This window comes from Variovorax sp. PEI5, from assembly GCF_056679935.1.
In genome coordinates, this window is the sequence record NZ_CM155257.1 from 2940635 (window position 1) to 2995736 (window position 55102).

Sequence of the window (55102 nt, forward strand, 5' to 3'; positions counted from 1 at the left end):
GCAGGTCTCCTGGATCGGGTGGATCGGGAATTCGAAGGCGATGCCGCCGGCGTCCCGGATGCCTTCGCGCACGCGCTCGGCCAGCACCAGGTGGTGGCGATTGCATGGCGCGATGTCCGAGCCGGTCTGGGCGATGCCGATGATCGGGCGGCCCGACTGCAGCTCGTCGAAGCTCAGGCCGAAGTTCATGGTGCGCTCGATGTAGAGCGCGGTCATGTCGGCGTTGTCGGGGTTGTCGAACCACGACTGCGAGCGCAGCCGCTGCGGGGTGGCGCGCGGCGGCTGGGGCTGGCTGCGCGGATCGGGCTTCTCGCCCTCGGGGCCGACGTCGGCGTGGGTGTCGATGGTCATTGCTTCATTCCCTTGAGTGTCGTGGCGGCGTCGGGCCGGGCGGCGCAGTCGTCGATGTACTGCCGGATGATGTCGGCGAAATGCGCGTGCGGCGCCAGGCCCAGGCGGCGCGCCCGCTCGGCCGTGGCGCCACCGGGCCAGTTGGCGACGATGCCGGCGATGCGCTCGTCGCGCTCGAAGCGCACGCGAGCGCGCACCTCGGGGCCGGCGACCTCCTCCAGCGCGTCGAGCATGTCGCTCACCCGCACGTTGAGCGCCGGCAGGTTCAGGGCCAGGCGGCCGCCGAAGGCCTCGCGCGTGGCCTCGTAGACGGCGATCAGCCCGTCGACCGTGTGCGCCGGCGAGGACATCGGATGCGAGACGTCCGGTCCCACCGGGCAGATCGATTCGACCCCCGCCAGGGGCTCGCGGATGATGCCGCTGAAGAACGACGAGGCGGCGCCGTTGGGCCGGCCCGGCCGCACCGTGACGGTCATCAGGCGCGCGGCGCGGCCGTCGATGTAGCCCTTGCGGGTGTAGTCGGCCACCAGGTGCTCGCAGATCAGCTTCTGCGTGCCATAGGAGGTCTGCGGCGCCGGCAGCGTGTCGTCGCCCACCAGCGCGGGCAGCGGCATCGAGGCATCGGGGCCGAACACCGCCACCGAGCTGGAGAACACCAGCCGGGCCACCGGTCCGCCGGCCTCGACATGGGCGCGCAGGGCGTCGAGCAGGGCGCGCGTGCTGTCGAGGTTGGAGCGCAGGCCGAGCTCGAAGTCGGCCTCGCATTCGCCCGAGACGGCCGAGGCCAGGTGGAACACGCCATCGAACGATTCGGTGCGCAGGGCGTCGGTCTGCGTCAGCAGCGGGCCGGTGCGGGCCTCGACGCGCGCATCGGCCAGCAGGTCGGCCGGTGGCGGTGCGATGTCGGTCAGCACGAGATGTTCGATCGTCGCGCCGGCCAGCCGGCCGCGCGCGAGCAGGGTGCGCGCGAGCCGGGCGCCGACGAAGCCGCCGCCGCCGGTGATGAGCAGTTTCATGGGGTCTCCTTGAGTGTCCTGGATGTCTGGGGTTTCTTGGATGGGCCGGGCGTCCCGGAGGTCGTGGCCGCGCGGCGCCGGCGCGCGGTGATCACGCCGGCCTCGACCAGCCGGCCCTCGCCGCGCAGGATGTGCTGCGTCGCGTGGTGGCGCGCCGCCGCCGGGTCGCGCGCGGCGATGGCCTCGACCATGGCATGGTGCTCCTGCTGCACGGCCTGCATGAAGTCGGCGCGCCGGGCCTCGTTGCCGCGCGTGATGCGCATACCTTCGCGCAGGTACTGCTCCAGGAAGCCCAGCAGCAGCCGGAACTGCGGGTTGCCGGTGGCCTCGCCGATCAGGCGGTGGAAGCCCAGGTCCTCCGCCACGCCGTCGCGTCCCTCGGCCACGGCGATGTCGATGGCCCTGAGCGAGCGGCGCATGGCGGCGATCTGCGCCCGTGTGGCGCGCTCGGCCGCCAGCGCGGCGATCTCGCCCTCCAGCACGCGACGCACCTCCACCACGTGCACCACGGCCTGCACCGACTCCAGCACCGCCGGGTCGAAGGCCAGCGGCTGATGGGCCGGCGGCGCGGCGACGAACACGCCCGAGCCCTGGCGCGAACTGACCAGGCCCTTGGACTTGAGCTGGTGCACCGCCTCGCGCACCACCGTGCGCGAGACGCCATGCGCGGCGGCGATCCGCTGCTCGGTCGGCAGGCGGTCGCCGGGGCCCAGCTCGCCCGACTCGATCTGCGCGATCAGGCGCAGCGCGAGGCGATCGGACAGCCGGTCGGACTCGAGGCGAAGCGGTGGGGGAGAGGCTGGCGCGGTGCCGGCGATGGTGGCGGGATTCAACACGGTTATCTGCTCATCATACAAATTATGGACGATCGCGAAAGGGGGTTTTCTCTTAACGGTTTGTCCTTATGGCGAGGTCCGGAGGGCGTGCCGATACTGCGCCGGTCCGCAAACCTTCCACAGGATTTCCATTCCATGGCGAGTGTCACGATCCAGGGCGTCAAGAAGAACTTCGGCGAGGTGCCCATCCTCCACGGCGTCGACATCGAGATCCAGGACGGTTCCTTCACCGTGCTGGTGGGGCCGTCGGGCTGCGGCAAGTCGACCCTGCTGCGCATGATCGCCGGACTCGAGCAGATCAATGGCGGCGAGATCCGCATCGGCGACAAGCGCGTCAACGACCTGCCGCCCAAGGAACGCGACATCGCGATGGTGTTCCAGAACTACGCGCTCTATCCGCACATGACGGTGCGCGACAACATGGCGTTCTCGCTCACCCTGGCCAAGGCGGACAAGTCGGTGGTCGAGGCCAAGGTGAAGCGCGCGGCGGAGATCCTGGCGCTGGTGCCGATGCTCGAGCGCTATCCGCGCCAGCTCTCCGGCGGCCAGCGCCAGCGCGTGGCGATGGGGCGCGCCATCGTGCGCGATCCGCAGGTGTTCCTGTTCGACGAACCGCTGTCCAACCTCGACGCCAAGCTGCGCGTGGCGATGCGCAGCGAGATCAAGGAGCTGCACCAGCGCCTGCGCACCACCTCCATCTATGTCACGCACGACCAGATCGAGGCCATGACGATGGGCGACAAGATCGTCGTCATGCGCGACGGCCGCATCGAACAGACCGGCAGCCCACTGGAACTCTACGACCGGCCGGCCAACCAGTTCGTGGCCGGCTTCATCGGCTCGCCGTCGATGAACTTCCTGCCCGGCCGGCTGCACCGCTCGGGTGGCGCGGCGCATGTCGAGCTGGGCGACGGCACGCGGCTGGACGCGCCCCTGCAGGCCGGCGGCATCGATGGCCAGCCGGTGGTCTACGGCACGCGTCCGGAGCACCTCGAACTCTCCGATGGCGATGGCATCCCGTCCCGCGTGGTCGTGATGGAGCCCACCGGCATGGATACCTTCGTCTCGTGCCGTCACGCCGGCACCGAGCTGTCGGCGGTGTTCCGCGAGCGCCACGACTTCGAGCCCGGCAGCGTCATCCACCTGCGGCCCGACCTGCAGCGCGCGCACCTGTTCGACGCCGACACCGGCCGACGCCTGGCGGCCTGAACACCCCGGGCACCCGCCGGCCGGCGCGCGCCGCGACCCGACTTCCCCCTCACCACACACCAAGACACCAGGAGACATCGATGACCGAGTTCAATCGCCGCAGGTTTCTGGAAGGCACCGCCGGCCTCACGGCGGCCGCTTCGCTGGGCGCGGGCAGCGCGCTGTTCCCGCTGGCCGCGCAGGCCCAGACGATGAGCTTCAAGCCCGAGCCCGGCGCGAAGCTGCGCGTGCTGCGCTGGAGCCGCTTCGTGCAGGGCGACATTGATGCCTACATGGCCAATGTCAAGAAGTTCACCGACACCACCGGCGTCGAGGTGCGGGTCGACAACGAGGGCTGGGAGGACGTGCGGCCCAAGGCGGCCGTGGCGGCCAACACCGGCGCCGGTCCGGACATCATCCTGTCGACCAACGACGACGCCAACCTCTATCCGGACAAACTGCTCGACGTCACCGACCTGGCCGAGTACCTGGGCAAGAAGTACGGGGGCTGGTATCCGGCCGGCGAGGCCTTCATGCGCCCGGACGGCAAGAAATGGATCGGCCTGCCATTGGGCGCCTCGGGCTCGCTCATCGTCTATCGCGAGAGCATGGTGAAGGCCGCCGGCTTCGACACCTTCCCCAAGAACACCGCCGATTTCCTCAAGCTCTACCAGGCCCTGAAGGCCAAGGGCACGCCCGGCGGCATGGCGCTGGGCAACGCCACCGGCGACAGTACCTGGTGCAACTGGCTGGTGTGGTCGCATGGCGGCAAGCTGGTGGACAAGACCAACAAGGTCGTGATCGACAGCCCGGAGACCCTGAAGGCCCTGGAGTACGCCAAGGAGCTCTACGCCAACTTCATCCCCGGCACGCTGTCGTGGCTGGACCCGAACAACAACAAGGCCTTCCTCGACGGCCAGATCAGCGTCACCAACAACGGCATCTCGATCTACTTCACCTCGAAGAACTCGGCCGACCCGAAGATCCGCGAGCTGTCCGCCGACATCAACCACGCGGTGTTCCCGGTCGGCCCGGTGGGCGTGCCCACCGAGTCGCACCTGTTCTTCAACCAGATGGTCATGAAGTACACCAAGTACCCGCAGGCGGCCAAGGAGTTCCTGCGCTTCATGATGGAGAAGGAGCAGTTCGACCCCTGGCTGCAGGGCGGCGGCGGCTATGTCGCCCAGCCGCTGCGCTTCTACGAGAACAGCGCCATCTGGACCTCCGACCCGAAGAACATGCCGTACCGGGACTCGGTGAAGAACCTGCGCCCGGGCGGCTACGACGGCAAGCTGGGCTATGCCTCGGCCGGCGCGGCGGCCGACTTCATCATCCCCAACATGGTGGCCGAGGCCGCCAGCGGCGCGCGCTCCCCCAAGGAGGCCGCCGAACGCGCGCAAAAACGTGCAGAACGCTACTACAAGCTCTGACCCGCCCGCGGTCGTCGCTCCACGCCAAGGAAAAGGTCACATGACATTGATCGCGAGGATGCAGAACAGCCGCAACGCGCTGGGCTTCATGTTCATGCTGCCGGCGGCGGTGCTGCTGCTGCTGTTCCTGACCTATCCGCTCGGGCTGGGCACCTGGCTGGGCTTCACCGATGCCAAGGTGGGCCGGCCGGGGCAGTGGGTCGGGCTGGAGAACTACGAGTACCTCTGGGGCGACTCGGTGGTGCGGCTGGCGCTGTTCAACACCCTGTTCTACACGGCGGTGGCCAGCGTCCTCAAGTTCTTCCTCGGGTTGTGGCTGGCGATCCTGCTGAACCGCAACATCCGCTTCAAGACCTTCTTCCGCGCCGTCATCCTGCTGCCCTACATCGTGCCGACGGCGCTGTCGGCGATCGCGTTCTGGTGGATCTACGACTCGCAGTTCTCCATCATCAGCTGGGCGCTGGTGAAGATGGGGCTCATCGACACCTACATCGACTTCCTGGGCAGCCCGTGGAACGCGCGCATCGCGGTCATCATCGCCAACGTGTGGCGCGGCGTGCCGTTCGTGGCCATCACGCTGCTGGCCGGGCTGCAGACCATCTCGCCGTCCTACTACGAGGCCTCGGCCATCGACGGCGCGACGCCGTGGCAGCAGTTCCGTCACGTCACGATGCCGCTGCTGACGCCGATCATCGCGGTGGTGATGACGTTCTCGGTGCTGTTCACCTTCACCGACTTCCAGCTGATCTATGTCATCACGCGCGGCGGGCCGCTCAACGCGACGCACCTCATGGCCACGCTGTCGTTCCAGCGCGCCATCTCCGGCGGCGCGCTCGGCGAGGGCGCGGCCATCGCCATCGCGATGGTGCCCTTCCTGCTGGCCTGCGTGATGTTCAGCTTCTTCGGCCTGCAGCGCCGGGCCTGGCAACAGGGAGGAACCGACAAATGAGCAAGACCGCCGACGCCCGCGCCGACACCGTCGGCATGAGCTTCCTGGACTCGGTGCCGCGCAAGATGGTGACGGTCTACCTGCCGCTGGTGGTGTTCCTGATCGTGCTGCTGTTCCCGTTCTACTGGATGGCGATCACCTCGGTGAAGCCCGATGCCGAGCTGCTCTCGCGCGACGGCAATCCGTTCTGGGTCATCACGCCGACCCTGTCGCACTTCCACAAGCTGCTGTTCCAGACCGCGTATCCGCAGTGGCTGTGGAACACGGTGCTGGTGTCGGTGGTCTCGACCTTCGTCTCGCTGGCGGCATCGGTGTTCGCGGCCTATGCCATCGAGCGGCTGCGCTTCACCGGCTCCAAGCACGTCGGGCTGTCGATCTTCCTGGCCTACATGGTGCCGCCGTCGATCCTGTTCATCCCGCTGGCCAACGTGGTGTTCAACCTCGGCCTGTTCGACACCCGCTGGGCGCTGATCCTGACCTATCCGACCTTCCTGATCCCGTTCTGCACCTGGCTGCTGATGGGCTACTTCCGCTCCATCCCGGCCGAGCTGGAGGAATGCGCGCTCATCGACGGCGCCAACCGCTGGCAGATCCTAGTGAAGATCGTGCTGCCCCTGGCGGTGCCGGGCCTGATCTCGGCCGGCATCTTCGCCTTCACGCTGTCGTGGAACGAGTTCATCTACGCGCTGACCTTCATCTCGTCCTCGGAGGTCAAGACGCTGCCGGTGGGCGTGGTCACGGAACTGGTGCAGGGCGATGTCTACCAGTGGGGCCCGCTGATGGCCGGCGCGCTGCTGGGTTCGCTGCCGGTGGCCTTCATCTACTCGTTCTTCGTCGAGTACTACGTCTCGGGCATGACTGGGTCGGTCAAGGAGTAGCGGCGCGGGGGGGCGGCGCCAAAACCTCGTCCCGGCAAGCGTTTTCGGACCGGCGGATGATGGGCCCATGACCACGTCGTCCACCCCGCTCTCCATCCTCGACCTCTCCCCCGTCTGCGAAGGGAGCACTCCCGCGCAGTCGTTCCGCAATTCGCTGTCGCTCGCCCAGCATGGCGAGCGGCTCGGCTACCGGCGCTACTGGCTCGCCGAGCACCATGGCATGCCCGGCATCGCCAGTGCCGCCACGTCGGTGCTGCTGGCCCACATCGGCGCCGGCACCTCGACCATCCGCATCGGCGCCGGCGGCGTCATGCTGCCCAACCACTCGCCGCTGGTGATCGCCGAGCAGTTCGGCACGCTGGAGTCGCTGTATCCGGGGCGCATCGACCTCGGCCTGGGCCGCGCGCCGGGTTCCGACCAGCGCACGGCGCAGGCGCTGCGGCGCGACCTGCAGTCCGATGCCGACCAGTTCCCGCAGGACGTGATCGAGCTGATGGACTTCATGAGCGACACGCCGCGCCAGTCGGTGCTGGCGGTGCCGGGCCGGGGCCTGAAGGTGCCGGTCTGGATCCTGGGCTCCAGCACCTTCGGCGCCCAGCTGGCGGCGCACCTGGGCCTGCCCTATGCCTTCGCGTCGCACTTCGCGCCGCAGCAGATGATGCAGGCCGTGCGCATCTACCGCGACACCTTCAAGCCCTCGGCCCAGCTGGCGCGCCCGCACGTGATGCTCGGCTTCAACGTGTTCGCGGCCGACACCGATGCCGAGGCCCGCTTCCAGGCCAGCTCGTGGCAGCAGGCCTTCGTCAACCTGCGCAGCGGCCGGCCGGGCCGCCTGCCGCCGCCGGTGCAGGGCTATCGCGACAACGTCGGCCCGGCCGAACGGGCGCTGCTGGATTCGGTGCTGTCGTGCTCGGCCGTGGGTTCGCCCGAGACGGTGCGCGAGCAGGTCGCCGCCTTCATCGAGCGCACCGGCGCGGACGAGCTGATGGTGACCTCGCAGGTGTTCGACCACGCGGCGCGACTGCGCTCCTACGAGATCCTGGCGAGCGTGCACCAGGAACTGACGCCCGCCTGAGGGCGCGGTCCCCCGGACTCCGGGCTCCGCTTGCCGGAGGGCGGCGGGATCCGCTCACGGCGCGATGTCGGTGGCGGCCGCGATCCCCGCGTCGAAGCGCATCAGCTCGACCCGGTGGCGCGCCAGGCTCTCGCCGAAGGCGGCCGACGACAGATAGGCGAACTCCACCAGGCGCTGAGCGGCGATGGCGTCGCCCGGCACCAGCGCCGTCGCCGGGTGGCACATCATCAGCGTGCCGTCGGGGCTGCCGTCGAGCCAGCGGTCCATGTGGCGGCCATAGTCGTCGGTGGTGGGCGCATCGAAGCCATAGACACCGGCGAAGCCCGTGTTGTGCGGGATGCCGAGCCGGGCCAGCCGCCGGCGCAGCCACCAGCCGCCCAGCACGGCCAGCACGCCGGCCTTGCCCGCGCCCCAGCGCCGATGCGCCGGCACCGTGGCGCGCACGGCCGGCATCGCGGGCGTGTCCGCGGCGGCGGCGGACGAGCCGTCCGCCCCCGCGTCCGCGCCATAGCGCTCCACCATGACCTCGAGCAGGGCCTCGCGCACGCCGGGCAACTGATGGACGTGCTGGTGGCCGTCGATGAAGTCCGGCGTCCGGCCCATCGCCTGCTCGAAGGCGTCGAGCTGCCGCACGACGTGGGGTCGCGCGCCCTCGCGCGCCAGGCGCCGCGCGTAGGTGTCGCGCAGGATCGCGCCCAGCGTCGCGGCCTGGTGCGTGCCGTGGCCCTCGGTCAGGTTCAGGTGCAGGCCGGTCGCCAGGCCCGGCGGCGCATCGGCGCGCAGGGCGCGCGCGGCCTCGGCCCAGCGCGGCGAGGTGGTCATGCAGCTGGTCGCGCCCAGGCGGCCCTGGTGGGCCAGGCGCAGCACCGCGTCGTCGACCGCCGGATGCAGCGCGAAGTCGTCGGCGCACAGCGCGATGTGCCGGCGGATGCGCTCGGGCTCAGCCGGCATGGGCCGGTCCCGGGTCGTGGCCGGCGGCGCCTGCCGGCCGCTCGGGCGCCACCGGCCGCGCCGCGGGGGTGGGCGCGGGTGCCGGCGCGGGTGCATGGTGCGTGTCGGTGAGCGGACTGTGGTCGAGGTCCTCGGCCAGCAGATACAGCGGCCGGCGCTTGATCTCGACATAGATGCGACCGTTGTACTCGCCCAGGATGCCGATCGACAGCAGCTGCACGCCCGAGAACAGCATCAGGCCCGCCGCCAGCGTCGGCCAGCCCTGCAGCGGGTTGCCATACAGCCAGGCGCCCAGTGCGATGTAGAGGCCGTAGCAGATCGCCAGGAACGAGATGATCAACCCGGCCGCGCTCCATACCCGCAGGGGCAGCGAACTGAAGGACGTGAGGCCCTCGAGCGCCAGCGTGGCCAGGCTGCGCAGGCTGAAGCTCGACTCGCCGCCGCGCCGCGCGTCGGGCGTGAAGGGCAGGGCCACCGAGCGGAAGCCGACCCAGGCGTAGAGCCCCTTCATGAAGCGGTTGCGCTCGGGCAGGCGACGCAGCGCGTCGACCACCTTGCGGTCCATCCAGCGGAAATCGCCGGCGTGCTTGGGGATGTTGAGCGAGCTGCCCAGGCCCAGCAGGCCGTAGAACAGGCCGCTGCCCGCGCGCTTGCCCCACGACTCGGCATCGCGCTCGGCGATCACGCCATAGACCATGTCGTAGCCATCGCGCCAGAGCCGGGCCATCTCCGGCACCAGCGCCAGCGGATGCTGGAAGTCGGAGTCGATCAGCAGCACCGCGTTGCCGCGCGCATGGGCGATGCCGGCGGTCAGCGCCGCCTCCTTGCCGAAGTTGCGCGACAGCTCCAGGTAGCGCACGCCCAGCGACTCGGCATGCGCGTGGGCGATCTCGCGCGTGGCGTCCCGGCTGCCGTCGTTGACGACGATGATCTCGACATCGGGCGTGAGCGCGGTGAGGGCGGCATGCAGCGCCAGCAGGAACTCGGCCAGGTGGCCGGCCTCGTTGTAGGCCGGCACCACGCAGCTCAGGCGCAGCGACTCGCGGCCGGTGGCGACGCCGGCCTTGCCCGAGGGCAGCGCGGCGAAGCCGGCGGGCGTGGCGAAGGCGCCCGCGAGCCGCGCGGCATAGGAGGCATGGGAGATCGGATCGGGCGAGTCTTCCAGCGAAGGTGGATAGAAGGACATGTTCGTTCGTTTCGATGGACCGGCGGGGCGCGCCATGCGGCGCCGCGTCGCCCATGCAATGTACGTGGCGCGACGCGGGCGCGCCGCCCGCGGGGCGGCGCGGCGGGGATAATCCGCACGCTCCGGGACGGGTGGAGGTCCGCGGCCCGCGCCGGTTCCCCCGCGCGCGGCGTCGCCCGGCGTCGGTGGCGGGTCTCCGATTGTCCGCGCTGACGACCCGCCGCCGCCCGCCGCCCCGTCCTTTTTCTCCCATGCCAGCCGCGCCCGCGCGGCCGAACACCATGCGCCCTGACCGGACTCCCCGCCCGCACGCCCTGTCGCCGGCCACCGCCTTCGGGCTCTTCGCGCTGCTGCACGTCCTGCTCTGGACCATCCTGCCGAGCCTGCTGGCCGCCAACCTCCCGCTCGACACCATCGAGGCGCTGAGCTGGGGCCGCGAGTGGCAGGCCGGCTACTACAAGCATCCGCCGGCCTCGGGCTGGCTGGCCGAACTGTTCCGCTGGGGCTCGCTCGACTGGCCGCTGTTCCTGCTGTCGCAGCTGGCCATCGCCGCCGCCTTCTGGGCCGCCTGGGAACTGGCGCGCGACCTGCTGCCGCCCTGGACGGCGCTGGTGGCGGTGATGGCGCTCGAGGGCGTCAACTACTACAACCTCACCGGCCTGGAATTCAACGCCAACGTGGTGCAGTACCCGTGCTGGGCGATCGCCTCGCTGGCCTTCTGGCGCGCCGCCCGCCGCGTGCCCGGCGGCGGCGATGCCGCCGGCCTGGGCTGGTGGGTGCTGCTGGGCGTGGCCTGCGGCTTGGGCGCGCTGGGCAAGTACTCGTTCCTGACATTGCCGGTGTCGATGGCCGTGGTGCTGATCGCGGTGCCGTCGCTGCGCGGCCACTGGCGCGGCGCCGGACCCTGGCTGACCCTGGCCATCTCGCTGGCGATGTTCGCGCCGCACCTGGCCTGGGCGCATGCCAACGACTACCCGACGCTGCGCTATGCCGTCGGGCGCGCCCAGGCGGTGGGCGGCGGCTCCGGCGGTGTGGTGGGCGACCGCCTGCGCGACCTGGCCGCCTTCCTGGGCGCGCAGGCCGGCTCGGTGGCGCCCCTGGCGCTGCTGCTGTGGATCGCCCATGGCTGGCGCCGGCGCGCCGACGCGACGTCGCCCGCGCAGGCGCACGCCGCCGCCGCTGCCGATATCGACGGCGCGCGGGCGCCGGGCACGGTCGCGCCGCGCGGGCGCGATGGCTGGCTGCTGCTGGCGATGGGCGGCGGCCCGCTGCTGATCTACCTGGTCGCCGGCGCGGCCGGGGTCCACCTGCACGACATGTGGGGCTCGCCCTTGTTCCTGGTGATCGGGCCGGCGCTGGCGGCGGCGCTCGGCCTGCGCCTGCGCCATCCCCGGCGCTTCGCCTGGGCCTTCGCGATCTGGATGCTGGTGCTGGTGCTGCTCTACGGGCTGATCGCCATCGGCGGGCCGCTCTCGCGCGGCCGGCTCTCCCGCATCCACTATCCCGGCCGGGAGCTGGCCGTGGACGTGGCGCAGGGCTGGCACCGGGCGGTGGGGCGGGAGGCGCCGCTGCGCATCGTGGCCGGCCATGCCTGGCCGGCGGGCAATGTCGCGCAGTACGCGCCGCCCCAGGCCGGCGGACGTCCCTCGGTCTACATCGATGCCGATCCCGGCCGGGCCGCCTGGCTCGACGACGCGGCGGTGCGCGCGCAGGGCGCCGTGTTCGTGTGGGAGGCGGCCTCGGGCCAGGTGCTGGAGACGCCGGATGCCGCCGCGCCGGCCGACTGGCGGGCGCGCTTTCCGGGATTGCAGGTGCAGCCGCCGCTGCGCCTGGCGATGCGGCGCTTCGGCCGGCCGTTCGAGGTCACGGTGGGCTGGGCGATCCTGCCGCCGGCGGGCGTGGCACCGACCGCCGCGAGCCCGTCGCGCGGCAGCGCGGCACCGCCCGCGCGGGACTGAGCATCGGGTCGATCCCGCGCACGGCGCGGCGCGGCACGTCGCTCACTCGATCCGGCCGATGCGCTGGACCACGCGCGCCATGGCCTGCGCATCGGTCTGGACGAAGCGGGCGAACTCCGCCGCATCCTGGAACTGCACCACGCTGCCGGCGGCGCTCAAGGCCTGCGTCGTCCGGGGGTCCTGGGCGGCCGATCGCGCCGCCTCGCCGAGCCTCGCCAGCACCGCCGGCGGCGTCGCGGCCGGCGCGAACAGGCCCGCCCACTGTGAATAGCCGATGGGCACCCCGCGCTCGCGCAGGCTGGGAACCTCCGGCAGCACCGCCAGCCGGCCTTCGCCCCAATGCGCCAGGGCGCGCAGGCGACCGGCCTTGACCTGCTGCAGCACGCTCGACGGTCCGGTGGCGACGGCATCGATCGGCCCGGCCAGCAGGGCGACCACCGCGGGTCCCGCGCCGGTATAGGGCACGTGCAGCAGATAGCTGCCGGTGGCGGCCTTCCATTGCTCCATGGGCACGTGCATGGTTCCGTAGTTGCCGGACGAGCCGAAGGTGAGCCGGCCCGGCGCCGATTTCGCGTGCGCGGCGAATTCCTCGTAGGTCTTCCAGGGGCTGTCGCCGCGCACCACCAGCATCGTCGGATCGGCGGTGAAGCGGGCGATCGGCACCAGCTGGTCCAGCTCGAACATCGGCGTTCGGCGCAGCACCCGATCGGCCTCGGGCAGCACCACCACGGAGGACAGCGCCATCAGCAGGGTGTAGCCGTCGGGCCGGGCCCGCGCCACCTGCGCCATGCCGATGCCGCCGCCCGCACCGCCCCGGTTCTCGATCACCATCGGCTGCTGGAGATGGCGCCCCATGGCCTCGGCCACGGGACGTCCCACGACATCGGCCACACCGCCGGGCGGGAACGGCACGACGACGGTGATCGGCCGGTCGGGATAGCTCGCCTGGGCGCGCGCGCCCAGGCCCAGCGGGGCCAGGACCGGCAGCGCGAGGGCGCGCAGGACGGCGCGGCGGCTGGCGTCGTTCATGGGGCGGTCTCGTGCCTGCGGGCCGGCCGCGTCAGCCGGCGATGCGGTTCTCGAGGACACCGATGCCGCCGATCTCGATCCTCATCCGATCGCCCGGCGCCAGGAAGCGCGGCGGGCTGAAGCCGATGCCCACGCCCGCGGGCGTGCCGGTGGCGATGACGTCGCCGGGCTGCAGCGTCATGCCGGCCGACAGCGTGGCGATGATGGTCGGGATGTCGAAGATCAGATCGCGGGTGTTGGCGTCCTGGCGGAGTTCGTCGTTGATCCAGCACTTCACCGGCAGATCGGTCGCGTCGAGCTCGTCGGCCGTCACGATCCACGGGCCCATCGGGCAGAAGGTGTCCATCGACTTGCCGATGAACCACTGCCGGTGCTTCTGCTGCAGGTCGCGCGCCGTCACGTCGTTGACGATGGTGTAGCCCCAGACGTGGTTCCAGGCGTCCTCCGGCCGGATGCCGCGTCCCGGCTTGCCGATCACCACCGCCAGTTCGGCCTCGTAGTCGAGCTGGCGCGTGAGTTCGGTGAACGGGAGCACCTCGTCGCCGGGGCCGACGACGGTCGAGGGCGCCTTGGTGAAGACCACCGGCGCGGCCGGCGCGGTCTCGCCCTTGGCGGCCGAGGTGTCGAAGCCGGAGCGGGCGAACTCCGCCGCGTGCTCGTGGTAGTTCTTGCCGACGCAGAACACGTTGCGGCGCGGCACCAGCGGCGCGCGCAGGCGCAGGCCGTCGAGCGGCCGCCAGGCGGTGGGCGCGGCATGGCCGGTCGGCTGCGGGCAGCGGCCGATCAGATCGGCCATGTCGCCGTCGAAATCGGCGCCGAGCCATTCGGGCACGGCGGCCCAGCCGTTGCCGTCGGGCGAGACGAGGACGGGAACGGTCTTGCCGTCCAGTTCGAGGGTTGCGAAACGCATCTGACACTCCTTGGGGTTTGGATCGAAAAAAAAACAGGACGGCCGGACCATGCCGGCGGGGTCGTCCGCAGGTGGCCTCAATCGACCTTGGCGCCGATGTCCCTGACCAGCTTCGCCCACTTCACCCGATCGGCGTCCATGAGTCGCGCGAAGTCCGCCGAGCCCTGCACGCTGGGTTCGACGCCGGCGTTCACGAGGGCGTCGCGGGTCTCGCTCGCCTGCATCACCCGGATGGATTCGTCCTGCAGGCGCTTGACGATCGCGCTCGGCGTGCCGGCCGGGGCGAGCAGGCCGAGCCAGACGCTGGCGTCGTAGCCGGCCAGGCCGGACTCGTCGAGCGTGGGGACCTGCGGCAGTTGCGGCGAGCGGCCGACGCTGGTGACGGCCAGCGGTCGGGTGCGACCGGCCTGGGACTGCTGGATGGCCACCGGCGTGCCCATGAAGCCGAACTGCACCGTGCCCGCGGCCAGGTCGGTGGCGGCCTGGCCGCTGCCGCGATAGGGCACGTGGTTGACCCGCACGCCCGCCATGGTGGCGAACAGCGCGGCCATCATGTGCTGCGAGCTGCCGTTGCCGGACGACGCGTAGTCCAGCTTGCCGGGCTGCGCCTTGGCCAGCGCCACCAGTTCGGCCACGTTCGTGGCCGGGACCTGGGCATTGACCACCAGCACGTAGGGCGCCTCGGCGATCTTGGCGATCGGCGCGAAGCCCTTGATCGGGTCGTAGGGGATGTTCTTGTAGAGGGCGTCGGAGATGACGTGGGTGGTGGAGACCATCAGCAGCCGGTAGCCGTCGGGCGCCGCCTTGGCGACCATGTCGGCGCCCAGCGTGGAGCCGGCGCCGGGGCGGTTCTCGATCACGACCGCCTGGCCCAGGTTGCGGCCCAGGCCCTGCGCGAGGACGCGTGCCACCACGTCGGTGAAGCCGCCCGCCGCGAACGGCACGACCAGCGTGATCGTGCGGGAGGGATAGCTCTCGGCGTGCGCCTGCGCGGCGGCCAGGCCCGGCAGCAGGCCGGCCAGCGCGCACAGGGAAGCCAATGCCGCGCGACGCGGCACGCTGCGGGTCGTGCTCATGTCAGCCTCCCGTGTAGACCGGCGCCGGCTGGGTGAAGAAGGCATGCAGCAGGTGGTAGACCATGAGGTAGTTCTTCTGCTGGAAGCTGGCGTGCGAGATGCCGCGCATGGTCACGAACTGCTTGTCCATGTTCGGCAGCCGGCTGTAGAAGCCGATCAGGTCCTCGAACGACGCGATGCCGTCGTATTCGCCGCGCATCACCAGCACCGGCAGGTCGAGCTTCTGCGGATCCACCAGCGGCAGGCGGCTGGTCATGTCGACATAGGTGCCGGTGGGCATGGAATCGTCGAGCGTGAGGATGGCGTCGGCGAAGGCCTCGACCGTCTCCTCGGCGGCGGTGCCCGGGTGGTCGCGGGTGAAGATGCTGTGCACGAACGCGCGGTCGATGGGCCGGCGCAGCATCTTCCTGAATTCGGGCAGGCGCTTGGCGCGCTCGACGAGCGTCGGGCTGCCCTCGCCGGTCCAGACGAACGCGTCGAGCGCCAGCCGGGCGATGCGCTCCGGATGGTTCTGCGCGAACACCGCCGCCTTCAGGGCGCCCGAGGAGATGCCGTAGACCAGCAGGCGGGTGCCGGGCGCCGCCTGCGCCAGGATGTGGGCGGAGCCGGCGGCCAGGTCCTCGGCGCCGTTGTCGATGTCGCAGTTGATCGGACGGTGCTTGCTGGAGCGGCCATAGCCCTCGTTGTCCATGGTCCAGGTGTCGAAGCCGCGTTCTGAGAACCACTCCATGACCGACGAATCGGGTCGGCCGGGCACGTGCAGGTCGAAGGTCGGCTGCGAGGCCATGGACGAGCCGTGGACGAACAGCACCGTGCCCGCGTGCGCGGTGCCGGGCTTGCGCTTCTTCTCCCACAGGAACAGGCGGACGTCGCCCTTGTCGACCCAATGTTCCTGGCCGCCGGTCCATGTGACCGCCGGGTGATCGGTTGCCTGCTGATGCATCTTCGTCTCCTTGTGAAATGGGTCAGATCGTGAAACCGCTCCGGCGGCGCAGGGCGAGCGATGCCTCGTCGGCCAGCAGTTCGGCCAGCGACGCGGCGAGCTCCGGTTCCCGCGCCCGGGCGCAGACGGCCGCGGTGTAGACGGTGAGCAGCGCATGCTCCGCCGGCAGCTCGCCGACCAGCCGGATGCCCGGCGTGTAGAGGATCTCGGTGACCTGCGTGCAGCCGACCAGGCCCTCGCCATCGGCCGCCGCCAGTTCCCGCATGGCCGTCGCGCCGTTCGGGAACTCCCTGATGCGGTCGGCCAGCAGCTCCGTCAGGCCGAGCATCCGCAGCATGCCGGCGATGTGGATGCCGGCCGACGACTGCGTCAGGTGCGGCACGTAGAGGCCGCGCGCGGCCGACAGCAGCTGCCGGAGCGCCTCGGACGTGCCCACGTCGACCGGCGCCGCGCCTTCGGGCAGGGCGATGCCGGTGGCCACCGCGCCGAGGTCGCGCGCGCTGCCCGCGACCAGGTGGCCCTGCCGCGTGAGCTGCTCGATCAGGGTCGCCGACAGCACCAGCAGGTCGCAGGCCTCGCCCGCCAGCAGCTTGTCGCGCATCGTGCCGACCGCGCCGAAGGTCGGCTCCAGCGTGCAGCCATGGGTCGTCTCGAAGGTCGATTGCAGGCCGGTCACCACGGCCTGCGCGGCACCGCCGCTGAAGAGTCGCAATTTCATGGGGTTCTCGTCACGGGTTGGAAGGGAATGGGGGTCAGGCGTCCATCGCCTGCACGATGCGTTCGGGCCGCAGCGGCAGCGCGCGCACGCGCACGCCGAGCGCGTCGTGCACCGCGTTGGCGATGGCGGCGGCGGTGGGGCCGAGGGAGGCTTCCCCCGCCCCCAGCGACGCCATGCCGCCCGGCACCAGCTCGACGTCGATGCGCGGCGCGTCGGTGAAGCGCAGGATGGGATAGGCCTCCCAGTCGGTGTCCAGCATGCGCGTGCGGTCGAAGTGGGCTTCCTCGAACAGCGTCCAGCTCGTGGCCTGCAGCGCGCCGCCCTCGATCTGCTGGCGCACGCCATCGGGATTGACGGCCAGGCCGACGTCGACGGCGATGTGCAGGCGCAGCACGCGCACCCGCTCCTCGACCCGCGCCTCGGCGACGACGGCGCACCAGGCGCCCGTGCCCTTGTAGCGCGCGAAGCCGAGGCCGCGGCCGATGCCGTCGCCCGCCGGTCGCGCGCGCGGCGTCCAGCCGGACATCGCGGCCACGGCCCGCAGGACCGCCCGGCCCCGCGGGTCGTCGAGCTGCGCGAGGCGGTAGGCCAGCGGATCCTCGTCCGCCGCCAGCGCGAGCTCGTCCATGAACGATTCGATGGCGAACACGTTCGCGAAGGCGCCGAGCGAGCGCAACGCCGAGGTCCGCATCGGCACGTCGCTCACGCGCCGGCACACCACCTCGTGCGATGCGAAGGCATAGAGCGGCTCGGCGTTGCGATCGCCGCCACCGCCGGCCGCGCGCGGCGCGTCGACGGCGGCGACGCGCTCGAAGGGCTCGGCCAGATACCAGCTGCCCAGCAGCGTCGGCGTGGCGCCGCGGCCGGGACGCAGGCCATGGCCGGGGCTCCACGCGCTGTGGCGCCAGGCGAGCACCCGGCCGGCGGCGTCGACGTCGGCTTCGAGGTCGATGGCCATCGCCGGGCCGACGGGCGACCAGCACAGCTCGTCGGCGCGCGACCACTGCACGCGCACCGCGCGGCCGGGGCAGGCGCGGGCGAGCCAGGCGGCGTCGTAGGCGACGTCGTCGGCGCCGTTGTGGCCATAGCAGCCGGCGCCCTGGACATGGCGCACGCGGATGCGCTCGGCCGGCAGCCCGAATGCCAGGCCCAGGTCCCGGCGCAGGTTGTAGATGGCCTGGCTGTGCGTCCAGACCTCCAGGGCCTCGCCCTCGGAGCGGGCCAGCGCGCAGGACGGACCGATGGCGGCGTGGCGGATGAAGGGCTTGTCGTAGGAGGCGCGCAGCGTGCGGACCGCGCCGGGCGCCGGCTCGCCCTGGCGGAGTTCCAGCGCCGTCGACGGCAGCGAGCGCAGCCAAGGCCGCAATGCGTCCGCGTCGGGCAGGCTCTCGCGTTCGATCCACGCGCAGGATGCGGCGAGCTTCGCGGCGGCGCGTTCGGCGAGCGTCTCGGTCTCGGCGACGACGCCGAGCTGGGAGCCGTCGCGCAGCACCGCGAGCACGCCATCCAGGGCGCGCGCGGCGTCCTCGTCGCAGGCCTCGAGCACCGCGTCCGGCGATGGCGGCCGCACCACGCGCCCGTGCGCCATGCGTGGCAGCACCAGGTCGTGGATGAAGACGAACTCGCCGAACACCTTGTCGGCGATGTCGGCGCGCGGCTGCGCGCGGCCGACCACGGTGTAGGCCGCGGCCGGACGCGTCGCCACGCCCGGCACCGCGTCGACGTCGAGCAGGCCGGTCCCGGCCCCGGACCCGGCCTCGTCCTCGGCCAGGTCCCAGTAGCTCGACAGGCGCCGGTCGCCCAGGCGGATCTCGCCATCCACCACCTCCAGGGCCGCGACGTCCTGCGCGTCGACCGCATGCAGCGCGGCGGCGCGCGCCAGATGGAGGGCCCGGGCCTGCGCGCAGACATGGCGCAGCGCCGCGCCCGAATGCTGCACCGACAGGCTGCCCGAAGTCACGGCCTCGTCGGGACTCGCGCCCGTGACGGCGCCGGTCATCCGCACCCGCTCCACGCGGATGCCCAGCTCCTCGGCCACGATCTGCGACAGGGCGCCGAGGATCCCCTGGCCCAGTTCGACCTTGCCCGACGAGACCCACGCGTGGCCGTCGCGCGTGAGGCGCAGCCAGGTCGACAGGCGCGGATTGGCCTGCAGGCTCGCCGGCAGCACGGCCAGGCTCACGTCCGTGCTCATGGCCGCGACCGCGCCGCCACGCGCACGATGGCCCGCATCACGCGGGGGTGCGTGCCGCAGCGGCACAGGTTGCGCGCCATGCCTGCGCGGATCGCCGCCTCGTCCGGGTCGGCGTCGCGCCGCAGCAGCGCCGCGGCGGAGATCAACATGCCCGAGGTGCAGTAGCCGCACTGCGCCGCCTGCTCCTCGATGAACGCGAGCTGCAGCGCATGCGGCGCGGCGCGCGTGCCCAGGCCCTCGGCGGTCCGCACGTCCTTGCCGTCGGCGGACCACAGCGGCGTGTCGCAACTCGGCACGGCATGCCCGTCGAGCAGCACCATGCAGGCGCCGCACTGGCCCACGCCGCAGCCGAAATGGCTGGCCCGCAGGTCCAGCTCGTTGCGCAGCACGTCGAGCAGCGAGCGGTCGGCATCGACATCCAGCGTGCGGCGCACGCCGTTCACCGTGATCGAGACGGCCATCGGCTCACTCCACCGTGATGCGCGCGGACTCGACGATCCGCTGCCATTTCGCGATGTCCTGCTCGAGGAACTGCGTGAAGGCCGCCGGCGTCATCGTCAGGCCGTCGAGTCCGCTCCTGGCCCACTGCGCCTTCACGGTCGGGTCGTTGACGACCTTGGCGATCCGCTGGTTGAGCAGGTCGACGATCGGCTGGGGCGTGCCCCTGGGCGCGAGGATGCCGAGCCAGATGGTGGCGGTGTAGTCGGGCAGTCCCGACTCGGCCATGGTGGGCACGTCGGGCATCACGGCCGAGCGCGTCTTGCCGGTGGTCGCGAGCGGCCGCACCTTCTGGGTGGCGATCAGGTCGGTCATGGTGCTGACGGCATCGAACATCAGGTCGACCTGGCCACCCAGCACGTCGGTGCGGGCGCCGCCGCTGCTCTTGTAGGGAATGTGCGCGATGTCCACCCCGGCCATGCCCTTGAACAGCTCGCCGGCCATGTGATAGGGCGTGCCGGTGCCCGACGACGCGTAGTTGAGCTTGCCCGGATTGGCCTTGGCGTAGCGCACCAGATCGGGCAAGGTCCGGGGCGCGAGCGTGGTGCGCTCCACCAGCACCAGCGGCGCCTCGTTGACGGGGGCCACCGCCACGAAGTCGCGCATCAGCGCATAGGGCTTGTTGCGCACCAGCGATTCGTTCACCGTCTGCGTGTTCGACATCATCAGCAGCGTGTAGCCGTCGGGCGCCGACTTGGCCACGTACTGCGTGCCGATCACCGCGCCCGCGCCCGGGCGGTTCTCCACGATGAAGGTCTTGCCGGTGTCGTGGCCCAGCTTCTCGGCCAGCACGCGCGCATACACGTCGGCCGAGCCGCCGGCGCCGAAGGGCACGACGATGGTCACGACGCGGGACGGGTAGTCCTGCGCTTGCGCCCCTGCCGTCGGCAGCGCTCCCAGCAGCGTGGCGGCCAGGAAGCCGCCGATCCATTGCATCCGCATGTTCTTGTCTCCTTGGTCCTGCGTCTCGCGGACCATTTGGTTTGCGGCTTGTGTTGCGCCGCTGGAAGCGTGAGCCGTGGCGTCAGAATCGACACGTCCGCTGACGAAGCAATGTAGAACCAAAATGGACCATCATCAATACCAATGCGGCAAATTAAATAACCAATTGGTACTATCAAGTCGAAGGAGAGGAAACCGATGAACGACCGGGAGGCCGTGGAGCCCAAGGCGCAGGGCGCGAAGGCCCTGTCGCACTACCTGCGCGAAGGCATCGGCAGCGGCGCGCTGGGCGTGGGCGTGAAGCTGCCAGCGGAGCGTGAACTGAGCGAACGTTTCGGCGCCTCGCGCGGCGCGGTGCGGCGCGTGCTGGCGGGCTTCCGCGAGCGTGGACTCATCACGCAGACGGTGGGCAGCGGCACCTTCGTGGCCCAGGCGCCGACGCCCGTGCCGACGGGCGAGGCGACCGCATCGACATCGCCCGATGGCAATGTCAGTCCGGCCGAATTGATGGTGGCGCGCCGCCTCATCGAGCCGCTGATGCCGGGACTGATCGTGCGCAACGCCACGGCGGCCGACTTCGCGACGATGCAGCACTGCATCGAACAGTCGGAGGCGGCCGAGACCATCGAAGCCTTCGAGCACTGGGACGGGGCGCTGCACACCGCGCTCGCGGTGGCCACGCACAACGGCTTCTTCGTGCGCATCCTGGAGCTCACCCAGCGGGTGCGCGACCAGGGCGAGTGGGGCCGGCTCAAGGCCCGTTCACTGACCGGATCGCGGCGCGCGCAGTACGAACGGCAGCACCGGGCCCTGGTCGATGCCCTGCGCGACCGGGATGCGGAAGCGGCCCAGCGGGTGCTGATCGAGCACCTGGACCAGATCCAGCGGAACCTCTTCGGCGACTGAGGCGCGCGGGGCGGCAGGTGCTCGTCGCCCCGGCGCCGGGCCGACGACCAGAAAAAAGGGCCATCCGCGATGGCGGATGGCCCTGTGTGCGAAATCCGGAAACGACCGGTATCAGGACTCAGAACGGGATGTCGTCGTCCATGTCGTCGAAGCCCGAGGAGGACTTCGCCGGTGCCGGGGCCGGACGCGCCGCCGGTGCGCGAGGCGCCGCGGCCGGCGCGCGGGCATAACCACCGCCACCGCCGCCGCCGCCACCTTGGCCGTAGCCACCACCACCACCACCACCGTACTCGTCCTCGCCACCGCCCGACGGGCCGCCCTGGCCCTGGCGGCTGCCCAGCATCTGCATCTGGTCGACGCGGATGTCGGTGGCGTACTTCTCGACGCCATCCTTGTCCTGGTACTTGCGGGTGCGGATCTGGCCTTCGACGTAGATCTGCGAGCCCTTGCGCAGGTACTGCGCGGCGATCTCGGCCAGGCGGCCGTTGAAGACCAGGCGGTGCCATTCGGTGGCCTCGCGCATCTCGCCGCTCTGCTTGTCCTTCCACTTGTCGGTGGTGGCCAGGGTGGCGTTGCAGACCTGATCACCGCTCGGGAAGGTCCGGGTTTCGGGATCGCGGCCGAGGTTGCCGACGAGGATGACTTTGTTGACCGATGCCATGGATGCACTGCTCCTGATGAAGGAAGGAAAGGAGAAGGAAAAAGGGGAAGGACGAAGATTGTGCCGCAGCGGCCGAAGTCAATCTCTGCGTCCTCGAAATCGTCGGCATGCAGGAGCAAAGGCGGCATCGGGGCCGCCGGAATGGCCGAGGACGGGCGCGGCCGGAACCGGGCACTTATCATGCTTGGTTGGCCTCCTGTTCCCTCCGCTCCTCCTCCCCCGCCCGTGAACGCTCCTGAAGACAACGCCTATCTGGGCGCCGTGCTCGCGCAGCAGCGCATCAGCATCCGCGGCGCGCGGACCCACAACCTCAAGAACGTCGATCTCGACATCCCGCGCAACAAGCTGGTGGTGATCACCGGCCTGTCGGGTTCGGGCAAGTCGAGCCTGGCCTTCGACACGCTCTATGCCGAGGGCCAGCGCCGCTATGTCGAGAGCCTGTCGGCCTATGCGCGGCAGTTCCTGCAGCTGATGGACAAGCCCGACGTCGATGTCATCGAGGGCCTGTCGCCGGCCATCAGCATCGAGCAGAAGGCCACCAGCCACAACCCGCGCTCCACCGTGGGCACCGTCACCGAGATCCACGACTACCTGCGCCTGCTGTTCGCCCGCGCCGGCACGCCGTTCTGCCCGGAGCATCACCTGCCGCTGCAGGCGCAGACGGTCTCGCAGATGGTGGACGCGGTGATCGCGCTGCCGGACGAGCCGCGCCTGATGATCCTGGCGCCGGTCGCGCGCGAGAAGAAGGGCGAGTTCGTCGAGCTGTTCGCCGAGATGCAGGCCGCCGGCTACGTGCGCTTCCGGGTCGATGGCCAGACCTACGAATACAACGACCTGCCCAAGCTGAAGAAGACCGAGAAGCACGACATCGATGTCGTCATCGACCGCTTGCGCGCGCGCCCCGACATGCAGCAGCGCCTGGCCGAGAGCTTCGAGGCCGCCCTGCGGCTGGCCGACGGCCGCGCGCTGGCCGTCGAGATGGACGCGCCGGCCGATGGCGGCACGGCCACGCCGACCAGCCTGCCGGCCGCGCCGCGCGAGCACCTGTTCAATGCCAAGTTCGCCTGCCCGGTGTGCCACTACTCGCTGGCCGAGCTCGAGCCACGCCTGTTCTCCTTCAACTCGCCCGTGGGCGCCTGCCCGAGCTGCGACGGCCTGGGCCATCGCGAGTTCTTCGATCCGGCGCGCGTGGTGGCCTTTCCCTCGCTCTCGCTGGCCAGCGGCGCGGTCAAGGGCTGGGATCGCCGCAACGGCTACTACTTCAGCATGCTCGAGAGCCTGGCGGCCCACTACGACTTCGACATCGAGGCGCCCTTCGAGTCGCTGCGCGCCGAGGTCCGGCACGTGCTGCTCCAGGGTTCCGGCGAGGAGCTGATCAAGTTCGACTACACGATGGAGTCGGGTGCCTCGGCCGGCAAGAAGCTGGTCAAGAAGCATCCCTTCGAGGGCATCATCCCCAACCTGGAGCGACGCTACCGGGAGACCGATTCGACCACCGTGCGCGACGACCTGGCGCGCTACCGCAACCTGCAGCCCTGCCCCGAATGCGGTGGCTCGCGGCTGCGGCGCGAGGCGCGCCACGTGTTCCTGGTCGACGAGACGCCGCGCGCGGCCGGGGCCGAGGCCGAGGTCGGCATGGCGCCCGCGCGGAAGGCGATCTACGAGATCAGCCACCTGACGCTGCGCGACTGCCTGGCGTACTTCCAGGGCCTGCACCTGCGCGGCGCCAAGGCCGAGATCGCCGACAAGATCGTGCGCGAGATCGGCCTGCGGCTGAAGTTCCTGAACGACGTCGGCCTGAACTACCTGAGCCTGGATCGCAGCGCCGAGACGCTCTCGGGCGGCGAGGCGCAGCGCATCCGGCTGGCCTCGCAGATCGGCTCGGGCCTGACGGGCGTGATGTACGTGCTCGACGAGCCCAGCATCGGCCTGCACCAGCGCGACAACGACCGCCTCATCGGCACGCTCAAGCATCTGCGCGACATCGGCAACAGCGTGATCGTGGTCGAGCACGACGAGGACATGATCGCCGCCGCCGACCACGTGATCGACATGGGCCCGGGCGCCGGCGTGCATGGTGGTCGCGTGATGGCCGAGGGCACCTATGCCCAGGTGCTGGCCAACCCGCAGTCGCTCACCGGGCAGTACCTCTCGGGCGCGCGCAGGATCGAGGTGCCGCGCCATCGCACCGCCTGGCTGCCGGCGGTCGCCAAGCCGGCCTTCAACGAGGGCAGGAAGGCCTCGCGCTTCCCGCAGAGTCCGGCGGCCGAGCGCCGCGCCGCGCGCGAGGCGCAGCACCGCGCCACGCAGACCGCGCTGCAGGAGATCCGCGTCGTCGGCGCCAGCGGCAACAACCTGAAGGACGTGAGCGTGGCGTTTCCGGTCGGCCTGCTGACCTGCGTGACCGGCGTGTCGGGCTCGGGCAAGTCGACCCTGGTGAACGACACGCTCTATGCCGCCGTGGCGCGTACGCTCTACCGCGCGCACGAGGAGCCCGCCGCGCACGAGTCGATCGAGGGCATCGAGTATTTCGACAAGGTCATCAATGTCGACCAGAGCCCGATCGGCCGCACGCCGCGCAGCAACCCGGCGACCTACACCGGCCTGTTCACGCCGATCCGCGAGCTGATGGCCGAGACCAACACCGCGCGCGAGCGCGGCTACGGCCCCGGCCGCTTCAGCTTCAACGTCGCCGGCGGGCGCTGCGAGGCCTGCCAGGGCGACGGCATGGTCAAGGTGGAGATGCACTTCCTGCCCGATGTCTACGTGCCGTGCGAGGTCTGCCATGGCCAGCGCTACAACCGCGAGACGCTGGAGGTGCAGTACAAGGGCCGCAACATCGCGCAGATCCTGGACATGACGGTGGAGGCCGCGCACGAGTTCCTGAAGGCCGTGCCGACCATCGAGCGCAAGCTGCACACCCTGCTCGACGTCGGCCTGTCCTATGTCAAGCTCGGTCAGGCCGCGACCACGCTGTCGGGCGGCGAGGCGCAGCGCGTGAAGCTGGCGCTGGAGCTCTCCAAGCGCGACACCGGCCGCACGCTCTACATCCTCGACGAGCCGACCACCGGCCTGCACTTCGCCGACATCGAACTGCTGCTGAAGGTGCTCCACCAGCTGCGCGACGCCGGCAACACCATCGTGGTGATCGAGCACAACCTCGATGTCATCAAGACCGCCGACTGGCTGATCGACATCGGCCCCGAGGGCGGCGCGGGTGGCGGCACGGTGGTGGGAGAGGGGACGCCGGAGGACATCGCGGCGAACGAGGCGAGCCACACGGGACGGTACCTCAAGCGCCTGCTGGCGGCGCCGCAGTGAGGGTGTCGGCCGCGGCTACTCGGGTGCCTGGAGGACCGAGGGTGCGGGAACGTTCGTCAACGTCGTCGCGGGATCGATCTTCTGGAGGAAGCGCGTCATCGAGACGACCGTCACGATGTCGATCTTGCCGGCATAACGGCGCTTGCTCGGATGGTCGTCGAAGGCCACGTTCGCACGAAACATGCGGCCGCCCAGTCGCGTCATTGGACCCAGATCGAGCGTGGTCGGCTCGTAGCCCATGAGCTTGAGCCACTGCTGGGACTTCTCCCGGTCGTCGATGTCGATCTTGTCGGCATAGGCCTTGGTCAACAGTTCGAGCGCCCACTGGTTGGAGTTCTCATACCGTGTGGCGAAAGGGTACGCCAGCATGTTGTAGTGCGGCGTGAACAGCGCCAGGTATTGCGCCGGGTCCGAGAGCCTGACCAGGAGCTGGTGCTGGGCTTCGACCGAAGGGATGATGATCAGCGACTCGTAGCTGAACAGGTCGTCGAGGAAGAAGTTGGCGAGCCCTTGGCGCCAGATCGCCGCATCGGCGGTGCCGCAGGTGTTGAGCAGATGCACGACGCGCCACTGGCCGGAGGCGGAATCCTTGAGGACGAAGCCGAGATGGGAATGGCGCAGGCCGTATGTCGAGAGATCCTGTCCCACCCGGGCGACGAGTGCCACCTCGGGTCGGGCCTGGTCCAAGGCCGTGGAGAGTGCCTGCGCGGCACCGAATGCCAGTCGCACCGACGAGGGGCGCGGCGGCGTGTCGACACAGGCCTGGCCCGCCCTGGCGCCCGACGACAGGCCGAATGCCAGGGCGATGGCGCAGGCTGCCAGTTCCAGGATGCTCGCCCGCTTCATCGGGACAGCCTGGATTGGTACAGCAATTCCTTGCCGATCTCGTTCGGCACGAAAGCCAGAATCCTTCCGGACGCGACGAGCGTGTGGCCGGTCGACTCCGTCACCACCTTGATGACGTTGCCCGTCGAGAGGCCGATGTCCTTGACGATCGGAGACGAGACCTGGATGACCGCCTTGCTGCCATCGACGGTGTTCTGCAGGACCACGGAAGCGGTTTCGCCGACCACCTGTCCGATCCCGGCGACGATGAACAGGGTGCCGGCGGTGAAGAAGGCGCTGGCCTCGAGTGGATGGCCGTTGACCGACGCCAGTGGCGAGAGTGCCATGCTGACGGCTCCCAGGCCGGCGGTCTGGCTGCCCTCCGCCGCGTGGGCCAGGGAAGTGAATGTCAGTGGTTGTGCCAGTGCGAGGACGACGACGCAGAGGTGCTTGAGCTTCATTGGAAGGGTCCGGAATCCGTCAGCGCGAAGCCGAGCGGGAATAGGTGCAAAAGATGAAATCCCACAGCGGGGAGGTGACGCCGAAATTGGTCTCGCGGCCCCGCTGGTGATGCAGTTCATGATTTCGCGTCAGCACGCGAAGGATGGGCAGCTGCTGATAGGTGGTGCGATGGATCGCGTAATGCACGACCAGGTAGCAGAAGTAGCCCAGCATGAATCCCGCATGGAACGACAGCAGTCCGAGATGCCACGCGGGAATCAGGAGCAGGGCATAGGCCGCGCAGATCGGAACGCCGGAGATGCCGATGTAGGCCGTGGGATCGAGGTGATGCGCCCAGTGATCCCTCCGGAACCGCCTGTGGAACAGGAAGCGATGGACCGCGTATTCCACGAACGACCATGTCAGTGCGCCGATGGCGATCCGTGTCGACGAGATCCGGGCTGGCCAGACAGCGAGTCCGAACAGGAGCGGGACGAGTGCGAAGTCGATCGTGTATTGGAAAGGCGTCAGTTGCCAATTTTTTGAGGCGGCCATGTTTTTCGGGTGCAGGCGCGCGTCCGGAACCGGACGCGGAACGAAGCGAAGCCGCAAACGGAATTCGTTCGCCTTGGCGGCTTGAGGACGGAGGAAGGAACGCGCGGGGCGGGCCCACGCACCCAGGAATCGGGCTAGGGCGCAGACGGCCGGGATTGCCGGCGGGCCTGGAGAAGCGGATGCGGATGTGCTCTTGACGCCGAGCGTGCGTGTGACAGTGACATTGGATTCCCTTTGGATGTGCAACCCTCTATGGGGTCGTTCGCACGGGCCGATTATGGCCGAAGGCGCTGGGTCGGCAATCCCGGTGCCATGCCCGATGTCGGAGCGACCGGGCCGTGGCGTCTTCCTCTCAACGCACCACCAGCCCCTTCAAGGCCGGGTCCGCCGGCGGCACCGCCAGCTTCATCTCCCTGAGCGTCTTCACCAGCAACTGCGCGATCATGAGGTTGCGATGCGTCTTGCTGTCGGCCGGGATCACGTACCAGGGCGCGGCCTCGGTCGAGGTGGCGTCGAGCGCCCTGGCATAGGCGTCCTGGTAGGCATCCCAGTGCGCGCGGGCATCGAGGTCGCCCAGGCTGAACTTCCAGTGCTTGGCCGGGTCGTCGATGCGCGCCTGCAGGCGCTTCCTCTGCTCTTCCTTGCCGATGTGCAGCATGCACTTCAGCACCACCGTGCCGGTCTCCACGAGCAGGCGCTCGAAGTCGTTGATCTGGTCGTAGCGGCGCTTCAGGTCGGACTTGGCGAGCGAGCCGTCGACCACCGGGACCAGCACGTCCTCGTAGTGGCTGCGGTTCCAGACGCCGATCTCGCCGGCGCGCGGCACCACCGCATGGCAGCGCCACAGGAAGTCGTGCGCCCGCTCGTCGATCGATGGCGCCTTGAAGGCGGCGACCCGCACGCCCAGCGGCGAGGTGCGCGAGAACACCCAGCGCACGGTGCCGTCCTTGCCGCTGGTGTCGGTGCCCTGCAACACCAGCAGCAGCTTGCGTCGGCCTTCGGCGTGCAGCAGGTTCTGCAATCCGTCGAGTTCCTCGGCGAGCGCGTCGAGGCGCTCGCGCCGGTCGCGCTCGTCGCCCTTCATGAAGGGCGTGTCGTCGGGGTCGATGTCGCCCAGGCGCACCTTGCCGCCGATGCGGTATTTGCCGAAGCTCTTCATGCGAGGGCGTCCTTTCGAGACCGATGGGAAGGAGGGGAAGGGGCGAGCGGAGCGCGACGCGTCCTCAACGCATGCCGATGCGGGCCTCGGCGCCGAACAGCGCCTTGGCCTCGCGCGGCTGCGAGCGCCAGTACTGCGGCGGCACGGAGACCTCGGCGCCCAGCTCCATGGCGGCGCGCCACGGCCAGTGCGGCTCGAACAGCATGGCCCGGCCGATGGCGACGGCATCGGCCCGGCCCTCGGCGACGATGGCCTCGGCCTGCGCCGGTTCGGTGACCAGGCCGACCGCGAAGGTCGGCAGCCCGGCGGCCGCCTTGATCGCCTCGGCCAGCGGCACCTGGTAGCCCGGGCCGAGCGTGATCTTCTGCTGCGGGGAGACCCCGCCGGAGGACACGTCGATGAACGCGCAGCCGTGCGCGGCCAGTTCCCGGGCGAAGACGCAGCTCTGCGCCACGTCCCAGCCGCCGTCGACCCAGTCGGTGGCCGAGATGCGCACGCCCACCGGCAGGCGCGCGGGCACGGTGGCGCGCACCGCATCGAGGACTTCCAGCGGAAAGCGCATGCGGTTCTCCAGCGAGCCGCCATAGCCGTCGTCGCGCCGGTTGGCGATGGGCGAGAGGAACTGGTGCAGCAGGTAGCCATGCGCCGCATGCAGCTCGAGGGCGTCGATGCCCAGCGCGTCGGCGCGCTGGGCGGCCCGTACGAAGGCCTGCTTGACGCGCGCCAGGCCGGCGGCGTCGAGCGCGACCGGCGCCGGATCGCCCTCCGCGTGCGGCAGCGCCGATGGCGCCGAGGTCGTCCAGCCGCCTTCGTCGGCGCGCAACGCCTGGCCGCCGCCCCAGGGCACGTGGCTCGATGCCTTGCGCCCGGCGTGGCCGAGCTGCATGGCGATCGGCATGCGGGAGTGGCGACGCACGGCCGCCAGCACGCGCGCCAGCGCGGCCTGGTTGTCGTCCGTGTAGAGGCCGAGGTCGGCCGGCGTGATGCGGCCTTCGGCCTCGACCGCGGTGGCCTCGATGACGAGCAGCCCGGCGCCCGACATGGCCAGCTGGCCCAGGTGCATCAGGTGCCAGTCGCCGGCATTGCCGTCCTCGACGGCGTACTGGCACATCGGCGAGACGACGATGCGGTTGGCCAGCGTCAGCGGGCCGAGGGCGAGGGGATCGAAGAGATGAGTCATGAACGTACGCGGACCATGCCTTCCTGTGCCATCGATGCGACCAGTCTGCCGTCGCGGGTGAACATGCTGCCCCGGCTGAGGCCGCGGCCCCCACCGGCGCTCGGAGAGTCCATGGTGTAGAGCAGCCAGTCGTCGAGGCGGAAATCGCGATGGAACCACATCGCGTGGTCCAGGCTTGCCAGACGCAGGCGCGGTTGCGCGTAGCTCAGGCCGTGCGGCAGCAGCGCCGCGCCCAGCAGGCCATGGTCCGATGCGTAGGCGAGCAGGGCGCGATGCACGACCGGATCGTCGGGCAGCGGGGCGATGGCGCGCAGCCAGACCGAGCGCGTGGGCGCGCGCGGCACGGGCGCGAGCAGGTCGTCGTCCTCGACGCTGCGGAATTCCAGGCCGTGCGGTCGCAGGGCCTTCACGCGCATGCGTTCGGGGATGCGGTCGACGAGGTCGAAGCGGCGTTCGAGATCGCTGCGCAGCGACTCCGGCGGCGGTGGCCCGGGCATGGCCGACTGGTGCTCGACACCGTCCTCGACGGTCTGGAACGACGCCGACATCTCGAAGATCACGCGCTCCTGCTGGCGCGCGACGACATGCCGCGTCGTGAAGCTGCGCCCGTCGCGCACGCGGTCGACCGCGTACTCGATGGGCGCGTGCTCGCCGGGAAGCAGGAAATAGGCGTGCATGGAATGCACCGGCCGTTCGGCCTCGACCGTCTGGCTGGCCGCCATCAGGGCCTGGCCGAGCACCTGCCCGCCGAAGACCGCCGGGGTGCCGATGTTCTGGCTCTGCCCCTGGAAGCGGTCGTCGCCCAGCGGCTGCAGGCGCATGAGCGCGACCAGGCGGTCGACGAGGGCGGCGGGCGTGGGCGCCGCCGCCGGCATGGAAGGCGCGGGTGCGCTGGAATGGGAGGAGTCGTTCATCGGAGGTCTGGAGAATCTGCGGTCACCATAGCAAAGACGCGCCGGCGCCGTTGTCCCGGTCGTGCCCGGCCGTGCCCCGCCCTGCATCGTGGGACGCCTCGGAATTCCATGGCCGACCCTGGTCCGTTGATTCCCGCATGCGCGCGCCAACGGGCCGGGGCGCGGACAATCGGGCCCATGGAAAAGCAGCGCATCGTGGTGGGCCTGAGCGGCGGAGTCGATTCCGCGGTCACGGCGCACCTGCTCAAGCAACAGGGCCACGAGGTGGTCGGCATCTTCATGAAGAACTGGGAGGACGACGACGACGACGAATACTGCTCGTCGAACGTCGACTTCATCGATGCGGCGGCGGTCGCCGACGTGCTGGGCATCGAGATCGAGCACGTCAACTTCGCGGCCGACTACAAGGATCGCGTGTTCGCCGAATTCCTGCGCGAGTACCAGGCCGGCCGCACGCCCAATCCGGACGTGCTGTGCAATGCCGAGATCAAGTTCAAGGCCTTCCTCGACCACGCGATGCGCCTGGGCGCGGAAAAGATCGCCACCGGCCACTATGCCCGGGTGCGCCACGACGCGGCGAGCGGCCGCCACCAGCTGCTCAAGGGACTCGACCCCGCCAAGGACCAGAGCTACTTCCTCCACCGGTTGAACCAGGCGCAGCTCTCGAAGACCCTGTTCCCGGTCGGCGAGCTGAAGAAGACCGAGGTGCGCCGCATCGCCGACGAGATCGGCCTGCCCAATGCCAGGAAGAAGGATTCGACCGGCATCTGCTTCATCGGCGAGCGGCCGTTCCGCGACTTCCTCAACCGCTACATCTCCAAGGCGCCGGGCCCGATCAAGGACGAGCGCGGACGCACGCTGGGCGAACACCAGGGACTGAGCTTCTACACGCTGGGCCAGCGCCAGGGCCTGGGCATCGGTGGCGTGAAGGCGCGCGGCGCCGAACTGAAGGCCATCGAGGCCCAGGGCCTGCGCGGCGTGGGAGCGCACGCGCCGTGGTTCGTGGCGCGCAAGGACATCGAGCGCAACACGCTGTGGGTGGTGCAGGGCCATGACCATCCCTGGCTGCTCTCGCATGCGCTGACGGCCGACGACATGAGCTGGGTCGCCGGCGTGCCGCCGGCGGCGGGTGACCATGCCGCCAAGGCGCGCTATCGCCAGCTCGACGCGACCTGCCGGCTGCGCGACGACCCGGACGGATTCCGGCTCGACTTCGACGAGGCGCAGTGGGCCGTCACGCCGGGCCAGTCGGCGGTGGTCTACCAGGGCGAGGTGTGCCTGGGCGGCGGCGTCATCACGCGCGCGGTGCCGCTGGCCGAACGCTGAAGCGCCGCGCTGGGGTTCAGGCGTCGCCGGCGTCCGGCGGCAGGGCGACCGAGGCGTCGGTATGGATCAGCTCCAGCGGGTAGCGCTGGCCCGCGAGATAGTCCTCGATGCAGCGCAGCAGCAGGGGACTGCGATGCCGATCGACGCTGGCCCGCAGTTCGTCGATGTCCATCCACAGGGTCCGCACGATGCCGTCGTCGAGCGTGCGGTCGGCCTCGAAGGCGCCGAGCGTGCCGGCGAACGCGAAGCGCAGGTAGGTGATGTCCTGTTCGCCATCGGTGCCCGGGCGCGCGGCCGGGCGCTGGAAGCGAGCCATGTAGACCCCGACCAGCGCATCCGGCGTGAAGTGGTGGGCGGTCTCCTCCAGCGTCTCGCGGGCGCAGCCCTCGGCCGGCGACTCGCCCGGATCGAGATGGCCGGCGGGCGTGTTGAGCTTCAGGCCGGCCGAGGTGTGTTCCTCGACCAGCAGGAAGCGGCCTTCGCGTTCGATCACCGCCGCTACGGTGACATTGGGTTTCCAGCGGGGACGCGATGCGGTCATGGGACGGAGTTCTCGTGGGAGCACCCGGCGCCAGAGCCGGGACAGCAGCGACTGTAGCGCCGCCACTTGCTCGAGCCATCCGCCATGCGGAGGTCAGGTCGTGGGCGCGGGCGCGGGCGTGGGCGTGGGCTTGGCGCTGATGTCGATGCGCGTGGCCGCGCTGGCGTCCACGCCGACGTCCGCGCCCGCCTCGAGGCTGGAGACCGCGAAGTCCTCGGAGTCGACCGCCTCCAGGCGATAACCCAGGCCGTAGATCGCGGACAGCAGGAAACCGCGCGACGGTCGCAGATCGAGCTTGTTGCGCAACCGCGAGACGTGGGTGTCGAGCGAGCGCGAGGAGGTCTGGTCGCTGATGCCCCAGATGGCTTCGCGCAGGTGCTCGCGCGACAGCAGCCGGCCGATGTTCTGGAACAGGAACAGCGCCAGTTCGTATTCCCGGTGCTTGAGTTCGGCCTGCACGCCGTTCACCTTGAGCATGCGTCGCTGCGGCAGGAAGTGATAGGGGCCGATCGTCAGTTCGGTGTCGTGCCGTGCCGGATAGGCGCGCCGCAGCAGGGCATGGACGCGGGCCTCGAGTTCCGCGGTGCGCAGCGGCTTCAGCATGAAATCGTCGGCGCCGACCGTGAGCCCCTCGACCATGTCGGCCTCCTCGTGCCGGTGGGTCACGAAGAGGATCGGAATCCGGTTGTTGAAATCGTCGCGGATGCGTTTGACCACCGCCGGGCCCGGCATGTCGGGCAGGGTCCAGTCGAGGATAAGCAGATCGAAGCTTTGCTGGCGCAGGTCGCGCAGCAGCGGTTTGGCCAGCCCGTAGCCATGGCACTCGTGCCCCATCCGCTCCATCGTCGAGCACATCAGATCGCGTTGGCTGGACTCGTCGTCGAGCGCTGCAATTCGCATTTTCATATCCCCTTGGTGCTGGGTCGGCATGCCGCGACGTCGGCGTTTATGCAAACCATAGTACTAATTTCAAATGTTAACCCGATCATTTCCGATGCTGCAAACGCAAGGGCGATCAGTCACTTGGATACCGGTGAAAAGCGCACGAACCTTGAACTTGGTGTCGTCCCGCGGCGCATTGAAACTCAGTTCGTCACTGGGGAAAGTGTTGGACTGACACTTGTTTTCATTTGTAGGACGTGCATTTGACGAGCGCTAACCCGCATGTCGGCTGGCGGGGGGTTCGAGTAAGCTCATTTCGAAGAACAAGGACACGGGCGCTGTCCGAGGAGATTGCTGATGAGGATAGGCATACCTGCCGAAACGGCAGTGGATGAGACCCGGGTGGCCGTCACTCCCGAAACGGCGAAAAAACTGGTGGCGCAGGGCCATGTCCTGAACATCCAGAGCGGCGCCGGCGTCGCCGCGAGCGTCACCGATGCCGCCTACGAAGCCGCGGGCGCGGTCCTCACCGATGCGGCTGGCGCCCTGGGTTGCGAGGTGGTGCTCAAGGTCAGGCCTCCATCGGAATCAGAGCAGGCCCTGCTCACGCCCGGCGCGGTCCTGGTGGGCATGCTCGAGCCTTTCGACGCCGCCGGCCTGCAGCGTCTGGCCACGGCCGGCGTCACCGCCTTCGCGCTGGAGGCGGCGCCGCGCACCACGCGCGCGCAGAGCATGGATGTGCTGTCCTCGCAGGCCAACATCGCCGGCTACAAGGCGGTGATGATCGCCGCCGACCGGTACCAGCGCTTCTTCCCGATGCTCATGACCGCCGCCGGCACCGTCAAGGCCGCCCGGGTGGTGATCCTGGGGGTGGGCGTGGCGGGGCTGCAGGCCATCGCCACGGCCAAGCGCCTGGGCGCGGTGATCGAGGCGTCCGACGTGCGCCCGAGCGTCAAGGAGCAGGTCGAGTCGCTGGGGGCGAAGTTCATCGACGTGCCCTACGAGACCGACGAGGAGCGCGAGGCCGCCGTCGGCGTGGGCGGCTATGCCCGGCCGATGCCCGCGAGCTGGCTGGCGCGCCAGCAGGTGGAGGTGGCCAAGCGCGTGGCCGCCGCCGACATCGTCATCAGCACGGCCCTCATCCCCGGGCGCGCGGCACCCACGCTGGTCACCGAGGCCATGGTCCAGGCGATGAAGCCCGGCTCGGTCATCGTCGACATCGCCGCGGGCAAGGGCGCGGACACGAGCGGGGGCCTGACCGGCGGCAACTGCACGCTGTCGGAGGCCGGGCGCACGGTCGTCAGGCACGGCGTGACGATCGTCGGCGAGACCAACCTGCCCGCGCGCGTGGCGGCCGATGCGTCGGCGCTCTACGCGCGCAACGTGCTCGATTTCCTCAAGCTGATCCTTCCCGGGGACGGCGGATTGAAGATCGACCTGGAGGACGACATCGTGGCGGCCTGCCGCGTGACGCAGGGCGGCCGGGTCACCCGCGGGTAGACGCGGGCGTCGGCGGCGGACGCGGACCGCGCGCGCCTGCAGGGCGCCCATCCACAGAAGAACGCACAACGCACAACGCATCACCGAGGAGCGCGAGAGCCATGGATCCCGTATCGCATACCGTCATCAACCTGATCATCTTCGTGCTGGCCATCTACGTGGGCTACCACGTGGTGTGGACCGTCACGCCGGCGCTGCACACGCCGCTCATGGCGGTCACCAACGCCATCTCGGCGATCGTCATCGTGGGGGCCATGCTGGCCGCGGCGCTGACGGTCACCCCGCTGGGCAAGACCATGGGCGTGCTGGCCGTGGCGCTGGCGGCGGTCAACGTCTTCGGCGGCTTCCTGGTCACGCGCCGGATGCTGGAGATGTTCCGGAAGAAGGAGCGCAAGGCGCCCGCCGCGGCCGCGGCCGCCGGCGCGAAGGGAGAGGCCCAATGAGCATGAACGTCGTCACGCTGCTCTACCTGGTGGCCAGCGTCTGCTTCATCCAGGCCCTGAAGGGCCTGTCCCACCCGACCACCTCCATCCGCGGCAACCTCTTCGGCATGAGCGGCATGGCCATCGCGGTGGTCACCACCCTGGCGCTGGTCCATGGCCAGGCCGCGATGCTGGGCGTGGGCTTCGGCAGCGGCATCGCCTGGGTGCTCGCCGCGCTGGTCGTCGGCGGTGGCGCGGGCGCCTTCATGGCCCACAAGGTCGAGATGACCAAGATGCCCGAGCTGGTGGCCTTCATGCACAGCATGATCGGCCTGGCGGCGGTGTTCATCGGGGTGGCGGCGGTGGCCGAGCCCTGGGCCTTCGGCATCACGCCGCCGCCCGTGGCGGCGGTGGCGGCCACGGCGACCACCACCGGCGCGATGCTGGTCGACGGCGTGCTGCGCTATGCCATCCCCCATGGCAACCGGCTCGAGCTCTTCCTGGGCGCGGCCATCGGCGCGATCACCTTCAGCGGCTCGGTCATCGCCTTCGGCAAGCTCTCGGGCAAGTACCGCTTCCGTCTGTTCCAGGGCGCTCCGGTGGCCTTCAAGGGGCAGCATCCGCTCAATCTGGTGCTGGGCCTGCTGACCGTGGCGCTGGGCCTGGTCTTCGTCGCCACCGAGAGCTGGGGTGCCTTCTTCGCCATGCTGGCGCTGGCCTTCGTCATGGGCGTGCTCATCATCATCCCGATCGGCGGGGCGGACATGCCGGTGGTGGTGTCGATGCTCAACAGCTACTCGGGCTGGGCCGCCGCGGGCATCGGCTTCTCGCTGAACAACGCCATGCTGATCGTCGCCGGTTCGCTGGTGGGCAGCTCCGGGGCGATCCTCTCCTACATCATGTGCAAGGCGATGAACCGCAGCTTCTTCAACGTGATCCTGGGCGGCTTCGGGGGCGAGGCGGTCACCGCCGGCGCCGCGGGCGCGGCGGTGCAGCGCCCGGTCAAGAGCGGCAGCGCCGACGACGCGGCCTTCGTGCTGTCCAACGCCGAGACGGTGGTGATCGTGCCGGGCTACGGCCTGGCGGTGGCGCGCGCGCAGCACGCGGTCAAGGAGCTCGCGGCCAAGCTCACGGAAAAGGGCATCACGGTGAAGTACGCGATCCACCCGGTGGCCGGCCGCATGCCCGGACACATGAACGTGCTGCTGGCCGAGGCCGAGGTGCCCTACGACCAGGTCTTCGAGATGGAGGACATCAACGGCGAGTTCGGCCAGGCCGACGTGGCGATCATCCTGGGCGCCAACGACGTGGTGAACCCCGCGGCCCACACCAAGGGCAGTCCGATCTACGGCATGCCCATCCTGGAGGCCTACAAGGCCAAGACCGTCATTGTTAACAAACGCTCCATGGCCGCCGGATATGCCGGCCTGGACAATGAACTCTTCTACATGGACAAGACCCTGATGGTCTTCGGCGACGCCAAGAAGGTCGTCGAGGACATGGGCAAGGCCATCGAATAGTCGAACAGAACAGCTCCAAGGATCCCTGCTCCATGAACGATCGCCCCTGGCTCACCAGCTACCCCCCAGGCGTGCCCGCCGACATCGACGTCACGCTCTATGCGTCGCTGCCGGCCCTGATGGCTGAAAGCTTCGCCACCCATGCCGACCGCACGGCCTACAGCTTCATGGGCCGCGACGCCAGCTATGCCGAGGTCGATCGCCTGAGCCGCGCCTTCGCCGCCTACCTGCAGGGACTCGGCCTGGCCAAGGGCGACCGCGTTGCCGTCATGATGCCCAACTGCACCCAGTACCCGATCGCCGTCGCGGGCATCCTGCGTGCCGGTCTGGTGCTGGTCAACGTGAATCCGCTCTACACGCCGCGTGAACTCGCCCACCAGCTCAAGGACAGCGGGGCGACGGTGATCGTGATCATGGAGAACTTCGCCGCCACGCTCGCCCAGTGCCTGGCCACGACGCCCGTCAAGCACATCGTGCGATGCGCCATGGGCGATCGCCTGGGTCTGCTCAAGGGAGCGCTCGTCAACTTCGTGGTGCGCAGGGTGAAGAAGCTGGTGCCGGCCTACGAGCTGCCCGGCGCGGTGACCTTCAACGCGGCGCTCGGGCAGGGCGCGCGCGCGACGCTCCGCCCGGTCGCCATCGGACCCGACGACATCGCGGTCCTGCAATACACCGGCGGCACCACGGGCGTCTCGAAGGGAGCGGTGCTGCTGCATCGCAACGTGATCGCCAACGTGCTGCAGTCCGAGGCCTGGAACGCGCCGGTGATGGAGAAGGTGCCCGCCGGCGAACAATCCACGAGCGTCTGCGCGCTGCCGCTCTATCACATCTTCGCCTTCACGGTGAACATGATGCTGGGGCTGCGAACGGGTGGCAAGGTGATCCTGATTCCCAATCCGCGCGATCTCTCGGCCACGCTCAAGGAGCTGTCGAAGCACACCTTCCACAGTTTCCCGGCCGTCAACACGCTCTTCAACGGACTGGCCAACCATCCGGATTTCGGCACCGTGGACTGGAGCAACCTCAAGGTCTCGCTCGGTGGCGGCATGGCCGTGCAGGGCGCGGTCGCCAAGCTCTGGCTGGAGAAGACCGGCTGCCCGATCTGCGAAGGCTACGGACTGTCGGAGACGTCGCCCTCGGTCAGCTGCAACCCGACCACCAGCACGGCCTACACCGGCACCATCGGCGTGCCCTTGCCCGGCACCTGGATGACCCTGCTGGACGACGAGGGCCGGCCCTCGGCGCCGGGGGAGGCCGGCGAGATCGCGATCAAGGGGCCGCAGGTGATGGCGGGGTACTGGCAGCGGCCCGACGAGACGGCCAAGGTCATGACCAGCGATGGCTGGTTCAAGTCGGGCGACATCGGCCGGGTCGACGAGCGCGGCTTCTTCCGCATCGTCGATCGCAAGAAGGACATGATCCTGGTGTCGGGATTCAACGTCTATCCCAACGAGGTCGAGGACGTGGTCGCCCAGCTGGAAGGGGTGCTGGAGTGCGCCGCGGTCGGCATCGCCGACGAGAAGACGGGGGAAGCCGTCAAGCTGGTGATCGTCAGGAAGAACGCCGATCTCACGGAAGCCCAGGTGCGCGCCTTCTGCCGCGAGAACCTCACCGGCTACAAGCGCCCCGCGCGCATCGAGTTCCGCACCGACATGCCCAAGACACCGGTGGGCAAGATCCTGCGGCGCGAGTTGCGCGACAAGACCTGAGGACGCCGCGCGCGAAGCCCTACTTCAACCAGCCGCGCCGGCGGAAGTACCACATCGGCCCGAGCGCGCTGGCCACCATCAATGCGATCGCATAGCCATAGCCGAAGCTCCATTCGAGCTCCGGCATGAACTTGAAGTTCATGCCATAGACGCTCGCGATCAGCGTCGGCGGCAGCAGCGCCACGCTGGCCACCGAGAAGATCTTGATGGTCTTGTTCTGGTTGATGTTGATGAAGCCGACCGTCGCATCCATCAGGAAGTTGATCTTGTCGAACAGGAAGGCGGTGTGGTTGTCCAGCGACTCGATGTCGCGCAGGATCTGGCGCGCTTCCTCGAATTGGTCGGCATTGAGCATGCGGCTGCGCATCATGAAGCTGACCGCGCGGCGCGTGTCCATCACGTTGCGGCGGATGCGCCCGTTCAGGTCCTCCTGGCGCGCGATGGCGCCCAGCACCTCGCCGGCGAGTTCGTCGCTGACATTGCCCGCCAGCACCTTCTTGCCGACCACCTCCAGCTCGTCGTAGATGTTCTCCAGCGTGTCGGCCGAGTATTCCGCGTCGGCGTCGAGCAGCTTGAGCAGCACTTCCTTGGCGTCCTCGATCAGGCCCGGCGCGCGACGCGCCCGCATGCGCAACAGGCGGAACACCGGCACGTCCTCGTCGTGGATCGAGAACAGCACGCCGCGGCTGCGCAGTTCGGCATTGTGCTGATTGAGGATGAAGGCGACACGCACCGAGCGCGGGTTCTCGTCGTCGTCGATCAGGAAGTCGCTGCGGATGTGCAGCTCGCCGTTGTCCTCCTCGTAGAAGCGCGCCGATTCCTCGATGTCCTCGTCCATCGCGTCCTCGGGGATGGACAGGCCGTAGTACTGCTTGATCCAGCGCTTCTCCTCGACCGTGGGCGATTCGAGATCGACCCAGATGGGCTGGAACTGGGACAGCTCCTCGAGGGCCTCGATCTCTTCCTGGACCAGGCGCCCGTTGGCGAGCGTGAAGATGTTGAGCATGAGCTCACTCCCGTGAAAAATCTGACGATGGGCGAGGGGTGGGGGCGCTTTCGATTCCCTCGCCGATGGCGTTCAGACGGGAGTCGAAAGCTGCCGAGACGGATAGCTTTCCAAGTCGAAATCTCCGGTTGCAGCGACGCGCGATTATGGCATCGGCCCTGGGCACTTACCCGTAGACGCCGACCATCAAAGGCGTGATCCGATCTGGATGGATGTCCAGTAAAGTCGGGTTCCGATGCCCATCGCCGCCACCGTCCCCGCCCCCGCGTCGTCCACCCTGGCCGAGCGTCTCGCCGAGGCGCTGTCGACCCTCAACGAGGCCCAGCGCGCGGCGGTCGACCATGGGATGTCGGCGGGCGACGCGGCCGGCGCCGACGCGCGTCCGCTGCTGGTGATCGCCGGCGCGGGATCGGGCAAGACCAGCACGCTGGCGCATCGCGTCGCCGGCCTGATCGCGCGGGGCACCGATCCGCAGCGGATCCTGCTGCTGACCTTCTCGCGTCGCGCGGCGCAGGAGATGACCCGCCGGGCCGGTCAGGTCGCCATGCGTGTGCTGGGACTGCGTGACGATGCCGCGCCCGCGCTGCCCTGGGCCGGAACCTTCCATGGCATCGGCGCGCGGCTGCTGCGCGAGTACGCCGGCCGGATCGGCCTGAACGAGAACTTCACCATCCACGACCGCGGCGATGCCGAGGATCTGATGGGCCTGGTGCGGCACGACCTGGGCCTGTCGTCCACGACCCGGCGCTTTCCGCAGAAGGGCACCTGCCTGTCGATCTATTCGCGCGCCGTCAACACCTGCGCGCCGCTCGGGCAGGTGCTGGCGGAAGCCTTTCCGTGGTGCGCCGAATGGGAGGTCGAGTTGAAGCGCCTCTTCGGCGCCTATGTCGATGCCAAGCAGGACCAGCATGCGCTGGACTACGACGATCTCCTGCTGTACTGGGCCGGCATGGTGTCCGACGCCGCGCTCGCGGCCGATGTCGGCGCGCGTTTCGACCACATCCTGGTGGACGAGTACCAGGACACCAACCGCCTGCAGGCCTCGATCCTGCTCGGGCTGCGACCCGATGGGCGCGGCCTCACGGTGGTCGGCGACGACGCCCAGTCGATCTATTCCTTCCGCGGGGCGACGGTGCGCAACATCCTCGATTTCCCGGGATTGTTCCAGCGGCACTCGCCCGACGGACCTCGGCCGGTGGAGGCGCGCATCGTCACGCTGGAGCGCAACTACCGCTCCACGCAGCCGATCCTCGATGTCTCCAACGCGGTCATCGCCGCCGCGGCCGAGCGGCATGCCAAGACCCTCTGGACCGACAAGCCATCGGCTGGCCGGCCGCAACTCGTGCTGGTGCCCGACGAAGCCGGACAGGCGCAATGGGTGGCCGATCGCGTGCTGGCGCATCGTGAAGGCGGCCTGGCGCTCAAGTCGCAGGCCGTGCTGTTCCGGACCTCGTACCACAGCGCGGCGCTCGAGCTCGAACTGGCGCGGCGCAACATCCCGTTCGTCAAGTACGGCGGTCTCAAGTTCCTGGAGGCGGCGCACGTCAAGGATCTGCTGGCGATCCTGCGCTTCGCCCAGAACCCGCGTGGCCGGATGGCGGGATTCCGCGTCACGCAATTCATCCCCGGCATCGGACCGGTCACCTCCGCGCGACTGCTCGATGCGATGGACGAGGCCGCCGATCCCGCCGCTGCGATGCGGGACTTCGTGCCGCCGTCCGGCGCGAAGGTGGAATGGAAGCGTTTCGCGGATGCCTATGCGGCATTGCGCCGGTCGGACCTGGCCTGGCCGGCCGACATGGAGATCGCCATGCGCTGGTACCTTCCGCATCTCGATCGCCTGTACGAGGATGCCGCCGTCCGGCGTGGCGACATCGAGCAACTCGTCCGGCTCGCCGCCGGCTACGGTTCGCGCGAGCGTTTCCTGACCGAACTGACCCTCGACCCGCCCGAAGCGACCAGCGACCGGCCCGGACCGCCGCTGCTCGACGAGGACTATCTCGTCCTGTCGACCATCCATTCGGCCAAGGGCCAGGAATGGACCTCGGTGCATGTGCTCAACGTCGTCGACGGCTGCATGCCCGCCGACGTGGCGCAGGGACCGCAGGAACTGGAAGAGGAGCGCCGGCTGCTCTACGTGGCCATGACGCGGGCCCGGGACCATCTGCACATCCTGGTGCCACAGCGCTTCTATGTCACGCAGCAGGCCGTGCGTGGCGATCGCCACATGTACGCCTCGCGGACCCGCTTCATCGCCGAAGCCGATCTCGGCCGCTTCGAGCAGGTCGTCTGGCCGCCCCCGCCGCCGCCGAGATCGGTGGTGCCACCACCACCGGCCACCATCGACCTGCTCAGCCGCATGCGGGCGGCATGGCGATGAAACGGCGATGACAGGGCGATGACGAGAGGTCGAAGGCAACTTCCGACCCGCCGGTGATGCCGGCTTCGAAGCAGCGGTTGGCCTTGCGACCGGAAGGGTCGCAGCGACTGTTTGGAAGCATGGCCTTTTTTCTTAAGGAGTGCGGGACGGTTGATCCATCAAGGCTGTCATGCTATGAATAAAATAGCATTAATGCCATTGAAACAGCCGGTTTCCAGCGGGCTGCATCGCCCTTGTTGCAATGCGCTGGCACCTTGGGCATAGTGAATCCGCGCGCTCTGATTCGCGCTTTTGTCTGACTCTTCGAGGATCGGAGGCAGGTCCATCTTTGTGCGAACGAACCCTTCACTCCCGATCATTTCCTGCGCCACATCCTGATTCCAGGAGTGTGTTTCCACCCAGGTCTTTTCGCCGATCGGTGCCTCGCTCCGAAGCACCGGTCATTTTCCCAACCGTCAATTCCAGGAGGTCATTTCATGAATTTGACGATCAGCGGTCATCACCTCGACGTTTCTCCCGCATTGCGCAATTACGTCACCACCAAGCTCGACCGGATCACCCGGCATTTCGACCAGGTGGTCGATGTCAAGGTGATTCTCACGGTGGAAAACCAGAAGGAAAAGGAACGACGCCAGAAGGCGGAATGCAACATCCACGTCAAGGGCAACGACATGTTCGCGGAATCGAGCCATGCTGATCTGTATGCCGCCGTCGACGAGTTGGTCGACAAACTCGATCGCCAGGTGGTGAGGCACAAGGATCGACTGCAGGATCATCACCATGAAGCGCCCAAACGCGTGATGTGATCCGACATCCGGGCAAGTCCTATTGCGGGCCACCTTCGGGTGGCCTTGGCTTTTTGGGATGCGGGTGCATAATCGCCCCCGCCCCGCCATCACCATGAACCGTCTCGCGTCCATCCTGCCGCCCGCTCAAGTCCTCGTGAGCGTCGACGCCACGAGCAAAAAACGTGCTTTCGAGGAAGCCGGGCTCCTGTTCGAGAACCTGCACGGCCTTGCCCGGGCACTCATCACCGACAGTCTCTTCGCCAGGGAGCGACTGGGTTCCACCGGACTCGGTCATGGCGTCGCAATTCCCCACGGCCGCATCAAGGGTCTCAAGTCGCCCATGGCGTCGGTGTTCCGGCTGGCCGATCCCATCGGGTTCGACGCGCCTGACGAACAACCTGTCGTGCTGCTGATTTTCCTGTTGGTTCCGGAAGCAGCGACTCAGAAGCATCTTGAAATCCTGTCGGAGATTGCCGAGCTCCTGAGCGACGCCAATCTGCGCGAGCAGATCAAGTCGAGCACGGACGCACAGGCGCTCCATGCCTTGATCGCCGGCTGGCAATCGGCACAGGTCATCTGAACCTTCCCTCGACGCGACGCGCATGAAACCGACGGTGATCAGCGCGGATGCCATGTTCGAGGAGTTCCGCGCGTCACTGCGTTGGGAATGGCTGGCTGGCCTGGGTGCCTCGGAGCGCCAGTTCGACCCTGACGTCATCAGTCGTGCCCAGTCCGCGGCCGATCTGGTGGGCTACCTCAACTACATCCATCCCTACCGCGTCCAGATCATGGGGATGCGCGAGGTCGCCTACCTGACGCGGGGGACCAAGGAGGATTGCGCGCGGCGCGTCGCGCGCATCGTGATGCTGGAGCCACCGATGCTCGTGCTGGCCGATGGCCAGGCCGCTCCGGACGAACTGCTCGCCATCTGCGAGCGCGCGCAACTGCCGCTCTTCGCGACGCGCGAGAGCTCCGCCTTCGTGATCGACCTGCTGCGTGCCTACCTGTCCAAGCATTTCGCCGAGCGGACGTCGATGCATGGCGTCTTCATGGACATCCTGGGCCTGGGCGTGATGATCACGGGCGAGTCGGGACTGGGAAAGAGCGAACTGGGACTCGAATTGATCTCGCGTGGCAACGGCCTGGTCGCCGACGATGCGATCGACCTGTTCCGCATCAACCAGAACACCATCGAAGGGCGTTGCCCTGAGCTGTTGCAGAACCTGCTGGAGGTGCGAGGCATCGGTCTCCTGGACATCCGCGCCATCTTCGGCGAGACGGCAGTGCGGCGGAAGATGCGCCTGAAGCTGATCGTCCATCTCGTGCGCCGCGACAGCTTCGAGCGCGACTACGAACGCATGCCCGCGGCGCCGTTGACGCAGGACGTGCTGGGCATCCCGGTCCGCAAGGTCATCATCCAGGTGGTCGCGGGACGCAACATCGCCGTGCTGGTCGAGGCCGCAGTGCGCAATTCCATCCTGCAACTGCGCGGCATCGACACCTATGCCGACTTCGTCGCCCGTCATCAGCAGGCCATGGAGAACAGCGCGGACAGCTGACGACGGACCGGAGGCCCAAACAGGCTCAGCGCTTGTGCACGCAGTCCGCGCACAGGCCATACAGCGACATCGCGTGGTCCTGCAGGATCCACCCCTTGTCCTTGGCCACGAGTTGCTGACGGCTCTCGATCTCCGCGTCGTAGAACTCCTCGACCTTGCCGCACGAGGTGCAGATCAGGTGGTCGTGGTGCGAACCCTCGTTGAGCTCATAGACCGCCTTGCCGCTCTCGAAATGACTGCGCTCCAGGATACCGGCCTGCTCGAACTGGGTCAGGACGCGATAGACGGTGGCCAGCCCGATGTCGGAGCGCTCGTTCAGCAACACGCGGAAGACATCTTCTGCGGTCATGTGCCGCTGACTGGTGGTCTGGAAGATCTGGAGGATCTTCAGGCGGGGCAGCGTGGCCTTCAGGCCCGTGCTCTTGAGTTCGTCGATGTTGCCCATGGTCTTTTCCTGCACCTGCCCTGCAGGGATGAGCCTCCGAAGGGCAGCCGTTACAATCGTCCGATCATATCGTTCCATCCTCCTTTCATGCTTGTCGATCTCCAAAGCCGTTCGCGGCTGATGGCCGCTGCCGCAGGCTTGAGCTTGCTGGCATTGACCGCCTGCAGCGGCGTCACCGAACGCACCCGGGGTGCACTGGTCGCGGTGACCCCTTACAAGGTCGAGGTGGTGCAGGGCAACTTCGTCTCCAAGGAGCAGGTCGAGTTACTCAAGCCGGGCATGTCGCGCCAGCAGGTGCGCGAGATCCTGGGCACCTCGTTGCTGACCGACGTCTTCCACTCCGATCGCTGGGATTACGTCTTCACCATCCGACGCCAGGGCGTCGAGCCCCAGCAGCGTCGTCTCACGCTGTTCTTCAACGGCGAATTGCTCGACCGCTTCGAGGGCGACCCCATGCCGAGCGAGCAGGAGTTCGTCGCCACGCTCGACACCCGCCGCCGCACGGGCCGGGTGCCGGTGCTGGAAGCCTCCGAAGCGCAGCTCGACAAGGTGGCGCCCGCGAAGGCACCGGGCACATCGGGCGGCACGAGCGAACCGCTGCCGCCGCTGCCCGCCAGCTACCCACCCTTGGAGCGCTGAGGCGCTCGATCCCATGGCGGCACGTCCCAGGCGTCGTCCCGTCGTTGTCCCGGCGTCGTGCCGCCAGGCCGGCGCTCACCTCGAAGCGGTTCCGGGTCCGTCGAACCGTTGAAGGCCTTTCCCCGTGACCTCTCCCGCTGCCTCTACCGCTTCTCCCCCTTCCCCGGCCAGCGCCACGCCGACGGCGAACGCACCGCATCGCATCGCGATCGCCGGCGCTTCCGGGCGCATGGGCCGCATGCTGATCGAGGCCGTGCGCGATGCCGCGGACTGTTCGCTGGCCGGTGCCCTCGACGTGGCGGGCAGTGCCGCGATCGGCAGCGATGCCGGTGCCTTCCTGGGCTTCGACAGTGGCGTGCCGATCGTCGACGACCTGCGCACCGGCCTGCGCGATGCGCAGGTGCTCATCGATTTCACGCGACCCGAAGGCACGCTGGCCCACCTGGCCGCATGCCGCGAACTGGGGGTGCGCGCGGTCATCGGCACCACCGGCTTCAGCGAGGCGCAGAAGGCGGAGATCGCCGACATCGCCCGGGACATCGCCATCGTGATGGCGCCCAACATGAGCGTGGGCGTGAACGTGACCCTCAAGCTGCTGGAGATGGCGGCCCGGGCCCTCTCCACCGGATACGACATCGAGATCATCGAAGCGCACCATCGCCACAAGGTCGATGCGCCCTCGGGCACCGCGCTGAAGATGGGCGAGGTGATCGCCGAGGCGCTCGGGCGCGATCTCAAGGACTGCGCCGTCTACGCGCGCGAGGGCGTGACCGGCGAGCGCGATCCGTCGTCGATCGGCTTCGCCACCATCCGCGGCGGTGACATCGTCGGCGACCACACGGTGCTCTTCGCCGGCACCGGCGAGCGCATCGAGATCACCCACAAGTCCGCCAGCCGCACGACCTATGCGCAGGGCAGCCTGCGCGCGGCGCGTTTCCTGGCGACGCGCCAGACGGGCCTGTTCGACATGTTCGACGTGCTGGGCCTGCGCTGAGAGACCGCCGGCCATGACCGCGCTGCAGCTGCTCGCACACGGTGACGGCGTCAGCCGAGCGGTGGCGGCATTGCTGGCGGCGATGTCGGTGGCCAGCTGGGTGACGATCCTGTGGAAGGCATGGCTGCTGCGCGGCGGCACGCGCGCGGTGCTGCGTGGCATCGCGGCGTTCTGGCAGGCGCCGACGCTGGCCGATGCCGAACGCGGTCTGGCAGCGTTCGACGCCTCGCGCTGGATCTCGCCCACGGTCCTGGCGCTGCGCGAGTTCGCCGCGCGCGCGCAGCGACCGTCGATGGATGTCGATTCGACGAGCCTGGGCATGGCCGGTGGTCACGATGCCCGCCTGACGCGGACCCTGCGCGATGCGCTGCACACCGTCCTGCGGCGCTTGCAGGCCGGCCAGATCCTGCTGGCCACGGTCGGCGCCACGGCACCCTTCGTCGGTCTCCTCGGCACCGTGTGGGGCATCCGGGGTGCGCTCGCGGGCATGGGCGCCGCCGGCGGCGGCCTCACCATCGACCGCGTCGCGGGCCCGGTCGGCGAGGCGCTGGTCATGACCGCCCTCGGCCTGGCGGTCGCCCTGCCGGCGGTGCTGGCCTACAACGTGTTCGGTCGCTTCATCGGCCGCATCGAGGCCGAGCTCGAGGGCTTCGCGCACGACCTGCTGGATGTCTTCGGCCAGCCCAAGCCGATGGCGGCGCCGCTGCCGCCGGCGCGACCGATGCCGGTGTGACGCGATGGCCTTCGGTCGCGGTGGTCTCGCAGGCGGTGTCTCCTCGGCGGGCGGTGGCCGCTCGACCGGTGCCGGCGGCCAGCGTCCGCTCTCCGACATCAACGTGACGCCGCTGGTCGACGTGATGCTGGTGCTGGTGGTGATCTTCATCGTCACCGCGCCCCTGATGGCGAGCGCCATCCGCGTCGATCTGCCGCGCGCCGATGCCGGCCGGGCCGCCACCACCGCCCAGCCGCCACGAGCCGCGCGCCTGTCCGTCGACGGCCGGGGCGCCCTGTTCCTCGACGACCAGCCGGTCGACGACGCGACATTGGCGACGCGCCTGCAGGACCTTGCCAGGACCGCGCCGGACACCGAGATCCAGTTGCGGGCCGACCGCGCCGTTCCCTATGGCCGCATCGTCGAGCTGATGGCCATCGCCGGCCGCGCCGGCCTCACGCGCATCGGCTTCGTCGCCGAAGCACCGGCCAGCGCGCTGGCGCGCTGACCGGACGGCGCCGCCTTGCGGCGGCTGCCGGGCGCGACTCAGGCGAGCAGGACCGGCTTGGTCTGCCAGATCTCGTGCGCGTATTGCGCGATGGTGCGGTCCGACGAGAACGCTCCCATGCCCGCCACGTTCAGGATCGCCATGCGCGTCCAGGCGTCGGCATCGCGATAGAGCGCGTCGACCCGGCCCTGCATCGCGACATAGCTCGCATAGTCCGCCAGTAGCAGGTACTGGTCGCCCCAGTTCACCAGCGTGTCGAAGATGCCCTGGTAGCGCGCCGGCTCGCCGGGCGAGAAGGCGCCATCGCGGATGGCGTCGAGCACGGCCTTCAGCTCGGGATTCGACTCGTAGAAATGGCGCGGCTGGTAGCCCTGGGCACGGATGTCGGCCACCTGCGGCGTGGTGTTGCCGAAGATGAAGATGTTCTCGTCGCCGACGTTCTCCTTCATCTCGACGTTCGCGCCGTCGAGCGTGCCGATGGTCAGTGCGCCATTGAGCGCGAACTTCATGTTGCCGGTGCCCGAGGCCTCGGTGCCGGCGGTGGAGATCTGCTCGGAGAGGTCGGCCGCCGGCATGATGATCTCGGCCAGGCTGACGCTGTAGTTGGGCAGGAACACCACCTTGAGCAGCTTGCCCACGCGCGGGTCGTTGTTGACGACGGCGGCGACGTCGTTGATGAGGCGGATCACCAGCTTGGCCGCGTGGTACGCCGAGGCCGCCTTGCCCGCGAACACCACCACGCGCGGCACCAGGTCGGCCGGCTGGCCGGCGTCGTGGGCGGCGACGATGCGGTGGTAGCGCGAGATCACGTGCAGCACGTTCAGGAGCTGGCGCTTGTATTCGTGGATGCGCTTGACCTGGACGTCGAACATCGCGTCGGTGTCGATCACCAGCCCCATGTGCTGCTCGATCCAGTTGGCCAGTCGCAGCTTGTTCTCGCGCTTGGCGTGGCGGAAGGCGCGCACGAAGGGCGCCTGCTGGGCCATCGGGCGCAGGGCCTCGAGCTGCGTCAGGTCGCGCCGCCAGCCGCGGCCGATGCGCTGGTCGAGCAGGGCGGCCAGCGGCGGGTTGGCCTGCGCCAGCCAGCGCCGTGGCGTCACGCCATTGGTCTTGTTGTTGAAGCGTTCCGGGAACAGGCGGTAGAAGTCCGCGAAGATCGACTGCGTCATGAGCTCCGAATGCAGCCCGGAGACGCCGTTGATCGAATGGCTCGCCAGCACCGCCACGTAGGCCATCCGCACGCGCCGCTCGCCGGTCTCGTCGATCAGCGACAGGCGCCGCAGCAGTTCGACGTCGTTGCCCAGCCGCTCGGTCACGGAGCCCAGGAAGCGCGAATTCAGGTCGTAGAGGATCTGCAGGTGGCGCGGCAGGATGCGGCCCATCATCTCCACCGGCCAGGTCTCCAGCGCCTCGTGCATCAGCGTGTGGTTGGTGTAGCTGAAGACCTTCTGCGTCTGCGCCCAGGCGCTGTCCCAGTCGAGGCCGTGCTCGTCGAGCAGCAGGCGCATGAGCTCCGGCACCGCCAGCACCGGGTGGGTGTCGTTCAGGTGGATGCTGACCTGGTTGGACAGGGCGTCGAAGGTGTCGTGGTTGCGCAGGTAGCGACGCAGCAGGTCCTGCACGCTGGCGCTGACGAAGAAGTATTCCTGGTGCAGGCGCAGCTCGCGGCCCGAGGGCGTGGAGTCGTCCGGGTAGAGCACGCGCGAGACGTTCTCCGAATGGTTCTTGCTCTCCACCGCCTGCATGTAGTTGCCGCGATTGAAGGCCGACAGGTCGATCTCCTCGGTCGCGCGCGCCGACCACAGGCGCAGCGTGTTGGTCGCCTGCGTGCCGTAGCCCGGGATGATGGTGTCGTAGGCCATGGCCAGCACGTCGTGCGTGTCGACCCAGTCGGCCGCGCCGAAGGGTTCGGCCTGCGAGCTGGGCGGCTGGCCCTCGCGCTGGGGACCGGCGCGGCGCTGCACGCGGCCGCCGAAGCGCACCCGGTAGGTGACCTCGGGCCGCTGGAATTCCCACGGATTGCCGCGCGTGAGCCAGTAGTCGGGCGTCTCGACCTGCTGGCCGTCGACGATCTTCTGGCGGAACATGCCGTATTCGTAGCGGATGCCGTAGCCGAAGCCGGGCACGCCCAGCGTGGCCATCGAATCGAGGAAGCAGGCCGCGAGCCGGCCCAGACCGCCGTTGCCCAGGGCCGCGTCGGGTTCGCGTTCGGCCAGTTCCGACATGTCGACGCCGAAGTCGGCCAGTGCCTGCTTCACCGTGGCCTGCAGGTCGAGCGCCAGCAGGGCATTGGTGAAGGTGCGTCCGATGAGGAACTCCATCGACAGGTAGTAGACGCGCTTGAGCTCCTGGTCGTAGCTCGCGCGCGTGGTCGCCATCCAGCGTTCGACCAGCTGGTCGCGCACGGCCAGCGCGGTGGCGTTGAGCCAGTCGTCGGGACTCGCTGTCACGGGATCCTTGCCGACGGCGTAGATGAGCTTGTTGGCCACGGCGCGCTTGAAGGCGGCGACGTCACGATCGGGGTGGTCGTAGGCGAAGTCTTTGATCGTCATGGGAAGAGGACTCGTCGTTGGGGGGAAAGCGTTTCGGCGCGATGGTGGAAGGAGGGACGGTTCCCGTCCTCAGGCCGCCAGCGCCTGCCGATAGACATCGGCATAGCGCATCGCGGCGTCGGACCAGTCGGCGGGTCGGCGCATGGCGGTGGCGCGCACGCGGCGCCAGTCGGCCGGCCTCTCGTAGAGGGCGAAGGCGCGCCGCACGGCGGCGGCATAGGCCGCGGGATCGAAGCCGTCGAAGACGAAGCCATTGGCGCTGCCGTCGGCCATGTGCTCCAGCGCGCAGTCGACCACCGTGTCGGCCAGGCCGCCGACCCGGTGCACCAGCGGCAGGCAGCCATAGCGCAGGCCGTACATCTGGGTCAGTCCGCAGGGCTCGAACATCGAGGGCACCAGCGTCACGTCGCCGGCGCCGAAGAGCTGGTGCGCGAAGCGTTCGTCGTAGCCGATGGTCGCGCTCACCGAGCGCGGCGCGGCGGCGGCGCGTTCGCTGAAGGCGCGTTCCAGCGCGGCGTCGCCGCTGCCGAGCACGGCCAGCTGGCCGCCGCGCGCGAGCAGGGCGTCGAGTCCGTCGAGCACCAGCGGTTGGCCCTTCTGCGACGTCAGGCGGCTGACCATGACGAACAGCAGCGCGTCGGGGTCGACGGCGAGGCCCAGGGCCTGCTGGAGTTCCGCCTTGCACAGGTCCTTGCCGCCCGGACGGCGCACGTCGTAGCGCTGCGCAAGCAGCGTGTCGGTGGCGGGGTTCCAGATCGTGGCGTCGACGCCGTTGAGGATGCCCGTGAGCGCGCCGGCGCGGTCGCGCAGCAGGCCCTCGAGCCCGCAACCCTGCTCGCGCGACTGGATCTCGCGCGCATAGGTGGGACTGACGGTGGTGAGCCGGTCGGCGTAGAACAGGCCCGCCTTCATGAACGAGAGCTGGCCGTGGAATTCGACGCCGCGGATGTCGAAGGCCTCGCGCGGCAGGCCCAGGCCATCGAAGTCCGAGGCCGGGAAGACGCCCTGGTAGGCCAGGTTGTGCACCGTGAAGACACTGGCCGCGCGCGCGACGCCCGGCGTGGCCGGGGCCAGGGCCATGTACGCGGGCGCGAGACCGGCATGCCAGTCGTGCGCATGCACCACCTCGGGGCGCCAGGCCGGGTCCAGGCCCTGCGCCAGGCGCGCCGCCGCCCAGCCGAGCAGCGCGAAGCGGCGCTGGTTGTCGCCGTAGGGCTGGCGCGCCGGATCCTCGTACGGATTGCCCGGACGGTCGTAGAGCGCGGGCGCGTCGATCACATAGGCGTCGATGCGGGTCGCCGCGGCCTTGGCCGACGCCGGGGCGATCTCGATGCGGCCGAGCCGCAGCATCGCGCGCCCGCCCCAGGGCGCCTCGAAGGCCGCGACGTCGACGGCGTCGATCACGCCCGCCAGGATGGCCGGGAAACCCGGCAGCAGCACGCGCACCTGCAGGCCGGCGGCAGCGAGCGCCAGCGGCAGCGCGCCGGTGACGTCGGCCAGCCCGCCGGTCTTGAGCAGTGGAAACAGCTCGGCGCTGACTTGCAGGACACGCATCAGTCGGCGGCCTTCTCGAGAGCGGCGAGCATGTCGCGCGTGACCAGCACCACGCCCGTGTCGGTGCGCTCGAAGCGTGCCGCGTCGGCTTCGGGGTCCTCGCCGACGACCATACCCGCCGGGATCACGCAGCCACGGTCGACCACCACCTTGCGCAGCCGCGCGCCGCGGCCGACCTCCACGTCGGGCAGCAGCACGGCCTGTCCGATGTCGCAGAACGAGTGGATGCGCACGCCCGAGAACAGGACCGAGTCCTTCACCTTCGACCCCGAGACGATGCAGCCGCCCGAGACGATGGTGTTGACCGTCGTGCCGTTGTTGCCCTCGAGGTCGACGACGAACTTCGCGGGGGGCAGCTGGCGCTGATAGGTCCAGATCGGCCAGTCGGTGTCATAGATGTCGAGTTCGGGGGTGACGGAGGCGAGGTCGAGGTTGGCGGCCCAGAATGCATCGATCGTGCCCACGTCGCGCCAGTAGGCGCGCGTCTCGGGGCCGCGCGGGCCGCGCGTGACGCAGGACATGCCGAACGGATGGGCCAGCGCGCGCCCCGCGGCGACCGCGCGCGGGATGATGTCCTTGCCGAAGTCGTGCTCGGAATCCGGATTGGCGGCGTCCTCCTCCAGCAGCTGGTAGAGGTACTTCGAGTCGAAGACATAGATGCCCATGCTCGCCAGCGCGGTGTCGGGATGGCCGGGCATGGCGGGCGGATCGGCCGGCTTCTCCAGGAAGGCGGTGATCTTGCGGTCGCCGTCGATGGCCATCACGCCGAAGGCGGTGGCCTCCATGCGCGGCACCTCGATGCAGCCGACGGTGCAGCCCAGGCCGCGCTCGGCATGGTCCTTGACCATGATGGAGTAGTCCATCTTGTAGATGTGATCACCGGCCAGCACCACGACATAGTCGTGCAGCGTCGAGCGGGTCTGGATGATGTCGAGGTTCTGGAACACCGCGTCGGCCGTGCCGCGATACCAGTGCTCGTCGCCGGTGCGTTGCTGCGCCGGCAGCACGTCGACCATCTCGTTGAGTTCGGCGCGCAGGAAACTCCAGCCGCGCTGCAGGTGGCGCATGAGCGAATGCGACTTGTACTGCGTGACCACCGCCATGCGCCGGATGCCCGAGTTCAGGCAGTTCGACAGGGCGAAGTCGATGATGCGGAACTTGCCGCCGAAATACACCGCCGGCTTGGCGCGCCGGTCGGTCAGTTGCTTGAGCCGCGAGCCGCGGCCACCCGCCAGCACGAGGGCGATGGTGCGCCGCACCAGCTGGTGCGACTGGAGCGGCGGGGCCGCGTTGCGTGGTGAGTCCATGGTGTCTCCTGGGATGGGAACGCCCGTGCTGCCGCGAAGTCGCGGCGCCGGAGCTGTATTGTTTTTTTGGGGACTCCCTGACATTCATCACTCCAGCGTAGCACCGGGGCCGGCCTCCGACGCCCGGCCGAGGAGCCACAGGCCATTGGCTGACAGACTGCAGGATCCGGCCAGCGGCCGGGCCCATGCCGCGTCCTGCGGCGACTCGGCCGCCTCGCTGGAGAAACGCCGCAGCCACCGGCCCGCCGGGAGGTCGAAATCCACCGCCTCGGCGCCGGCGTTCACCAGCACGAGCCATGCCACTTTCTGCGGTGGCGCGTCGAACAGGATCGCCAGCGCGTGACGGCCGCGCCGCAGCCAGTCCTCCGGCTGCATGTCGGTGCCGTCGGGCGCCAGCCAGCGCAGCGCATGGGGCGCGCCGGGGCCGGTCGTCGCCGAGGGCGGCGTCGTCGGCCACCAGTCGGTGCTGCGCAGCGGCGCGGCCTCGCGGCGCAACGCCAGCAGCTGCTCGACGCAGCGCCTCAGCCCGGGATCGGCATGCTCCCAGTCGAGCCAGGTGGTCGGGTTGTCCTGGCAGTAGGCATTGTTGTTGCCCTGCTGGGTGCGGCCGATCTCGTCGCCGGCCAGCAGCATCGGCGTGCCCTGCGACAGCAGCAGCGCGGCCAGCAGCACGCGCTGCAGACGCGCGCGCCGCGCGCGCACGGTCTCGTCGGTCGTCTCGCCCTCGACGCCGCAGTTGCGGCTGAGATTGCGGCTGCTGCCGTCTCGATTGCCCTCGCCGTTGGGGAGGTTGTGGCGCTCCTCGTAGCTCACCAGGTCGCGCAGGGTGAAGCCGTCGTGCGCGGTGACGAAATTGACGCTCGCCGTCGGTGCTCGCTGGCTGTGCTGGAACTCGCCGCTGGAGCCGGCGAAGCGGTGCGCGAACTCGCCCAGGCCGGTGCCGTGGTCGAGCCAGAAGCCGCGCTGGGCGTCGCGGAAGCGGTCGTTCCATTCGAGCCAGCCGGGCGGGAAGCCGCCCAGCCGGTAGCCGCCGGGACCGATGTCCCAGGGCTCGGCGATGAGCAGGGCGCGCGCCAGCACCGGATCCTGCGCGACCGCCGTCAGGAACGGCGCGCGCGGATCGAACTCGCCATCCGCGCGGCGCGCCAGCACCGGCGCCAGGTCGAAGCGGAAGCCGTCGACGCCCAGCATCTGGACCCAGTGGCGCAGGCTGTCGGTGGCCAGCTGCACCACGCGCGGCTGGGCGAAGTCCAGGCAGTTGCCGCAGCCGGTCCAGTTCTCGTAGCGGGCGCGGTCGTCGGCGCGCAGGCGGTAGTACAGCGCGTTGTCGATGCCGCGCAGCGACAGCGTGGGCCCGGCCTCGTCGGACTCGGCGCTGTGGTTGTAGACGACGTCGACGACCAGTTCCATGCCGCGCGCGTGCACCGCCTCGGCGAGGGCGCGGAACTCGCTCGTCGGCGTGGTGCCGGGCCGCCCGCTCCAGTAGCGCGTGTCCGGGGCGAACCAGCCGATGGTGTTGTAGCCCCAGTAGTTCGACAGCCCGGCCTTGAGCAGCCGCTCCTCGTCGGCGCGGTGCTGGACCGGCAGCAGGCTCAGGGTGGTGATGCCCAGGCGCCTCAAGGGATCGAGCACCGCCGGCTCGGCCAGGCCGGCATAGGTGCCGCGTAGGGCCTCGGGCACGTCGGGGTGGCGCATGGTCTGCCCGCGCACGTGCAGTTCGTAGATGACGCGGTCCGTCGCGGCGATGCGCGGTCGGGTCTCGATCGGCGGCGGCAGGGCGGCGGCCGCCACCGGCGCCTCGACCCGCGCCTTGAGCGCGACGGCGGCGTTGTCGCGCGGATCGCGCAGCGCGGGCTGGCCCGGCACGTGGCCGGCGAACAGGTCGCCGCCGTCGTAGCGCCCGACGATCTCGCGCGCGTAGGGGTCGAGCAGCACCTTGGCGGGGTTGAAGCGGGCGCCCTCGTGCGGCGCCCAGGGGCCGTGCACCCGCCAGCCGTAGACCAGGCCCGGGGTGGCGCCGTCGAGGTGGCCGTGCCAGACGCCGTCGGTGCGGGCCGGCAGCCGCAGCCGCTGGCGCTCGTCGCGGCCGGCCGCATCGAAGAGGCAGAGTTCGACCTGGGTGGCGCCGGGCGCCGCGAGCGCGAAATTGATGCCGGCGGGGCCGGCCGTGGCACCCAGGGGAAAGGGCCGTCCTTCGGTGAGCATGGGAGGGAAACGGTGACGGCGTGGAAGGAGGGGAGTTGGTTCGCGCGGAGCCCGAGGCGAGACTGTAGGGGCGTTGGCCCCGATAATCCATCCTCCCCGGCCGACCGAGCGCCGGGCCGTTGTCCGAACCCCCATGAATCCCAGTTACAAGCCCTCCGAAGTCGAAGCCAGCGCCCAGCAGCAATGGACGGCCGCCGATGCCTACCGCGTGACCGAAGACGCGAGCCGGAAGAAGTACTACGCCTGCTCCATGCTGCCCTACCCCAGCGGCAAGCTGCACATGGGCCACGTGCGCAACTACACCATCAACGACATGCTCGCGCGCTACCTGCGCATGTCGGGCTACAACGTGCTCATGCCCATGGGCTGGGACGCCTTCGGCCTGCCGGCCGAGAACGCGGCGCTCAAGAACGGCGTGCCGCCGTCCAAGTGGACCCACGAGAACATCGACTACATGCGCGGC

General features: G+C 69.4%; 51 protein-coding genes (2 of these 51 cut by a window edge). 22 read left to right on the forward strand and 29 right to left on the reverse strand.

Going from position 1 to position 55102, the window contains the following annotated elements:
• The 3 genes in view from AC1MLT_RS13515 to AC1MLT_RS13525 are tightly spaced (each overlapping or abutting the next) and all read right to left on the reverse strand, a layout consistent with a single transcriptional unit that may run on beyond the window.
• Positions 1–351, reverse strand: partial view of an IlvD/Edd family dehydratase gene (locus AC1MLT_RS13515; RefSeq protein ID WP_481032717.1) — the 5' end (the start) only. The gene continues 1512 nt to the left of window position 1, outside the view; only the first 351 of its 1863 coding nucleotides appear in the window; it begins with the start codon at positions 349–351; the stop codon falls past the left edge of the window.
• Entirely contained in the window at positions 348–1367 is a 1020-nt protein-coding gene (denD, locus tag AC1MLT_RS13520) for a D-erythronate dehydrogenase (protein WP_481032718.1), read from the reverse strand. The genes AC1MLT_RS13515 and denD overlap by 4 nt, the downstream gene beginning before the upstream one ends.
• Positions 1364–2203: a FadR/GntR family transcriptional regulator gene (locus AC1MLT_RS13525; RefSeq protein ID WP_481032719.1), complete on the reverse strand. Its 840-nt coding sequence runs from the start codon at positions 2201–2203 to the stop codon at positions 1364–1366. Before AC1MLT_RS13525 ends, denD begins: the two co-directional genes overlap by 4 nt.
• A gap of 135 nt (positions 2204–2338) precedes the next feature.
• Here AC1MLT_RS13525 and AC1MLT_RS13530 point away from each other — a divergent pair, with 135 nt between their 5' ends.
• The 5 genes from AC1MLT_RS13530 to AC1MLT_RS13550 all read left to right on the forward strand — a co-directional run bounded on the left by AC1MLT_RS13530 (position 2339) and on the right by AC1MLT_RS13550 (position 7723).
• Complete coding sequence (locus AC1MLT_RS13530; RefSeq protein WP_481032720.1) at positions 2339–3412, forward strand: ABC transporter ATP-binding protein; 1074 nt, start codon at positions 2339–2341, stop codon at positions 3410–3412.
• Between the two features lie 80 nt (positions 3413–3492).
• Positions 3493–4821 carry an ABC transporter substrate-binding protein gene (locus AC1MLT_RS13535; protein WP_481032721.1) on the forward strand — a complete coding sequence of 443 codons (1329 nt, stop codon included), beginning with the start codon at positions 3493–3495 and terminating at the stop codon, positions 4819–4821.
• 40 nt (positions 4822–4861) lie between these two features.
• Positions 4862–5770, forward strand: a complete 909-nt coding sequence (locus AC1MLT_RS13540) for a carbohydrate ABC transporter permease (protein ID WP_481032722.1) — start codon at positions 4862–4864, stop codon at positions 5768–5770.
• On the forward strand, positions 5767–6648 hold the full coding sequence (locus tag AC1MLT_RS13545; protein ID WP_481032723.1) for a carbohydrate ABC transporter permease: 882 nt from the start codon (positions 5767–5769) through the stop codon (positions 6646–6648). The genes AC1MLT_RS13540 and AC1MLT_RS13545 overlap by 4 nt, the downstream gene beginning before the upstream one ends.
• 67 nt (positions 6649–6715) lie before the next feature.
• A complete protein-coding gene (locus AC1MLT_RS13550; RefSeq protein ID WP_481032724.1) occupies positions 6716–7723 on the forward strand; it encodes an LLM class flavin-dependent oxidoreductase in 1008 nt (335 codons plus the stop codon).
• Between the two features lie 54 nt (positions 7724–7777).
• On the opposite strand, the gene AC1MLT_RS13555 is transcribed toward AC1MLT_RS13550, so the two are convergent.
• Both AC1MLT_RS13555 and AC1MLT_RS13560 read right to left on the reverse strand, forming a co-directional pair.
• Complete coding sequence (locus AC1MLT_RS13555) at positions 7778–8674, reverse strand: ChbG/HpnK family deacetylase (RefSeq protein WP_481032725.1); 897 nt, start codon at positions 8672–8674, stop codon at positions 7778–7780.
• A complete protein-coding gene (locus tag AC1MLT_RS13560; protein WP_481032726.1) occupies positions 8664–9860 on the reverse strand; it encodes a glycosyltransferase family 2 protein in 1197 nt (398 codons plus the stop codon). Before AC1MLT_RS13560 ends, AC1MLT_RS13555 begins: the two co-directional genes overlap by 11 nt.
• A 281-nt stretch (positions 9861–10141) precedes the next feature.
• Between AC1MLT_RS13560 and AC1MLT_RS13565 the strand changes: the two genes are divergently transcribed.
• Complete coding sequence (locus AC1MLT_RS13565; RefSeq protein ID WP_481032727.1) at positions 10142–11818, forward strand: glycosyltransferase family 39 protein; 1677 nt, start codon at positions 10142–10144, stop codon at positions 11816–11818.
• A gap of 42 nt (positions 11819–11860) precedes the next feature.
• Here the strand turns inward: AC1MLT_RS13565 and AC1MLT_RS13570 are convergent, their stop codons facing one another.
• From AC1MLT_RS13570 to AC1MLT_RS13605, 8 genes are all read right to left on the reverse strand, one after another.
• Positions 11861–12847: a Bug family tripartite tricarboxylate transporter substrate binding protein gene (locus tag AC1MLT_RS13570; protein WP_481032728.1), complete on the reverse strand. Its 987-nt coding sequence runs from the start codon at positions 12845–12847 to the stop codon at positions 11861–11863.
• 31 nt (positions 12848–12878) lie between these two features.
• Positions 12879–13757, reverse strand: coding sequence for a fumarylacetoacetate hydrolase family protein (locus tag AC1MLT_RS13575; protein ID WP_481032729.1), 879 nt, complete (start codon positions 13755–13757; stop codon positions 12879–12881).
• 77 nt (positions 13758–13834) lie between these two features.
• Positions 13835–14833: a tripartite tricarboxylate transporter substrate binding protein gene (locus AC1MLT_RS13580; protein WP_481032730.1), complete on the reverse strand. Its 999-nt coding sequence runs from the start codon at positions 14831–14833 to the stop codon at positions 13835–13837.
• 1 nt (position 14834) lies between these two features.
• Positions 14835–15776, reverse strand: coding sequence for an alpha/beta hydrolase (locus AC1MLT_RS13585; RefSeq protein ID WP_481032731.1), 942 nt, complete (start codon positions 15774–15776; stop codon positions 14835–14837).
• Between the two features lie 22 nt (positions 15777–15798).
• Positions 15799–16494: a molybdate ABC transporter substrate-binding protein gene (locus AC1MLT_RS13590; protein ID WP_481032732.1), complete on the reverse strand. Its 696-nt coding sequence runs from the start codon at positions 16492–16494 to the stop codon at positions 15799–15801.
• 34 nt (positions 16495–16528) lie between these two features.
• Positions 16529–18688, reverse strand: a complete 2160-nt coding sequence (locus tag AC1MLT_RS13595) for a xanthine dehydrogenase family protein molybdopterin-binding subunit (RefSeq protein ID WP_481032733.1) — start codon at positions 18686–18688, stop codon at positions 16529–16531.
• A complete protein-coding gene (locus AC1MLT_RS13600; protein WP_481032734.1) occupies positions 18685–19149 on the reverse strand; it encodes a (2Fe-2S)-binding protein in 465 nt (154 codons plus the stop codon). Before AC1MLT_RS13600 ends, AC1MLT_RS13595 begins: the two co-directional genes overlap by 4 nt.
• Before the next feature lie 4 nt (positions 19150–19153).
• Entirely contained in the window at positions 19154–20128 is a 975-nt protein-coding gene (locus AC1MLT_RS13605; protein ID WP_481032735.1) for a Bug family tripartite tricarboxylate transporter substrate binding protein, read from the reverse strand.
• A gap of 198 nt (positions 20129–20326) precedes the next feature.
• Here AC1MLT_RS13605 and AC1MLT_RS13610 point away from each other — a divergent pair, with 198 nt between their 5' ends.
• A complete protein-coding gene (locus AC1MLT_RS13610; RefSeq protein WP_481032736.1) occupies positions 20327–21034 on the forward strand; it encodes a FadR/GntR family transcriptional regulator in 708 nt (235 codons plus the stop codon).
• A 118-nt stretch (positions 21035–21152) separates the two neighbouring features.
• Here the strand turns inward: AC1MLT_RS13610 and ssb are convergent, their stop codons facing one another.
• Positions 21153–21695 carry a single-stranded DNA-binding protein gene (ssb, locus tag AC1MLT_RS13615; RefSeq protein ID WP_481032737.1) on the reverse strand — a complete coding sequence of 181 codons (543 nt, stop codon included), beginning with the start codon at positions 21693–21695 and terminating at the stop codon, positions 21153–21155.
• A 180-nt stretch (positions 21696–21875) separates the two neighbouring features.
• Here ssb and uvrA point away from each other — a divergent pair, with 180 nt between their 5' ends.
• Positions 21876–25016: an excinuclease ABC subunit UvrA gene (gene uvrA / locus AC1MLT_RS13620; RefSeq protein ID WP_481032738.1), complete on the forward strand. Its 3141-nt coding sequence runs from the start codon at positions 21876–21878 to the stop codon at positions 25014–25016.
• Positions 25017–25031: 15 nt separating this feature from the next.
• On the opposite strand, the gene AC1MLT_RS13625 is transcribed toward uvrA, so the two are convergent.
• The 6 genes from AC1MLT_RS13625 to AC1MLT_RS13650 form a co-directional block, all read right to left on the reverse strand.
• Positions 25032–25862 (reverse strand): DUF2145 domain-containing protein, encoded by an 831-nt coding sequence (locus tag AC1MLT_RS13625; RefSeq protein WP_481032739.1) that lies wholly within the window; start codon positions 25860–25862, stop codon positions 25032–25034.
• Positions 25859–26302, reverse strand: a complete 444-nt coding sequence (locus AC1MLT_RS13630; RefSeq protein WP_481032740.1) for a hypothetical protein — start codon at positions 26300–26302, stop codon at positions 25859–25861. The genes AC1MLT_RS13625 and AC1MLT_RS13630 overlap by 4 nt, the downstream gene beginning before the upstream one ends.
• A 19-nt stretch (positions 26303–26321) precedes the next feature.
• Positions 26322–26837, reverse strand: coding sequence for a sterol desaturase family protein (locus AC1MLT_RS13635; RefSeq protein ID WP_481032741.1), 516 nt, complete (start codon positions 26835–26837; stop codon positions 26322–26324).
• Between the two features lie 352 nt (positions 26838–27189).
• Positions 27190–27996, reverse strand: coding sequence for a PPK2 family polyphosphate kinase (locus AC1MLT_RS13640; RefSeq protein ID WP_481032742.1), 807 nt, complete (start codon positions 27994–27996; stop codon positions 27190–27192).
• A 64-nt stretch (positions 27997–28060) separates the two neighbouring features.
• On the reverse strand, positions 28061–29176 hold the full coding sequence (locus AC1MLT_RS13645) for an NADH:flavin oxidoreductase/NADH oxidase (RefSeq protein ID WP_481032743.1): 1116 nt from the start codon (positions 29174–29176) through the stop codon (positions 28061–28063).
• Positions 29173–30090, reverse strand: a complete 918-nt coding sequence (locus AC1MLT_RS13650) for an acyl-CoA thioesterase (RefSeq protein WP_481032744.1) — start codon at positions 30088–30090, stop codon at positions 29173–29175. Before AC1MLT_RS13650 ends, AC1MLT_RS13645 begins: the two co-directional genes overlap by 4 nt.
• 177 nt (positions 30091–30267) lie before the next feature.
• Between AC1MLT_RS13650 and mnmA the strand changes: the two genes are divergently transcribed.
• Positions 30268–31416 (forward strand): tRNA 2-thiouridine(34) synthase MnmA, encoded by a 1149-nt coding sequence (mnmA, locus tag AC1MLT_RS13655; RefSeq protein ID WP_481032745.1) that lies wholly within the window; start codon positions 30268–30270, stop codon positions 31414–31416.
• A gap of 16 nt (positions 31417–31432) precedes the next feature.
• On the opposite strand, the gene AC1MLT_RS13660 is transcribed toward mnmA, so the two are convergent.
• Positions 31433–31957, reverse strand: coding sequence for an NUDIX hydrolase (locus AC1MLT_RS13660; protein ID WP_481032746.1), 525 nt, complete (start codon positions 31955–31957; stop codon positions 31433–31435).
• 93 nt (positions 31958–32050) lie between these two features.
• Positions 32051–32857, reverse strand: coding sequence for a response regulator transcription factor (locus tag AC1MLT_RS13665; protein WP_481032747.1), 807 nt, complete (start codon positions 32855–32857; stop codon positions 32051–32053).
• Between the two features lie 339 nt (positions 32858–33196).
• Between AC1MLT_RS13665 and AC1MLT_RS13670 the strand changes: the two genes are divergently transcribed.
• The 4 genes from AC1MLT_RS13670 (at position 33197) to AC1MLT_RS13685 (ending at position 37990) form a co-directional block, all read left to right on the forward strand.
• Positions 33197–34339, forward strand: coding sequence for a Re/Si-specific NAD(P)(+) transhydrogenase subunit alpha (locus AC1MLT_RS13670; RefSeq protein ID WP_481032748.1), 1143 nt, complete (start codon positions 33197–33199; stop codon positions 34337–34339).
• A gap of 101 nt (positions 34340–34440) precedes the next feature.
• Positions 34441–34782, forward strand: a complete 342-nt coding sequence (locus AC1MLT_RS13675; protein ID WP_481032749.1) for an NAD(P) transhydrogenase subunit alpha part 2 — start codon at positions 34441–34443, stop codon at positions 34780–34782.
• Complete coding sequence (locus tag AC1MLT_RS13680; RefSeq protein WP_481032750.1) at positions 34779–36281, forward strand: NAD(P)(+) transhydrogenase (Re/Si-specific) subunit beta; 1503 nt, start codon at positions 34779–34781, stop codon at positions 36279–36281. Before AC1MLT_RS13675 ends, AC1MLT_RS13680 begins: the two co-directional genes overlap by 4 nt.
• Before the next feature lie 32 nt (positions 36282–36313).
• Positions 36314–37990, forward strand: a complete 1677-nt coding sequence (locus tag AC1MLT_RS13685; RefSeq protein WP_481032751.1) for a long-chain-fatty-acid--CoA ligase — start codon at positions 36314–36316, stop codon at positions 37988–37990.
• A gap of 19 nt (positions 37991–38009) precedes the next feature.
• Here the strand turns inward: AC1MLT_RS13685 and corA are convergent, their stop codons facing one another.
• Positions 38010–38996 carry a magnesium/cobalt transporter CorA gene (gene corA, locus AC1MLT_RS13690; protein ID WP_481032752.1) on the reverse strand — a complete coding sequence of 329 codons (987 nt, stop codon included), beginning with the start codon at positions 38994–38996 and terminating at the stop codon, positions 38010–38012.
• Between the two features lie 235 nt (positions 38997–39231).
• On the opposite strand from corA, the gene AC1MLT_RS13695 reads away from it, so the two are divergent.
• Entirely contained in the window at positions 39232–41376 is a 2145-nt protein-coding gene (locus AC1MLT_RS13695; RefSeq protein WP_481032753.1) for an ATP-dependent helicase, read from the forward strand.
• 167 nt (positions 41377–41543) lie between these two features.
• On the opposite strand, the gene AC1MLT_RS13700 is transcribed toward AC1MLT_RS13695, so the two are convergent.
• The gene (locus AC1MLT_RS13700; RefSeq protein ID WP_481032754.1) at positions 41544–41774 is read right to left on the reverse strand and encodes a hypothetical protein; all 231 of its coding nucleotides are present in this window, start codon (positions 41772–41774) and stop codon (positions 41544–41546) included.
• Positions 41775–41852: 78 nt separating this feature from the next.
• Here AC1MLT_RS13700 and hpf point away from each other — a divergent pair, with 78 nt between their 5' ends.
• The 3 genes from hpf to hprK all read left to right on the forward strand — a co-directional run bounded on the left by hpf (position 41853) and on the right by hprK (position 43723).
• On the forward strand, positions 41853–42182 hold the full coding sequence (gene hpf, locus AC1MLT_RS13705) for a ribosome hibernation-promoting factor, HPF/YfiA family (protein ID WP_481032755.1): 330 nt from the start codon (positions 41853–41855) through the stop codon (positions 42180–42182).
• 94 nt (positions 42183–42276) lie between these two features.
• Positions 42277–42744: a PTS sugar transporter subunit IIA gene (locus AC1MLT_RS13710; protein WP_481032756.1), complete on the forward strand. Its 468-nt coding sequence runs from the start codon at positions 42277–42279 to the stop codon at positions 42742–42744.
• Positions 42745–42766: 22 nt separating this feature from the next.
• Positions 42767–43723, forward strand: a complete 957-nt coding sequence (gene hprK, locus AC1MLT_RS13715) for an HPr(Ser) kinase/phosphatase (protein ID WP_481032757.1) — start codon at positions 42767–42769, stop codon at positions 43721–43723.
• Between the two features lie 25 nt (positions 43724–43748).
• Here hprK and fur read toward each other — a convergent pair whose 3' ends face one another.
• Positions 43749–44168 (reverse strand): ferric iron uptake transcriptional regulator, encoded by a 420-nt coding sequence (gene fur, locus AC1MLT_RS13720; RefSeq protein ID WP_481032758.1) that lies wholly within the window; start codon positions 44166–44168, stop codon positions 43749–43751.
• 120 nt (positions 44169–44288) lie between these two features.
• On the opposite strand from fur, the gene AC1MLT_RS13725 reads away from it, so the two are divergent.
• The 4 genes from AC1MLT_RS13725 to AC1MLT_RS13740 all read left to right on the forward strand — a co-directional run bounded on the left by AC1MLT_RS13725 (position 44289) and on the right by AC1MLT_RS13740 (position 47021).
• Positions 44289–44807, forward strand: coding sequence for an outer membrane protein assembly factor BamE (locus AC1MLT_RS13725; protein WP_481032759.1), 519 nt, complete (start codon positions 44289–44291; stop codon positions 44805–44807).
• A gap of 202 nt (positions 44808–45009) precedes the next feature.
• Entirely contained in the window at positions 45010–45801 is a 792-nt protein-coding gene (gene dapB, locus AC1MLT_RS13730) for a 4-hydroxy-tetrahydrodipicolinate reductase (RefSeq protein ID WP_481035016.1), read from the forward strand.
• Positions 45802–45814: 13 nt separating this feature from the next.
• Complete coding sequence (locus AC1MLT_RS13735) at positions 45815–46534, forward strand: MotA/TolQ/ExbB proton channel family protein (RefSeq protein ID WP_481032760.1); 720 nt, start codon at positions 45815–45817, stop codon at positions 46532–46534.
• Between the two features lie 4 nt (positions 46535–46538).
• Positions 46539–47021 carry an ExbD/TolR family protein gene (locus AC1MLT_RS13740; RefSeq protein ID WP_481032761.1) on the forward strand — a complete coding sequence of 161 codons (483 nt, stop codon included), beginning with the start codon at positions 46539–46541 and terminating at the stop codon, positions 47019–47021.
• 38 nt (positions 47022–47059) lie between these two features.
• On the opposite strand, the gene AC1MLT_RS13745 is transcribed toward AC1MLT_RS13740, so the two are convergent.
• The 4 genes from AC1MLT_RS13745 to glgX form a co-directional block, all read right to left on the reverse strand.
• The gene (locus AC1MLT_RS13745) at positions 47060–49573 is read right to left on the reverse strand and encodes a glycogen/starch/alpha-glucan phosphorylase (RefSeq protein ID WP_481032762.1); all 2514 of its coding nucleotides are present in this window, start codon (positions 49571–49573) and stop codon (positions 47060–47062) included.
• Positions 49574–49642: 69 nt separating this feature from the next.
• Positions 49643–51127: a glycogen synthase GlgA gene (gene glgA / locus AC1MLT_RS13750; RefSeq protein ID WP_481032763.1), complete on the reverse strand. Its 1485-nt coding sequence runs from the start codon at positions 51125–51127 to the stop codon at positions 49643–49645.
• A complete protein-coding gene (glgC, locus tag AC1MLT_RS13755; RefSeq protein WP_481032764.1) occupies positions 51127–52434 on the reverse strand; it encodes a glucose-1-phosphate adenylyltransferase in 1308 nt (435 codons plus the stop codon). The genes glgA and glgC overlap by 1 nt, the downstream gene beginning before the upstream one ends.
• Before the next feature lie 87 nt (positions 52435–52521).
• Entirely contained in the window at positions 52522–54639 is a 2118-nt protein-coding gene (gene glgX, locus AC1MLT_RS13760) for a glycogen debranching protein GlgX (RefSeq protein WP_481032765.1), read from the reverse strand.
• Between the two features lie 133 nt (positions 54640–54772).
• On the opposite strand from glgX, the gene leuS reads away from it, so the two are divergent.
• A protein-coding gene (gene leuS, locus AC1MLT_RS13765) for a leucine--tRNA ligase (protein ID WP_481032766.1) crosses the window boundary here: on the forward strand, positions 54773–55102 show its start. Its footprint extends 2313 nt past the window's final position; only the first 330 of its 2643 coding nucleotides appear in the window; the start codon lies at positions 54773–54775; the stop codon falls past the right edge of the window.

What these genes read in the sequence shown, in the direction of transcription:
- AC1MLT_RS13670 (WP_481032748.1), top strand. Translation starts at nt 33,197, where the DNA reads ATGAGGATAGGCATACCTGCCGAAACGGCAGTGGATGAGACCCGGGTG.
- AC1MLT_RS13685 (WP_481032751.1), top strand. Translation starts at nt 36,314, where the DNA reads ATGAACGATCGCCCCTGGCTCACCAGCTACCCCCCAGGCGTGCCCGCC.
- AC1MLT_RS13640 (WP_481032742.1), bottom strand. Translation starts at nt 27,996, where the DNA reads ATGAAGAGCTTCGGCAAATACCGCATCGGCGGCAAGGTGCGCCTGGGC.
- AC1MLT_RS13585 (WP_481032731.1), bottom strand. Translation starts at nt 15,776, where the DNA reads ATGCATCAGCAGGCAACCGATCACCCGGCGGTCACATGGACCGGCGGC.
- AC1MLT_RS13735 (WP_481032760.1), top strand. Translation starts at nt 45,815, where the DNA reads ATGACCGCGCTGCAGCTGCTCGCACACGGTGACGGCGTCAGCCGAGCG.
- AC1MLT_RS13575 (WP_481032729.1), bottom strand. Translation starts at nt 13,757, where the DNA reads ATGCGTTTCGCAACCCTCGAACTGGACGGCAAGACCGTTCCCGTCCTC.
- glgX (WP_481032765.1), bottom strand. Translation starts at nt 54,639, where the DNA reads ATGCTCACCGAAGGACGGCCCTTTCCCCTGGGTGCCACGGCCGGCCCC.
- AC1MLT_RS13580 (WP_481032730.1), bottom strand. Translation starts at nt 14,833, where the DNA reads ATGAGCACGACCCGCAGCGTGCCGCGTCGCGCGGCATTGGCTTCCCTG.
- mnmA (WP_481032745.1), top strand. Translation starts at nt 30,268, where the DNA reads ATGGAAAAGCAGCGCATCGTGGTGGGCCTGAGCGGCGGAGTCGATTCC.
- AC1MLT_RS13645 (WP_481032743.1), bottom strand. Translation starts at nt 29,176, where the DNA reads ATGACTCATCTCTTCGATCCCCTCGCCCTCGGCCCGCTGACGCTGGCC.
- AC1MLT_RS13570 (WP_481032728.1), bottom strand. Translation starts at nt 12,847, where the DNA reads ATGAACGACGCCAGCCGCCGCGCCGTCCTGCGCGCCCTCGCGCTGCCG.
- AC1MLT_RS13660 (WP_481032746.1), bottom strand. Translation starts at nt 31,957, where the DNA reads ATGACCGCATCGCGTCCCCGCTGGAAACCCAATGTCACCGTAGCGGCG.
- hprK (WP_481032757.1), top strand. Translation starts at nt 42,767, where the DNA reads ATGAAACCGACGGTGATCAGCGCGGATGCCATGTTCGAGGAGTTCCGC.
- AC1MLT_RS13625 (WP_481032739.1), bottom strand. Translation starts at nt 25,862, where the DNA reads ATGAAGCGGGCGAGCATCCTGGAACTGGCAGCCTGCGCCATCGCCCTG.
- AC1MLT_RS13560 (WP_481032726.1), bottom strand. Translation starts at nt 9,860, where the DNA reads ATGTCCTTCTATCCACCTTCGCTGGAAGACTCGCCCGATCCGATCTCC.
- ssb (WP_481032737.1), bottom strand. Translation starts at nt 21,695, where the DNA reads ATGGCATCGGTCAACAAAGTCATCCTCGTCGGCAACCTCGGCCGCGAT.
- AC1MLT_RS13595 (WP_481032733.1), bottom strand. Translation starts at nt 18,688, where the DNA reads ATGAGCACGGACGTGAGCCTGGCCGTGCTGCCGGCGAGCCTGCAGGCC.
- AC1MLT_RS13565 (WP_481032727.1), top strand. Translation starts at nt 10,142, where the DNA reads ATGCGCCCTGACCGGACTCCCCGCCCGCACGCCCTGTCGCCGGCCACC.
- AC1MLT_RS13725 (WP_481032759.1), top strand. Translation starts at nt 44,289, where the DNA reads ATGGCCGCTGCCGCAGGCTTGAGCTTGCTGGCATTGACCGCCTGCAGC.
- AC1MLT_RS13675 (WP_481032749.1), top strand. Translation starts at nt 34,441, where the DNA reads ATGGATCCCGTATCGCATACCGTCATCAACCTGATCATCTTCGTGCTG.
- AC1MLT_RS13600 (WP_481032734.1), bottom strand. Translation starts at nt 19,149, where the DNA reads ATGGCCGTCTCGATCACGGTGAACGGCGTGCGCCGCACGCTGGATGTC.
- hpf (WP_481032755.1), top strand. Translation starts at nt 41,853, where the DNA reads ATGAATTTGACGATCAGCGGTCATCACCTCGACGTTTCTCCCGCATTG.
- glgC (WP_481032764.1), bottom strand. Translation starts at nt 52,434, where the DNA reads ATGGACTCACCACGCAACGCGGCCCCGCCGCTCCAGTCGCACCAGCTG.
- AC1MLT_RS13665 (WP_481032747.1), bottom strand. Translation starts at nt 32,857, where the DNA reads ATGCGAATTGCAGCGCTCGACGACGAGTCCAGCCAACGCGATCTGATG.
- AC1MLT_RS13650 (WP_481032744.1), bottom strand. Translation starts at nt 30,090, where the DNA reads ATGAACGACTCCTCCCATTCCAGCGCACCCGCGCCTTCCATGCCGGCG.
- AC1MLT_RS13630 (WP_481032740.1), bottom strand. Translation starts at nt 26,302, where the DNA reads ATGAAGCTCAAGCACCTCTGCGTCGTCGTCCTCGCACTGGCACAACCA.
- AC1MLT_RS13710 (WP_481032756.1), top strand. Translation starts at nt 42,277, where the DNA reads ATGAACCGTCTCGCGTCCATCCTGCCGCCCGCTCAAGTCCTCGTGAGC.
- AC1MLT_RS13550 (WP_481032724.1), top strand. Translation starts at nt 6,716, where the DNA reads ATGACCACGTCGTCCACCCCGCTCTCCATCCTCGACCTCTCCCCCGTC.
- AC1MLT_RS13545 (WP_481032723.1), top strand. Translation starts at nt 5,767, where the DNA reads ATGAGCAAGACCGCCGACGCCCGCGCCGACACCGTCGGCATGAGCTTC.
- AC1MLT_RS13740 (WP_481032761.1), top strand. Translation starts at nt 46,539, where the DNA reads ATGGCCTTCGGTCGCGGTGGTCTCGCAGGCGGTGTCTCCTCGGCGGGC.
- AC1MLT_RS13635 (WP_481032741.1), bottom strand. Translation starts at nt 26,837, where the DNA reads ATGGCCGCCTCAAAAAATTGGCAACTGACGCCTTTCCAATACACGATC.
- AC1MLT_RS13610 (WP_481032736.1), top strand. Translation starts at nt 20,327, where the DNA reads ATGAACGACCGGGAGGCCGTGGAGCCCAAGGCGCAGGGCGCGAAGGCC.
- denD (WP_481032718.1), bottom strand. Translation starts at nt 1,367, where the DNA reads ATGAAACTGCTCATCACCGGCGGCGGCGGCTTCGTCGGCGCCCGGCTC.
- AC1MLT_RS13555 (WP_481032725.1), bottom strand. Translation starts at nt 8,674, where the DNA reads ATGCCGGCTGAGCCCGAGCGCATCCGCCGGCACATCGCGCTGTGCGCC.
- fur (WP_481032758.1), bottom strand. Translation starts at nt 44,168, where the DNA reads ATGGGCAACATCGACGAACTCAAGAGCACGGGCCTGAAGGCCACGCTG.
- AC1MLT_RS13540 (WP_481032722.1), top strand. Translation starts at nt 4,862, where the DNA reads ATGACATTGATCGCGAGGATGCAGAACAGCCGCAACGCGCTGGGCTTC.
- AC1MLT_RS13695 (WP_481032753.1), top strand. Translation starts at nt 39,232, where the DNA reads ATGCCCATCGCCGCCACCGTCCCCGCCCCCGCGTCGTCCACCCTGGCC.
- AC1MLT_RS13745 (WP_481032762.1), bottom strand. Translation starts at nt 49,573, where the DNA reads ATGACGATCAAAGACTTCGCCTACGACCACCCCGATCGTGACGTCGCC.
- corA (WP_481032752.1), bottom strand. Translation starts at nt 38,996, where the DNA reads ATGCTCAACATCTTCACGCTCGCCAACGGGCGCCTGGTCCAGGAAGAG.
- AC1MLT_RS13535 (WP_481032721.1), top strand. Translation starts at nt 3,493, where the DNA reads ATGACCGAGTTCAATCGCCGCAGGTTTCTGGAAGGCACCGCCGGCCTC.
- glgA (WP_481032763.1), bottom strand. Translation starts at nt 51,127, where the DNA reads ATGCGTGTCCTGCAAGTCAGCGCCGAGCTGTTTCCACTGCTCAAGACC.
- AC1MLT_RS13680 (WP_481032750.1), top strand. Translation starts at nt 34,779, where the DNA reads ATGAGCATGAACGTCGTCACGCTGCTCTACCTGGTGGCCAGCGTCTGC.
- AC1MLT_RS13530 (WP_481032720.1), top strand. Translation starts at nt 2,339, where the DNA reads ATGGCGAGTGTCACGATCCAGGGCGTCAAGAAGAACTTCGGCGAGGTG.
- AC1MLT_RS13590 (WP_481032732.1), bottom strand. Translation starts at nt 16,494, where the DNA reads ATGAAATTGCGACTCTTCAGCGGCGGTGCCGCGCAGGCCGTGGTGACC.
- uvrA (WP_481032738.1), top strand. Translation starts at nt 21,876, where the DNA reads ATGCTTGGTTGGCCTCCTGTTCCCTCCGCTCCTCCTCCCCCGCCCGTG.
- AC1MLT_RS13605 (WP_481032735.1), bottom strand. Translation starts at nt 20,128, where the DNA reads ATGCGGATGCAATGGATCGGCGGCTTCCTGGCCGCCACGCTGCTGGGA.